The sequence below is a fragment of the Nocardia sp. NPDC058519 genome, assembly GCF_042719755.1.
Classification (GTDB): Bacteria; Actinomycetota; Actinomycetes; order Mycobacteriales; family Mycobacteriaceae; genus Nocardia.
Window position 1 is genome coordinate 57,672 of the sequence record NZ_JBHXNK010000022.1, and the last position, 57,671, is coordinate 115,342.

Genomic DNA, 57,671 nt, shown 5'->3' on the forward strand with positions numbered 1-57,671 from the left:
CGGCCCGGCCTGTATCTGGTCATCCTCGACACCGCGCAGGTTCGCGCGGTGCGATGGGTCACCGAGCCGATGCCGGGCCTGACGTGGCGCGGGGTCGACGAGCGAACCGTCCCGCATCCCGACGACCGGCCGAGGATCGCCGCACTGCGCGCCGAGGTACTGGCCGGTGCCACGCACGCCGGGTTGAGCGGATTGCGGCTGGCGGCCGAGGCGGGTGGCTGGCTCACCGTCGACGTCGAGGTGTCACCGCTGCCAAGCGGCGGCGCGGCACCTGCCTTCATGCTCGCGCAGTTGCAGGTCACCGCGCCGCCGGGATGATCAGGGCAGTTCGAAGGGCAGCGATACCCCGGCGTGCACGCGGCAGCGCTCGCAGGTGTCGGTGCCGTCTACCGCGGTGATCGCGCGACGCATGAGCTCCTTGAACGGTCCGAGGTTCTTCTTGAACTCGGCGAACACGTCGACCGCGTGCACTCCGGCGCCCTCTTCGAGGCCGGCGTCCAAGTCGGTGACGAGAGCGACCGCGGCGTAGCACATTTCGAGTTCGCGGGCGAGGACGGCTTCGGGGTGTCCGGTCATGTTGACCAGGTCCCAGCCCTGCCCGGCGAACCAGCGACTCTCGGCGCGGGTGGAGAAACGCGGGCCCTGCACCACGACCATCGTGCCGGAATCCTCGACCCGGAGCTCACCGCCCGACTTCACTGTGTCCGATGGCGGTGCTCCCGAGGGCCCTGCGTGGTCACGCTTCGCTACCGCCTCCGGGCCCGCCGCTCGCACCGCCGCGGCGCGCAGGTCGTCGCAGTAGGGATCGGCGAAGGAGACATGGACGCCGCCACCGTCGAAGTAGGTCTGCGGCCGCCCCGAGGTCCGGTCGACGAGCTGATCCGGCACCGCCACGGTGCCCGGACCCCAATCGGCGCGCAGGCTGCCGACCGCGCACGGCGCGAATACCCGGCGTACCCCGAGCGCGCGCAGCGCCCACATATTCGCCTGGTAGGGCAGGGTGTGGGGCGCGAACTCGTGCTGCTTGCCGTGCCGCGGCAGGAAGGCGACGGCACGGCCTTCGACCTCCCCGATCGCGACCGGCGCACTCGGCGCGCCATACGGTGTGTCGACCTCGACGTGCACCGCGTCGTGGTCGAAGAAGTCATAGAAACCGCTGCCGCCGATGACGGCGAGTGCGGGCCGGGGAAGCGAACTCATAGCGCCGATTCTTCCGCCAGGGCCGACCGCACGCAGCACCGGGGACCTGTCATCTGACAATTCCACCGCGAAACTGTACCCTAGGGGGGTATTAGTTCGCCACGCGAGCTACCAGGCAGGCGAGGAGACCTTCGGTGACAACACCCACCCCCGACACCGCGACCGGCGACGAGCACGCGGGCCACGCAGGCCACGGCTACATCACCGCCAAGGACGACTACCTCAAGCGACTTCGCCGCATCGAGGGCCAGTCGCGCGGGCTCCAGCGGATGGTCGAAGAGGAGAAATACTGCATCGACATCCTCACCCAGGTCTCCGCCATGACCAAGGCGCTGCAGGCCGTCGCGATGGGGCTGCTCGAGGACCACATCTCGCACTGCGTCGTCGATGCCGCGGTGGCCGGTGGACCCGAGGCCGAAGCAAAGATCAAAGAGGCCACCGACGCGATCGCACGACTCGTACGGTCCTGAGCCCCGAGCGCTGGCTCAGTCAACGTTTCGCGGACTGTCCGCACACGACCGGAGGTTCGGCTAGCCGGCCACCCGCATATCGGTCCACCGGTTGCCCGACTCGTCGAGCACGAGGTCGGCGAACAGCAGCCCTGACTTGCCGGGCGGCAGCGGCGGCGCCAGATCGCGGCCGTCCGGGCCGAGGATCCTGGCCACCCCACCACCGCCGCTGAGCAGCAGATGGTGCGGCGAACGCGCGTCGACGACCGACCAGCCGGTCATCGGCACCAGCGCCGTCGGCGCGATCACCACGACCCCGCCCTCGCGCGCGTACTGCTCGGCGACCGTGCTGTTCACCGCGACCACGACGTCGTCGCCGACCTCGTGATACACGGTGAATCCAGAGAACGCGGCAACGTGGACCTGCTCCCGCCACAGGTCCACGCGCCGGTCCGGGCACAGATGATCGGCTCCCCCCAGGACGCCGACCCGGCCCAGTTCGGTGTGGTAAACCACCGACGGCGCCACACCGTCGGCGAAGACTTCACGTTCCAGTGGCGTCGGCCGTTGCTTGCGAGCCACCCGCACCTGTCCGTCCGGGCCGATCATCGCCTGCGCCATGTAGATCTCGTCGCCGGCCCGCTCGGCGAACCCGAGCACCACCCGCACCCGCGCCCACTGCGCCGCGTCCGCGATGGCAGCCATCTCGGCGCCATCCCTGGTCATCGAGTTGGCGAGATATCGCGACTGGAACTCCGACCCCCAGTCCACCGAGTTCAGCCACAACCACCACGGATACCCGGGCAGAAAGACCTCAGGGAACGCGACCAGCTGGGCCCCACCGGCGCCGGCGTCCTCGATGAAACCTATCGTCTGCGCGACACCGGCGGGCAGATGCAGCCACGCAGGCTCGGCCTGCACCGCCGCCGCCCTGATCTGAATCGGCATCGTGATCGCTCCTCGCACCGCACTGGTCCAACGAAATCCAGTGTGATGCCGCAGCGTTCGTGTCTACAGTCCTACCGCGCCAAGCCTCTGACAATCGGCGCCACGTTGGTCAGCCGATGTGCGACTGCCGATATTCGCCGGGCGTCATCCCGGTTTCCCGCTGGAACACGCGGTAGAAGTGCCGTTCCGAGGCGAATCCCGAGGCGAACGCGACCGCCGCGGGCGGGTGGCTGCTGTTGCCGGCCAACAGTTTCTGCGCATGCGTCACTCGCAAGCTGCGCAGGGTGGTACCGAGGCTGTCGCCGGTGCCGTCGAAGATTCGAAAAAGCGTGCGGCGCGAGATGTGGCAGGCTGCCGCGACCTCATCAACGGTCAATTCCGGGTCGGTGCAGCGCTTCCGGAGGTAGACCAGGACGTGTTCGCGGCTGAGCGCCTCGGCGGGCGCCTCGGTAGGTTCGCTCCCCGCGGCGAGCAGCACCGCCGAGCCGAGGAGGTCGAGCGCGCTGCGGGCCAGGATGTCGGCCTGCGCGGGCGATTGCGCGCGGACTCGGGCGAGCTCACGAAAGTAGGTGGCCACCACACCCGCCGGACTGCCCGGAGCAATCACGGTAGCCGTCGGTATGCGGACCTCACCGAGCCCCGGCCGCAGGCGGAGCAGCCGTGTCGGCACTCGCACGAGCACCTGCTCGTAGGACACACTGTCGTGCCAGAGCGAGGGCCGCGCGGTATCGAGAAACGTCATCTCACCCGGCTTCAGCAACACTGAGCGGCCGTCCTGCGTGAGTCTGGCCTGACCTGCGACTTGAATGCTGACCAGCAGGTATTCCTCGTCCGCGCAGGCTACATGCGTCTTGGTACGCCGGAATTCCTGATTTCCACCCGCGAGCGCGGTCAGCGAGAAGTCGGCAGCACCGGGCAACGCACTGCTGGTGAGCCTGCCGAACGTGGGTGCGTCCAACGTGGGATCGAGCGCGAGTGGGAAATACGTCTTCGTCATCAACGCTTCCCACTGCTCGAACTCCGCGCTGCGCGGTGTCGGCGCCGAGAACTCCAGCGTCGTCGCTTCGTTCGCCACAGGCGCCTCCGGAAACGAGAGTCAGGCATGCCGTCCCCGCGGCATCGCCCAAAGAATACCCTCGAATGCAATTGCAAATGCAATTTCATTTATCCCCTGAACAGGGAGAACCTCTCTGCGCAAGCCCCTTTCAGTACCCTCCGATACGAGTGCCGCAGGCCGATCGCGACACGGTCGCCGCACTCCACCACACCACCGGCGCCGAACTCGAGGTCGGCCTCGAACAGCTGAGGTGGTTCTCAGGCCCCCGCGAGTCCGGCGCGCACCGGCTCGCGCCGCACGACCCGACCGCTGGACCCCCGAAGTGGCTGCAAGCGCTCGCCGCGCGGCACAGCAGGCGCGGCCATGCGTACCGTGCGGCCGAGGTCGAGATCGGCGTAGAGCAGGCCCTCCTGGCCTTCGGCGAGTGGTGTGGCGAGTTCGAGCCCACCGGGTCCGAAGATCCGCGAGACCCCGCCACCGCCACGGAGCAGGCGTCGCTCGGGCGAACGCGCGTCGACGACCTCCCAGCCCGCCACGGGCACGACCGCGACGGGCGCGATGACGTGGGTCGACCCGTCCATCGCGTAGCGGACACTGGCGGCGGTGTTGAGATCGGGCCCCCACTCCTTGCCCTCCCCGTAGTACACGGTGAAGCCCGACCACGCCGACACGTGGATCTGCTCGCGCTGTTCGTGCATCTGTCCGCGCAGGTCCGCGCGGAGATGATCGGCGCCGCCGAGCACGCCGATCCGGCCGTGCACGGTGTCGCGGACCAGCGGTCCCCCACCCGGCGAGACACTGAAGACAGTGCGCTCGAGCCCGGTCGGTTCAGCCTTGCGAGCGACGGCGATGGTGCCGTCGGCATCGATCAAGGCCTGAGACATGAAGACCTCGCGTCCGGCCCGCTCGGCGAAGCCGATCGAGACGTGCAGGCCCTTGCGGCGGGCCGCGTACGCGATGGCGCGCAGTTCGGGGCCGTCGGCGGTCAGCGCGTTGGCCAGGTACCTGGCCAGGAATTCCTCACCCCAATCGACCGAATTAAGCCACATCCACCACGGAAATCCGGGCAGGAACGTCTCCGGAAAAGCGATCAGTTGCGCGCCGCCACGTTCGGCCGACTCGATATATTCGATTGTCTGTTCGACTCCGGCGGACAGATTCAACCATTTCGGCTCGGCCTGCACCGCTGCCACGCGTACCCGACTCATCGTGCCCCCTTGTCGCTCAACCAGTGAAGAGTGTTCAATTCACTCTCTCGCAGAATGGCGCGATACAAACTGTCATCCTGTGCCAGCCGACTGACGGTCTGTGCCAATCCGCCGTTTACGGTCGGAAATCCGTTTCAGCGCGCGCAATTCGGGTTCGCTGCAACCTCAACATGAGTCTTGCTAAGAGTTTGGCGAAGCGGCGGCCATTCTTCAAGAGGGTGCCTGCATCGGGCAGTCCAATACGGCCACGCCACTCCGACGTCGAACCAGTCGGGAAAGGGGGCCTGACGATGGACAGTCTTGCGATGAAAGGTGGGATCAGATAGACAGCGCACTCGTCGCGATCATCCGGAATTCGCCGGGGGTCATCCCCGTCTCCATCCGGAAGGCACGGAAGAAATGGCGTTCGGAGGCGAAGCCTGACGCGAGCGCGACTGTCGCCGTCGCCCGGCCGGGATAGCGGGCGAGCAGCGTGCGCGCGCATTCCACCCGCATGCGCCGCAGCACGGCACTGAGCCCGTCCTCCACGTCACCGAACAGCCGGTACAGCGTTCGTCGCGACACCAGACAGGCTCGCGCGATGTCGTCGATCGTCAGGCTCGGGTCGGCGCATCTGGTCCGCATGAAAGCGAGCACCTGCTCGCGCGACAGCGCCTCCGCGGGCTCACCCGACGGGATGTCCCCCGAGGCCAGCCGGACCGCGGAGGCGAGCAGTTTGACACCGCTGTCGGCCAGCACGGTCGCGTGGCCAGGGGCGCTCTCCTGGATGCGGGCAAGATCGCGGAAGAATCCGGCGACCACACCGCCCGCGCTGTCGGCGGTGACCGTCACTGCGGTCGGCAACGGGGTATTACTACCGGAGCCCAGCTGTTGACGCAGAACCTCGAGTGGTGTCTGCACGACGACCTGCGCCCATGGAGCGCCCAGGTCCCAGTGATACGGGCGAGAGGTGTCGTAGAAGACCATGTCGCCGGGCCGCACCAACGCCACCCGACCGTCCTGGTGCAGCAATCCCGAACCCTCGGTGAGGATGGAGACCAGGAGGAATTCGCCCTCGGTCTTCGCGATTCCGCGGGTGGTGCGGCGGATGCGCTGGGCGCCCGCGCTGATCGTCGACAGATCGAAGCCGGGCTGGCTGGTGCGTTCGATCCGGCCGTGGAAGGCACCGTCATCGCAGGGGTCGACCATCAGCGGGACATAGCTCTCCGAGAGCAGCGACTCCCATTCGGCAAAAGATTCGCTGCTTCCGGCACGGGTCTCCGCAACCTCCACGCCAACCACCTCGCTCCCTATCCGAACCGAACAGCAAACAGTTGGCGTCGCACAATCGGCGGGCTCGCCCTGCACCGAGCCTGCCAGATCGACCGACTCGTTTCCATCGAATGTTTCCGAACGGGATGGTTGACCGTCATCGGAACGGCATCTAGCACTGTCAATTGCAGCGGATATCCAGCCCGAGTATTTCAAGGTGAATACTCCATGTGAGGCATATCACTCCATGAGGTGGAGCGTCCGTCGTCAGCCGACGTGGGTGCCGGAACGAGCAACTACTCGGTACTCACCCGGTGTCATACCGGTCGCAGCCTGGAACGCACGATAGAACTGCCGCTCGGTGGCGAATCCCGACGCGGTCGCCACTGCCGCCACCGAGCGGAAATCGGCCGCCGCGAGCAACACCCTGGCCCGTTCCAGCCGCATTCCGCGCAAGACAGCGCCGAGTCCGCCCTCGAACTCCGCGACCACCCGATAGAGCGTGCGCCGCGACACGCCGCAGGCGTCCGCGATCCGGTCGATGGTCAACCCGGGGTCGGTGAAGTTGGCACGCAAATAGTCGAGCACCTGCTGGCCGTTCACCGCCGCGATCTGCGCCCGCCCGGGTCGCCCGCCCGACGCGATGGTGGCCGCCGCACCGAGTAGGTCGATTCCGCTGCCCGCGAGCACTGCCGCCGCCGCCGGATCTGTGCTGTGCAGTTGGGCGACCCGCTGGAAGAATCTGGCCAGCATGAGCCCGACGCCGCCCTCGCCGATAACCGTCCCGGCAGGCAGGAGGTCGTCACGGACCCCGAGATAGTCGACGACCTGCTGCCGGGGCACCCGGATGGTGAGATCCTCGATCATGCCGTCCGAGCGCCACAGGATCGGCTGCGAGGTGTCGTAGAAGATCATCGCGCCCTGCGTCAGCTCGACGCGGTTTCCCGCGTGCTCCACCTGGGCACGCCCCGCCAGTACGACGCTACCGATGACATGCAAATCGTCGGCCCTGGCGATGTGCCGTCGCGTCCGGCGCAATTCGTGCCCCTCGGCAACCACTGTGCCCACGGAGATATCGCCGAAGTCGGCCGACCTGATCCGCCCCTCGAACGCGCGCGGCACGGTCGGCGCGATCGACACCTCGGTAATCGCACCGGCGACCAGCTGCTCCCAGTACCCGAACGCGTCCGGCACCGCGATCCGATCGGTCGAGCAGATCTCGGGGAAACCCTCGAACGCCGTCATCGCCCGATCTCGCTATTCCACCGCAGCAGGGCGCAGGCTCGCCCGCTCGTGCGGCCCGTCGGACTCCCACCGATTGAGGCGCCTGCTGTCGACGAATACCATTTCGTCCGGCCGCAATTCGGCCATTCGGCTGCCCTGTGTGAGCTGGCCTCGAAACGACGGCTCCGGACTGATCGGCTCAATTGTTACGGGCACGTAAGTGTTCGACATGACCGCATCCCATCATCGATCGCCGCGGCCGAGGAGGTATCCCACGAGAGAAATCTAGCATTGCTACGACTACCACACCGATATCGTGAGCACCACCACCGAAAACCAGCACAGTTACAAAGAAGTCGCCTTCTTTCTATTGGCCGAAAACTGTCTCGAACAATATCGAATCGCCACTCGGCTTATGTGATGCCACAACGAGAACAGATATGCCAATCAATCGCCGCAGCAGCCGCCTTCGGGTGTGGGCACAGTTCTGGTTTCGCGAGTTTGAATGTTGCGGGCGGCGAGGTCGGCGTCGGCGGGGTAGTCGACGGCGATCAGGCTCAGCCCGTGAGCGGGGGCGACGGTGACCGAGCTGGAGCGTTCGGTTTCGGCGAGCAGGGTCGTGGTCCATTCGGGGGTGCGCCTGCCCTCACCGACCGCTAGAACGGCGCCGACGAGGCTGCGCACCATCGACCAGCAGAAGGCGTCGGCGCTGACGTAGGCGGTGAGCAGGTCGCCGTCGCGTTCCCAGTCGAAGCGCTGGAGTTCGCGGATGGTGGTGGCGCCCTCGCGTCTGCGGCAGAAGGCGGCGAAATTGTGCAGGCCCAGCAGGTTTCGGGACGCGGCCCGCATGGCCTCGAGGTCGACGCCGGGCTTGCACGGCACCACACCGCGCCCCTGCAACGGCTGCGCGCCGTAGGGGGCGGTGGTGAGCCGGTAGGCGTAGTGGCGGCGCATCGCGGAGAAGCGGGCGTCGAATTCGGGCGGTGCGGTGCGGATTTCGGTGATCCGGACGTCCTTGGGCAGGAACTTGGCCATGCGGTACATCAACTTGTCGGCGTCGAATTCGGCCACCGTGTCGAAGTGCGCGACCTGACCTTCGGCGTGCACGCCCGCGTCGGTACGCCCGGCGACCGTCAGCACGATCGGCTCACGCAACACCTTCGACAGCGACTCCTCCAGCACTCCCTGCACCGTGCGTAACCCCGGCTGACGTGCCCAGCCGATGAAATCGGTGCCGTCGTAACTGATCCCGAGCCGCACCCGAGTCGACGTCTCATCCATCGCAACCTCCCGAAATCACGCGCAGAAAGAGCCGAGCCCGCCACCCACGAAGGGTGACGGGCTCGGCAGAACTCCTGAGAATCAGGCGTCCTTCTTGTCCTCGGTGGCCTCGTCGGCGGCCGGGGCGTCAGCCACGGTCTCGTCGGCGACGGTCTCCTCGACGACCTCAGCGGCCGGAGCCTCTTCGGTCTTCTGCGAAGCGGCGACACGACGGGCCCGATCGGCCTCGTTGGTCACGGTCTTCTCGCGAACGAGCTCGATGATGGCCATCGGCGCGTTGTCACCCTTGCGCGGCAGCGCCTTGGTGATACGCGTGTAGCCACCCTCGCGACCCTCGAACGAGGGGCCGATGTCGGCGAACAGGACGTGGACGACGTCCTTGTTGCGGATGTCCTTCATGACCTCACGACGGTCGGCAAGGCTGCCGGCCTTCGCCTTGGTGATGATCTTCTCGGCGTAGGGACGCACCGCCTTGGCCTTGGCCTCGGTGGTCGTGATCCGACCGTGCTCGAAAAGCGCCGTGGCCAGGTTGGCGAAGATCGCCTTCTGGTGCGACGCCGAGCCGCCGAACCGGCGGCCCTTCTTGGGCTTGGGCATTGTGGGTTTCTCCTGGGCGTATTAAAGCTGTTCGGTTTCGGCGTAGTCCTGCTCGCCGCCGTCGGTATCACTGAACGTGCCGCTGTCGCTCCACGTTCCGGTGCTCGCGTCGTAACCCACCACGGAGGACGGGTCGAACGACGCCGGGCTGTCCTTGAGCGAGAGGCCGAGCGTGTGCAGCTTGACCTTCACCTCGTCGATGGACTTCTGGCCGAAGTTGCGGATGTCGAGCAGGTCCGACTCGGTACGGGCGACAAGCTCGCCCACCGTGTGCACACCCTCGCGCTTGAGGCAGTTGTAGGACCGGACGGTGAGGTCCAGGTCCTCGATCGGCAGACCGAAGGAGGCGATGTGATCCGCCTCGGCCGGGCTGGGGCCGATCTCGATGCCCTCGGCTTCGACGTTGAGCTCACGGGCCAGGCCGAAGAGCTCGACCAGGGTCTTACCGGCCGAAGCCAGCGCGTCCCGGGCCGTGATGGAGTTCTTGGTCTCCACGTCGAGGATGAGACGGTCGAAGTCGGTGCGCTGCTCGACACGGGTGGCCTCGACCTTGTAGGTCACCTTGAGCACCGGGGAGTAGATCGAATCCACCGGGATCCGGCCGATTTCCGCGCCGGTCGCCTTGTTCTGCACGGCGGGCACGTAACCGCGACCCCGCTCGACGACGAGCTCGATCTCGAGCTTGCCCTTGTCGTTGAGGGTGGCGATGTGCATGTCCGGGTTGTGCACGATGACGCCGGCGGGCGGGACGATGTCACCGGCGGTGACGGTGCCCGGGCCCTGCTTACGCACGTACATGGTGACCGGCTCGTCCTCTTCGGAGGACACGACCAGACCCTTGAGGTTCAGGATGATGTCGGTGACATCTTCCTTCACGCCGGGAACGGTGGTGAACTCGTGCAGGACGCCGTCGATGCGGATGCTCGTGACCGCGGCCCCCGGGATGGAGGACAGCAGGGTACGACGCAGCGAGTTGCCGAGGGTGTAACCGAAGCCCGGCTCGAGGGGTTCGATGGTGAACTTCGAGCGGTTCTCCGCCACAACCTCTTCGGTCAGTGTCGGACGCTGGGAAATCAGCATGAGGATCTACTTCCTGTTCAGGGCATCCGCTATTTGATGCCTCGTCAGTGATTGCGGGGGCCGCCGCGTGGCGACCCCCACCGTTAAGCGATTACTTCGAGTAGTACTCGACGATGAGCTGTTCCTGCAGCGGCACATCGATCTGCGCGCGCTCGGGCAGCTGGTGCACCAGGATGCGCAGGCGGCCGGGGACGACCTGCAGCCAACCGGGAACCGGACGGTCGCCGACGGTCTCGCGAGCCACCTGGAACGGCAGCGTCGGGAGCGACTTCTCCTTGACATCGATGATGTCGTACTGGGAGACCTGGTAGCTGGGGACGTTCACCTTGACACCGTTGACGATGAAGTGACCGTGGCTGACCAGCTGACGGGCCTGACGACGGGTACGAGCCAGACCGGCGCGGTACACGACGTTGTCCAGACGAGCCTCGAGCAGACGGAGCAGGTTGTCGCCGGTCTTACCCTTGAGGCGGTTGGCCTCTTCGTAGTAACGACGGAACTGCTTCTCCATGACGCCGTACGAGAAGCGAGCCTTCTGCTTCTCCTGCAGCTGCATGAGGTACTCGGATTCCTTGATCCGCGCGCGGCCGTGCTGGCCGGGCGGGTAAGGACGACGCTCGAACGCCTGGTCGCCTCCGACGAGGTCGACGCGCAGACGACGCGACTTGCGGGTGATGGGGCCTGTATAACGTGCCATTTGTTATCTGTTCCTTTCCCGCTTTAGACGCGACGCCGCTTGGGCGGACGGCAGCCGTTGTGCGGCTGCGGAGTGACATCGGAGATCGAGCCCACTTCCAGGCCTGCGGCCTGCAGCGAACGGATCGCGGTCTCGCGGCCCGAACCCGGGCCCTTCACGAACACGTCGACCTTCTTGACGCCGTTCTCCTGCGCCTTGCGGGCAGCGTTCTCGGCAGCGAGCTGCGCGGCGAACGGGGTGCTCTTACGCGAACCCTTGAAACCGACGTGACCCGACGACGCCCACGAGATGACATTGCCCTCGGGGTCGGTGATCGAGACGATGGTGTTGTTGAACGTGCTCTTGATGTGCGCGTGGCCGTGCGGGATGTTCTTCTTATCCCGGCGACGCGACTTCTGAGTCTTCTTCGGGCCAGCGGCCCGGCTCTTCGGAGGCATACGCTATCCCTACTTCTTCTTGCCGGCGACGGTCTTCTTCGGACCCTTGCGCGTACGCGCGTTGGTCTTGGTGCGCTGACCACGAACGGGCAGGCCACGACGGTGGCGGATGCCCTGGTAGCAGCCGATCTCGATCTTGCGGCGAATATCGGCCTGAACCTCGCGGCGCAGGTCACCTTCGACCTTGTAGTCCGAGGCTTCGATGTAATCGCGAAGCTTCGACAGGTCGTCGTCGCTGAGATCCTTGGAGCGCAGGTCCGGGCTGACGCCCGTCTCGGCCAGGATCTGGGTGGCGCGGGTGCGCCCGATTCCGAAAATGTAGGTCAGCGCGATCTCCATGCGCTTTTCGCGCGGGAGATCAACGCCCATCAGACGTGCCATGTGGCAGGTTCCTTAATGGTTGCGGAGGTCTGCTCCCCGTCCGTCCCCCCGTGTAAGAAATGGGGGCACCGGCCTCCGTGCCGGTGGATGGCGCGCACACGTGCGTACGCGCTGGATCTGGGAGTTCTTCTTTCGGTCAGTCCGATCAGACGATCGGTGCCCGGTGGTGCTGCATAGAACGGCCCCTCGGCAAGCCTCGGGAACGCTGTCTCAGCCCTGACGCTGCTTGTGGCGCAGGTTGTCGCAGATCACCATGACCCGACCATGACGGCGGATCACCTTGCACTTCTCGCAGATCTTCTTGACGCTCGGATTAACCTTCACGTCAGTCCAATCTTGTATTGGTCCACACAGGTGGTGTGAACACAGTTTTTCCCCAGCCAGAGGACTGGGGAAGTCTGGTGTGCGCCCCGTTGCCGGGACACTGTGCGACGCCGCGCGCCGGTAGGGCTCGCGACGCCGTCAGGCATCACTTGTAGCGGTAGACAATCCGGCCGCGTGAGAGGTCGTACGGCGACAGCTCGACGACCACGCGGTCTTCCGGAAGGATACGAATGTAGTGCTGCCGCATCTTTCCGCTGATGTGCGCGAGAACCTTGTGACCGTTCTCGAGCTCGATCCGGAACATCGCATTGGGCAGCGGCTCGACAACTCGACCCTCGACCTCGATGGCCCCGTCTTTCTTCGCCATATCCTCCGCGATCCCGGTTACGCTCAACCTGAGTTTGATGGCCGTCCGCGTGTGTAATGTCAACCAAGAGCCTGTCGACATGCATGCGAACAGTCGGCGCATAGGTGCACCGCCGCTCTAGCTTACCGGGCCGGGCGGCCAGAGGCAAAAGTGCCCCGAACCGTACACCTCGATCGAGCCTGCCGCTGCGCTATCCACACTGCCGCTGCGCTCTATCCCCAGCCCGATCCGGAGCAATGAGGCGCCCACCACGTCGATGGGGTTGTCGCGTAAACTCACCGGCGTCGGAGAAGTGGGTCGATCAGATCGGGGGACCCTGGTGAGCGAGGCGTGCCGGTGAGCCGCAACAACGACAGCCTCCCCATGCTGCCGCCGTGGCTGTCGGAGAGCGACGTCACACAGGTCGGTTACGAGGCTCCGGTCGAGAACCTGCCGCAGGACGACGAGATCGATGAGGCACCCAAACGCCGCCGCTTCATGGGCCGTGGTGACGATGCCGCGCGCAAGGACAAGGGCAGGCGCCGCCGCAAGGACCGTGAGTCCGAGGAAGAGGCCGCCCAGCAGCAGCCCGCACGGCCTGCCGAGCCCGTCGACCAGCGCCGCCATGCCGAGCCGAACCAGTCCGGTTCCGGCTGGGCCACCCCGCAGCAGCCCGCGAACCCGCTGATTCCCGGCCCCTCCCACCAGCAGCCGCGCGGCGAAGAACAGCCACGTCAGCAGCCCACCTACGACCAGCCGCCCCATCAGTCCGGCCGCGAGCAGCAGCCGACCCAGGGCCAGGGCTCGTACCAGCAGCCGATCCAGGGCCAGGGGTCGTTCCAGCAGCCGACCCGCGAGCAGTCCCCACAGCAGCAGGCAAACCGCGAGCCGCAGGCGGGGCAGTATCAGCAGCCGCACCAGCAGGCTGCCCAGAACCCCCTGGCGCCGCCGACCAGCGCGCCGCCGTCATCGACGGATCCGGCGCCGCGGCCGGATACCCACGGCCAGATCCCCGGGCCTTCGGCTGCGGATCCGGCACCGTGGGCAGGCGGCCAGGCCTCCTCGACCAGTTCGGCCCCTTGGTCGACGGGTCAGCCACCGGCGAATCCCGCGCTGCCTTCGGCCGGCGCGCCGCTTCCGCCTTCGCCCACCAGCGGGCATCCGCACGCGGGTCCGGCCACACCCGCGCCGAGCACCGAGGCGGCGGATCACGCCGCGAACGCACTCCCGACGCGCACACCGGCACCGCCGTCGAACGGCTTCACCCCGCTCGGCCCGAACCAGCAGCGCCCCGACCTTCCCCCGCCCCCTCCCCTGCCGGACCCGCCAGCGCGGCCGACCCAGGCCCCACCACGCCTGACCGTCCCGCCGCAGCCGACCGCCGCCGAGCCGCGGCCGGCCACCTCGGACCGGGAAGTCGAGCAGGCAGGCCACACGGCACCCCAACCGGTGCCGCCTCGCGACGAAGTCGGACAACCCACCACCGACACGCCGTCGACCTCCGCGCACCGTGCGGCCGAGTTGGAATCGCCGCCGGCGCCGTCGTTCCAGGAGGCCGAGCAGGCCACGCCGTCTCGCGAGGCCGCCAACGACGTGCCCGAATCGGCCACGGCGACAACACCAGCACCCGCCGCGGAGCCCCCCGCATCGCAGACGACCGGTGCGCGTCATTCGGCTGTCGGATCGATGCCCGACGAGGACGCCCCCGCGAACACCGCAGTAGATTCGCAGCCTGGACCCGCGCAGGCAGGCCCCCGGGCCCCGCAGGCCACCAGCGAGTCGGCACCGCAGCGCCACGCAGCGCAGACGCCGCCGAATTACTCGACTCCCGAAGCATCCCCGGAGGCGGGACGTTCGGATGCCCGATCCCCGCATGCCGCAGGCGAATCCGCGCCACCGCACGGGTCGCCTTACAGCTCCGGCGAAGCCGGTGTTCCGCAGCGGGCGCCGGGTACCGAGCAGCGGTCGCCGTACGCGTCCGGCGAGAACGTGCCGCCTCCGGCTTATCCTGCGACGCAATACAACTCGGTTCCCGGCGATCCCACGCCGGTCGCGCCGATGCACGCGCCGGATGGGCGGACCGAGGTCTACCGGTCCGATGATCCTCGACTGCAAAGCGGTGAGGCGAGCGGGCAGGGTGGCGCGCAAACCGGTTACCGCTCGGGTGAATTCGTGCAGGCGGCCGACGCCGCGTCGCCGTATCCCCGCCCGGACGGCACCCCCGCCCAGCACCAGCAGCCCGACGGTCTGCCCACATACGGACCCGATGGCGTCGCCCAGCGACCCGACGGTGCGGCACCGCAGTATCGGCCCGACGCCGCTCCCCCGCAGCACCCCGACGGCGCACCGGCGCAGCAGTATCGGCCCGACGGCTCCCCTGCTCCGCAGTACCAGCAGCCGAATCAGGGGATGCCGCAACAGTTCCCCCCGAACGGTCCGGCCCAGCAGTACCAGCACCCCAACGGCCCCGGCCAGCAGTTCCAGCCCGACGGCACCCCCGCGCAGCAGTACCAGCAGCCCAACGCGGCCGCGCAGCAGTACCAGCAGCCGGGCAACTACCAGCAGGGCCAGCAGCAGCCATACGGCCAACCCGGTTGGGGCGCACAGCCACAGGGCTACCAGCCCTCGCTCGACGATGTCCCGGTCAAGCGGGCCAAGAAGGCTCCGGGCAGCGGTTGGCGCAAGGCCGTGCACCACGCGTCCGGCGGTGCGATCAACCCGGGCATGTCCGCTGAGGAACTGCGCCTGCAGGAACTCGTGGCCCGTATCCGCCAACCCGTGCGCGGCGACTACCGGATCGCGGTCCTCTCGCTGAAGGGTGGCGTCGGCAAGACGACCACAACGACCGGCATCGGCTCGATCTTCGCCTCGATCCGCGGCGACCGAGTCATCGCCGTCGACGCCAATCCCGACTTCGGCACCCTGTCGCAGCGAGTAGCCATCCAAACCCGCTCGACAGTGCGCGACCTGCTGCTCGACCCCTCGATCCAGCGCTACTCCGACGTCCGCAGGCACACCTCCCAGGGCTCTAGCCGCCTGGAAGTCCTTGCCAGCGAACGTGATCCGGCCGCGTCCGAAGCGTTCAACGACGAGGAATACCGGGCCGTAGCCCGCATCCTGCAGCGCTTCTACAACATCATCCTCACCGATTGCGGCACCGGACTGATGCACTCGGCGATGGGTGGGGTCCTCGACCTCGCCCACTCCCTGGTGCTGATCTCGTCGGCCGCCATCGACGGCGCTCGCAGCGCCGCCGCGACCCTGGACTGGCTGTCGCTGCACGGCCACGACCACCTGGTCCGCAACGCGGTGGTCGTGATCAACCTCCCCCGCGAGGGCTCACCCAACGTCGGCATCCAGCAGCTGCGCGAGTACTTCCTGTCCCGCTGCCGTGCCGTCCACATCATCCCCTTCGACGAGCACCTCTCCGAGGGCGCCGAAATCGACCTGCACCGCCTGCACAAGACCACCAAGCGCGCCTATGTGGAACTGGCGGCGACGGTGGCCGACGAGTTCGGCGTACACCACCACCGCCTCGGCTGACACACACGACCGCGGCGCTGGTTCACCACTCCGGCAACCGCCTGCGCCCGGCCAGAATGTCACGCACCAGGTCGTCGTAGGCGTCGGCCAGTTCGGCCAGGTGGTGCCACGCGCAGTGCAGCATCTCGTCGTTGGCGGCCAACGTCATCAGGGCATGGTGCGCTCGCACCGAAGCCTCGGCCATGCGGTCGATGACCGAGCCGACGGTCTCGGTGTGCAGTGTCGCGCCGAGCCGGTGCTGCGGCACTGTCCGTAGCACCCAGTCGTCGATCGCCAGCACCAGTTCACTACGTCGACAGTCGATTTCGCGCAGGACCACCGGATCGGTGTCGACCCGTCCCCCGCGCCCGACAATGCGTTTCTCGTGCAGCACGGCCAGATCGCGGGCGAACCAGAGCAGCGGCCCACCGATCACCCGATGTCCGCGACACGCCCGGACGAGAATGTCGGAGAGGGGTAACGGACCGGTAGCGGCCGGGTGCCCGGCGGTATCGACACTCCGCACTGTGTCAGGGAAAGCCATTACAACTGTTGAACTCTCCGAACCAGCCACGTTGCCTCGCCGTCATCGCCGCAGAGCACCGGATCAGGACGTTCATTACAATAAACCTCGCAAGCTTTCTGTCAAGCATTACTCGGCCGTAGGTAACCGATACGAGTACACTTCGTTACCTGCACGACCTACCGAGGAGCATGATGGCGGACGGTCCGACCTATCTCCGGATCGCGAACCTTCTCCGTGAGGAGATCCGTGCGGGCACATGGAAACCGGGCGATCGCCTGCCGAGTCACTCCGAGCTCGCCGCCCAGATGCAGGTCTCGATCACCACTTCGCGCAACGCGATTCAGGTGCTGGTCGCTGAAAATCTTGTCTACACAGCGACTTCCCGCGGCACTATCGTGCGAAACCAGGAAGTGCTGGAATCGGTGGTCACCGACCACATCCGTCGCGATCGGCCCAAGTCGGCGCACGACATCTTCGAAGAGATCGCGCGCGCGGCCAACCGCGAACCGTCCAAGCAATTCAGCACCAGGATGGAACCCGCGAACACCGAAGTCGCGCGCTGGCTCGGCGTCGCCGCCGACTCCTGGGTGCTCGCCCGCACGGTCGTGCAGTACCTCGACCACGAACCGTGGTCGTGGGAGGTGAGCTTCTACCCCCGCGACCTCGCCGAAGCAGCGGGCATCGACTCCCCCCACGACATCCCCGAGGGCACCACCCGCCGCCTGGCCGACCGCGGCTACGGCGAGACCGCCCACCGCGATACCGTGCTGGCCCGCGCCGCCACCGCCGAAGAAGCGGCGGTACTCGGCGTCGCCACCGGCACCGTCCTGCTCGACCACCTGCGCATCGGCGCCAACCACGAACGCGTCACCCGCGCCACCCGCCACCGTTCCCTGGCAGGCCGCAATCAGCTGGCCTACCAGCTCGGCGACACCACCGGCACCGACGTCATCGCCCGCACCCTCGGCATCGCACCCGGGTTGGCCGTCGCGCTGCCATGACGGTGCGCCTGCGCCCGGCCACCCTGGGCGACCTGCCGCTGATCTGCCGCCTGCGCGTCCAGCGCACGTCGTGGCTGACGGCGCGCGGGTCGGATCAGTGGACGGTGGCAGGCCGCGGGCGGCCGATCGAGATCTTCGCGGGCGCGGTCGGGCGGGCACTGGATCGCGGTGAGACGTGGATCGCGGAGGTCGACGGTGAGCCCGCGGGGACGATCACGGTCAACCATCGGGCCGATCAAGGGCTGTGGTCGGCGTGGGAGCTGGCCGAGTCGGTGATCGTGCATTTCATGATCGTCGACCTGCGGTTCGCGGGTCGACGGGTCGGTGATCACCTGCTGGCGCACGCTGCCGCACTGGCCGATGACGAGCACCGCCTGTGGGTCCGCCTCGACGCCTGGACCACCAACACCGAGCTCCACGACTACTACCGCCGTGCGGGCTTCGCGCTGGCGCGGGTCGCGGGGCCGGTCGCCACCGGACCGTCGAAAGCCCTGTTCGAACGGCAGACGAGGACGTGGCCGCCCCGGTTGCCGTCGACATTCACCACCGCGGGCGCGCAGTGCAGGCTCTCGGCGGCCTCCCTCCGGGACTGAACGGCGGTCCCGGCTACAGCGGCGCCAGGTCGGCGACATGGATCATCTCGACGCCCCGGCTGCGGGAGACCAGCGTGCCGCGACCGGGTGGCATCTTGCTCGGCCGCACTTCGCCGATGATCTTTCCCTCGTCGCGCGAACCGCTCATGACCAGTGCCTGTACCGACAGGTTCTTCATGGCACCGAGGACCGGGTCGTAGAGGGCCCGTGACACACCACCGATGCGGCGGGTGACCACCAGGTGCAGGCCGATGTCGCGGGCCTGCGGCAGGTATTCCAGCAGTGGTGCGAACGGGTTGCCCGAACCGGTGACAACCATGTCGTAATCGTCGACGACGACATAGATCTCGGGCCCGGTCCACCAGCTGCGTTCCCGCAACTGCGCAGGGGTGATGTCCGCGCCGGGAATCCGCTTCGCCAGATACCCGGCGACTTCGGCGATCATCGGTCCACAGGTCTGCGACGACGTGGAGTACCCCGCCAGCTGATCGCCCTCGAGCGCGCCGAGCATGGTGCGGCGGTAGTCGATGAGGATCACCCGCGCTTCCTGCGCGGTGGACTGTTCGGCGATGCCCATCACGATATTGCGCAGCAACGTGGTTTTGCCGCATTCCACATCGGCGAAGGCCATGAAGTGTGGTTCGGTGCCGAAATCGAGGACCAGCGGCTGCAATTCGGCTTCGTCGAGGCCGATGACCAGCCGTAGGCCGTTGAGCTCGAGGCCCTGCTCCCTGGCTTGGTCCATCACCTGTTCGCGCGGGAAGCTCAACGGCAGCATGCGCACCTCGGGTGCGCGGCGATCGGGGTAGAGGGCGGTCAACCCGTCGCGAGCCTGTGCCACACCGTCTGCGATGGTGCCCGGATCGGAGTCGGAGTCCAAGCGCGGCAACGCGATCAGCATGTGCAGTTGCTGCGGGGTCATACCGCGACCCGGCCGCCCGACCGGCACCTGATGCGCGGTGCGCCTGCCCATCTCGGAATCGCCGGGGTCGCCGAGGCGCAGTTCGAGGCGGGTGCCGATCTGGTCCTTGACCACCGGACGGATCTCGGCCCAGCGGGAGGCCGCCAGGATCAGATGGATGCCGTAGGACAAGCCCTGCCCCGCGATGGCATTGATAGCGGGCTCGAGAACATCGAATTCCTCGCGGATGGCGGCCCAGCCGTCGATCACCAGGAACACATCACCGAACAGGTCGGCGGCGAGCAGGTCGCCGGGGGCGGCGGTGGTGCCGTTGACCCGCCTCGCCTCCTGCGCGGAGAACTTGCGGCGCCGGAACTCGACCATCGATTCGATGCCGAGTTCGGCGAAACGTTCCTCGCGCTGGCGCATGAGGCTGGTCAGTTCGGCGATGGTGCGGCGCACCCGGTCACCGTCGAGCCGGCCTGCGACCGATCCGACGTGCGGAATCCCGACCAGACCCGCCATGGAACCACCACCGAAGTCGAGGCAGTAGAACTGCGCCTGTTCGGGGCTGTGGGTCGCGGCGGCGGCCATGATGATGGTGCGCAACGTCGTGGACTTGCCCGACTGCGGACCACCGACGACCGCGACATTGCCCTGTGCGCCCGCGAGATTGATGGTCAGCACATCGCGGCGCTGCTCGTAGGGCTTGTCGATGACGCCGATCGGCATCCACAACTGCCCGTGCCGGTTGACCGGCGAGCGCCAGTCCGGGTCCGGCAGCAGCATGTCGGTGGTCGGTGACTCCTCGAGCGGCGGCAGCCACACCTCGTGGGCGGGGCGGCCGTGGCCGGTGAGCCGTTTGACGACCACATCGAGCAGCGAGTCCGGGATACCTTCTTCGGCGATCGGCCCCGACGGCGGCGGTGGCGGCAGCTCCGGCAGCCCGCGCAGGGGCGAATCCTCTTCCTGTTCAACCGGTTCCGGCTCGGCGATCTCGACCGCCGACGCGGTGAACACCACGGGCCGCTGCCCGGCCACCGGTGACCCGTCGTCACCGGTGACGGTGCCCGCGGGCGCCACATACGGTCCGGACACGTAGCTCGCGTTGAACCGCAAGGGTTCGGACGCATCGCTCTTGAGATAGCCCGCACCCGGCACGCTCGGCAGGTGATAGGCGTCGGTGATGCCGAGGACGGCACGGGATTCGTTGGCGGAGAACGTACGCAGACCGATCCGGTAGGACAGATGCGATTCCAGCCCACGCAGCTTGTTCTCCTCCAGTCGCTGCGAGGCGAGCAGCAGGTGCACGTGCAGCGAGCGGCCGAGTCGGCCGATCATCACGAACAGTTCCGCGAAATCCGGTTTCTGCGAGAGCAGTTCGGAGAACTCGTCGACCACGACGAAGAGCGCGGGTAGCGGATCCAGCGGAACCCCTGCCGCGCGCGCCTTTTCGTAGTCGGTGACATTGGCATAGTTGCCCGACGAACGCAGCAGCTCCTGGCGGCGGTTCATCTCACCGGCGAGCGCGTCCTTCATACGGTCGACGAGCGAGAGCTCTTCTTCGAGGTTGGTGATGACAGCGGCGACATGCGGCAGCGAATCGAGGCCGAGGAAGGTCGCGCCGCCCTTGAAGTCGACCAGAACCAGGTTCAGCGCGTCGGGCGAGTGCGTGGTCACCATCGAAAGCACCAGCGTGCGAAGGAATTCCGACTTTCCGGAACCGGTCGCACCGATGCAGAGTCCGTGCGGGCCCATGCCGTTCTCGGCGGACTCCTTGATATCGATCTCGACCGGGGTGCCGTCCGGGGTGACGCCGATCGGCACCCGCAGCCGCTCGCGCGCCGTGCGCGGGCGCCACACCCTGGCCGGATCGATCTGGGCGGCGTCGGGGATGCGCAGCAGTGCCATCAGGCCGGGGTCGGAGGCGGTGCCCTCCCCCAGGCTCACGATCTGCGCGGCCGTCGCCAGTCGGTAGCGAGACAGTGCGCGGGAAAAGGATTCGGCCTCGGCCACGCTGACGGTGTCGACGGTGGCGAACCGCTCGACGCCCGCAGCCGAGCGCGCCGACACCGCACCGTCCTCGACGACCAGTTGCAGCCCACGCCGCGCGGCCAGTCCGTGCTCGGGCGCGGTGAGGTCGAGCACGGTGACCGAGTCGAGGCCGGACTCGCTGATCAGGCGCTCGTTGCCGCTGATGTACCCGTCGTCGATGACGACGACCAGGTGCACACGCCCCTGCGTGGGCTGCGGGTTACGCATGAAGCGGCCACGTTCGAGCAGTTCCGACGACAGCGCCGACTCGAACTCACCGAGCGAGGTGTAGAGCATGCGGGCCGAGCCGAGCCCGTCGCGCTGATTCGGATGCTGTACGTGCGGAAGCCATTTCGCCCAGCCCCAGTGCAGATCGGGGTCGGCGCAGACGATGGCGACGGCGAGGTGGTCGGGACCGTGGAAGGTGGTCAGTTCCATCAGCATCGCGCGCACGAGTTCGCGGGCGTCATCGTCGGGTCCGTCGATATTGATCGCGGGGAACGCGCGCAACGACACCGCGGTCGGCAGTTGATGCACCACCGAGTGGGTGCGCACGAAGCGGCGCAGGGCGACCGTCGACACCGGCTCCAGGTCTTCGAGCGGGCCGGTCTCGGGGCGGGCCAGTTTGGTGGCGAGGCGGTGGCTGCCGACACCGACGCGGATGTGTCCGAAGTCGGGATCGTTGGGGCGGCGCTCCCACATCCGGCGGCTGCCGATGAGCGAGGGCAGGTCGGCGGGTTCGGGGTGGCTCCAGATGAGGGTGTCGAGCTGTTTGGTTCCGGTGCCGCGCACGTCCTTGCGGACCTGGTCGAGGTAGCGGAAGTAGTCCTTGCGTTCCTCGTTGAGTTCCACCGCGCGCTTGGGGCCGCCGCCGCGCATGCCCGCCATCATGCCGACCATCGACATGAGCATCATCATCGGGAACATCATCGACATCGGATTGGAGAGCAGATTGCGGCCCATGGTGGCCATCATCGCGATCATGCCGACCACCGCGACGACCATGATGACCGGCATCAGCTTCATCATCAGGGGCGCCGGAATCGCTCGGTCGATCTCCGGTGGTGGGGTCAGCGCGACCTCGCCACCGGGTGCGCGCGGCGGCGCGATCCGGGGTTTACGGACGAAACCTTCGGTTGCCATCGTTGCCTCTAGTCGAATTCCGGATTCAGGTCCGGCCGCCGGGATCGGAACGGGAAGCCGAGCGCGGCGCCGATGCCGAGCGCGGCCAGCAGAGTGAGCGAGCCGATCACCGCCACCTGGCGCGGACGCGGGTCGGTCGGTGTGGGCGATACCGGAGCGGCGATCGTGTGCGGGCCGTCGGCGTTCACGCCGATCGCGGCGGCGGGCAGCGTGTCGGTGAGCGCGGCGAGCGGGTCGATCAGACCGGCGCCGATCGCGTCGTCGCGGCCGCGGCCAGGGGCGTGCGCGGTGCGGGTGATCCGGTCGATGACCTGCGCCGCGTTGAGTTCGGGATAGCGGGAGCGGATCAGGGCGGCCAGGCCGGCGACGTAGGGCGCGGCGAAACTGGTGCCGTCGACGGGCTGGGTGCCCTCGCTGGTCTGCACGCCGTCGACGAGGCCGGTGCCACCTGGCTTGCTGTCCAGCGACACGATGTTGCGCCCGATCGCCGCCGCGCCGATCCACGGACCGTGCAGTGACAGCGCCGACGGGGTGCCGTCCGCGTCGACCGACCCGACCGAGAGCACGTACGGGGTGAACCAGGCCGGGGTGGGCACGGTGTTCACCGCGCTCCAGCCGTTGCCCTCGTTCTGGGTCTGGCAGCTGCCGCTGGTCTCCACATTGCCCGCCGCGGCGACCACGACGACATTGCGTTCGTAGGCGTAGGCGACGGCGGCACCGAGGGTGGCGTCGGCGGTATCGGAACCCGCTGGGGTGCAAGCGACTTCGGAGATGTTGATGACCGTCGCACCCATATCGACCGCGCGAACGACGGCGGCGGCCAGGGTCAGCACGCTGCCGTACCCGTCGCTGCGCAGTTCACCGGGCGGCTTCTCGCCCTTCCGGTCCTTGGGTTCGTAGGCGAGGCTGAGCTGGCGGATCGACAGGATCTCCGCGTCCGGCGCCACCCCGACGAAGGCGTCGTCGGGTGAGGGCCGAGCGGCGATGATGCCGGCGACCAGGGTGCCGTGCCCGTCGCAGTCGACGGTGCCGTCGGTGTCGCTGACGTAGTCGCCGCCCGGTTGCAGCGCGGGCAGGCGTGGATGCCGGTTCACCCCGGTATCGATCACCGCGACCTTCTGGCCCGCGCCCCGGCTGAACTGCCAGGCGGCGGGCAGATCGAGCACCCGCTGCGAGATCGGTGGCTCCGACGGCGGGCTGCCACGCAACACCGGTTCCGCGCACAGCTCCCGCTGTTCGGTCGGTTCCAGTGGCGCGGGCCGCCCGCTCAGCGCCTGTGCCGCGCCGAGCGCGCCCGGGTCGATCTTGGGTGGCGCGATCGCACCGGCGGGCGCGACCGAGGCGAACACCGTCAGCGCGAACGCCGCGGTGATCCGGACTGTGCGGCGACCGCGGCTCATAGGTTCCGAGCGGTCGAGTACACGTCCATCACCCACAGTGCCAGCGGGATCAGCGCGATGATCAGCAGGTACTCGAAGATCTCGATCATCCGCCGGGTCACCGGCGTCACCTCGACGTGCGGGCCGATCACCCCGAACACGACCACCGCGACCGCCGCACCGACAAGCAGTGCGGCAGCGGTGAATTCGAAGGAGCTGTGGCCGATGCCGAGTCCGAACACCACGCTCAACCCGATCAGCGCACCGGCCGCGATGAGGATCGCCGCCTGCACCAGGTCCGCGAAGGACCGGCCGCGCAGGCACAGCACGATCGCTGTCACCACGGCCAGCGCGACGCCACCGGAATGCAGCGTCCCGAACGGGTCGGCGGCGCCGAACGCGCCGATGGCCGCGGCGACCGCGTAGGCCGCGATCAGCCCGGTCTGCACCTGATTGGCGATGCGGGCTCGTTCACCGAGGCCTGCCGCCGACGGCAGCGCCACCGCGCCGATCGCGCCGATGCCCTCGATGGTCGGGCGCTGCTCGTGGTCGGCGGGGTCGATCGCGCCACCGGCGGTCGGGACCGGCGGAATCGGCAATCGCGCGGCGACGGCGGCCAGCCTGGCCACCGACGACAACAACACCAGCGCGCCGATCAGCACTCCGGCGAACAGTTTCGGCAGCCCGGGATGCCAGCCGAGGTAGACCGAGGCCGCGACGGCGGCGATCACACTCATCGCGATCGCACTCGCGAACAAGCTCGCACCGACCCCGGTGAGCCGGTATCCGAGCACCGCGGCGACGAGCACCACGACCGAGCCGAGCAGCAGGTGCGCCGCACCGAGTTCGCCGGGCACGGTCAGTGCCCCGCCACCGAACAGCAGCAACAACCCGTCCAGCGCCAGCCAGACCCCGGTCATCCGATCGGCGTACTTGCGCGCGGCGATCCCCGCGGCGGCCATCGCGCCGAGCCCGGTCCCCAGCAGCGCGAACGCGGGGATGAGCGGGTCACCATGGCTGCGCGAGACGGCGAGCAACACCAGCGCGGCCACCACCGCGACGGTGGCAAGCATCAACCCGGTGCGGCGCGCGGCCGCTCCCGACCAGCTGCGGAATTCGGCTGCGGTGAGCCGGGATACGGCGTCGATCACGTCGTCGAAGAGTGCGGGTGACTCCTTGGGTGAGACCGGGCTCAGCACCAGCAGTTCACCGTCGTAGACCTCGGCCTCGGTGAGCGTGCGGCTGGGCGCGAGCGGGTCACGGCCGAGGCGGGCCAGGGTCCAGTGCTGGGCCTGCACGGGCGCCGAGTCCTCGTCGGCGTCGCCGTGGCGAGGGTCACGGGAGCGGATCAGGGTCACCAGGTCGCCGATGAAGGCCGCGATCGGCACGGTGGCGGGCAGACCGATATCGAGTTGGGTGTCGCCCCCGATCACCGAGACCCGGCACAGTTCCGGTTCGGACGCCCTTGTGCCGCCAGGATGGGTTACGACATGCGCTTCGGTCACCGTATCGACGTCTCCACCTGGACTGCCTCCATGACCGCGAGCTTTCTCCGCATGCACCACCAGTACCAACACACAGGTACGGTCGAACACACCGAGGGCGAACAACTTCCACACCGGGGATGAACAACGGCCTGCGTCGGACTCATCCGTTGCACCCGTCCACTGACATTACATAATCTGGCCGTAATCGCCAGATATCCACCAGAGAAACGATTCCGGGGTCCGACACCATATGCCAGATATTCGCCAGGCCCAGCGTGCTTTCGACGCAGGCGTTCTCTCGTTCGGATTGACGATCGAAGGCCAGGAATCGGCACGCGATCTCGAGTACGCCCAGTTGGCGTTCCAGCGCGCGACCGAATGGGATTCGTCGATGTGCGACGCATGGCTCGGCCGTGCCGCCGCGGGCGAGCTCACCAGGGAAGTGCTCTCGAACCTGTTCCGCACCAGCACCGATTCCCTCGGCCGCGAGCAGCGCCGCCTCGGCCTCACGCCACGCGCGCTCAGCGGCAAGTTCGAGCCGGGTCTCTACATCAGTTACCCGTTGTCGAGCCTGACCGAGATCTGGCTGGCCTGGATCGCCCAGCTCATCACCGACAAGGAGTACGCGCAGGCCGAGCAGTTGCTCGACGAGCTCGACCGAATCCGCAAGGCCCGCACCGACGATCCCGATCGCGCCCACGACGACCTCATCTGCCTCTACGTGCGCGGCATCCTGCACTACAACACCCAGCGCTGGTCGGATGTGATGACCGTGCTGTCGGGCTCGGCACAGTGGACCGACCCGTATCTCGGCACCGGCGCGCACGTGATGGTCGGCACCGCCTGCGCCCAGCTCGGTCTCTTCGGTGAGGCGGTGCGCCGCATGGAGCAGGCTGAGGCAGGCCCGATTCCGCTCGCCAGAGCACACGCCATGCACAGCCGCGGTCTCTGCCTGCGCGAGATGGGCAACGACGGCGAAGCCCAGGCGCTGTTCGAGCAGGTCTACTCGCAGGCGCCCGATTTCGTCGCCAACACCACCGCGATGCGCGACCGCACCTTCCGGATCACGGTGACCAGCCGCGAATCCATCGACGCGCGCACCGACAAGTGGGACCCCGCCTCGGCGCCGACCATGGCCCAGATGAACGAGGCCGAGGCCGAGAACCGCGCCAAGACCGTGCTCGCGCAGGCGCGCGCCGAGCTCGACCGGCAGGTCGGCCTCGCCTCGGTGAAGACGCAGGTCGCGAAGTTGCAGTCCTCGGCACAGCTGGCGAAAATCCGTGCCGAGAAGGGCCTTTCGAGTCAGTCGCGCGGTCAGCACCTGGCCTTCACCGGGCCGCCAGGAACGGGTAAGACCACCATCGCCCGGGTGGTCGCCAAGATCTACTGCGGTGTCGGTCTGCTCAAGACCGACAAGGTGGTCGAGGCCAAACGTGTCGACTTCGTGAGCCAGAACCTCGGTGGCACCGCGATCAAGTCCGAGAAACTGATCGACTCCGCGATGGACGGCGTGCTGTTCATCGACGAGGCCTACACCCTGATCCAGACGGGCCTGTCCGGCGGCGACGCCTTCGGCCGTGAAGCCGTGGACACCCTGCTGGCCCGCATGGAGAACGACCGCGACCGGCTCGTGGTCATCATCGCAGGCTACGACGGCGAGATCGACCGACTGCTGGCCGCCAACGACGGTCTGGCGTCGCGTTTCGCCAAGCGCCTGCAGTTCCCGTCCTACACGCCGGACGAGCTGGGCCAGATCGGCGAGATCATCGCGGGCAGTAGGGATTCGCAGCTGTCGGACGCGGCGGGCGTCGCGCTCATCGATGCCTGCTCGTTCCTGTACGGGGTCGAGAGCACCGATCAGAGCGGACAGCCGCGTCGCGGCGTCGACCTGGCAGGCAACGGTCGCTTCATCCGCAATGTCATCGAGGCGGCCGAGGAGGAACGCGAGTTCCGCCTGGCCAACGACGTCGACGTCGACCTGGCCGAGATCGATGACGACGTCCTGATGCGCATCGAGGAACCCGATATGCAGATCGCGCTCAAGGGCATCCTGGCCACCCTCAACGTCGGCGAGCTGCCCGAGTCGCTGCGCTGATCAGCGCCCGCTCGGCAGCGAATCATAGCTGGTGAGAGCGTCTTTCACGGACAGTGTCGGGCCGGGAACCAGCTGCCCGACGATCGCCCACGGCGCCAGCCGCGGCTTGTCGCCGAGACCGAGCACGGCGGCGACCGCGGCGTCGGGGATGCCGTAGCGGATGCCGCTGTCGGCCACGTAGAACAGCGATTCGCGGCGCGGGCTACCCGGGTCGGAACCGGTGACCTGGACGAATTCGCCCGAGGTCGGCGGCAGGTACACGGTGTCGACGCGGTCGCCGGTGCCGTCGGCGGTGGCGAGGGAGACCGGTTTGGCCGAGTCGGGCAGCGGGAGCCGTTGCCCGGCGAGCAGGGTGAGCTTCGAACGCTCGTCCGGCCCGTCCGGCGACTTGCCTTGCGATGCCGCGGTTCCCGGCGCCTTGGACCAGCCGACACAGGCCACCGGGGCGTCTTCGGGGGCGAGGATCCGCGGCGCCATGACCGGGAAATCGTCGATGGGCAGGGTGGTCAGCACCGGAATACGATCGAGGAAGTCCGGCGGGACGATAGCGATCTCGCGCATCCCCTGTGAATCCGCGTTGCGCAGCAACTGGGTGGTGAACGGGGTGATCTTCTGCACACCGTCAGCCAGCACGACGTAATTGTCGGCGCCCACCGAGATCACACCGCCCACCGGCACATTCGCCAGCTTTCCCGGGCCTGGCGTGCCCGCGTTCGCGATCGTCGGCACCGCGAGCGGCGGTACCTGGGTGGTCGCGCCGAGGAAGCCGGTGCCCATCGGGCGTGGTCGCTGCCCGGACAGGTTCAGGGTGCGGGCGATGACCGAGTTGGCGGTGTCGACCTCGGTGCGAAGGCCGTTGTAGACCAGGAAGGTCTTGTCGCCGCGGCGGACCAGGAGCGCGTCGTCGCGGCCGGTCGCGGCGATCCGGTCACCGAGGGCCGGTCGGCCTGCGATCACGGTGGTGGTGCCGCCGGAGGCGCCCGCCGCGCTACCGGTGATGGACAGCTGGGTGGTCTCGCAGAGCGTCCAGTCCGATCGCGCGCCCTGCACCGAGCCCGGCATCGCGGCGGGTGCGCCGGGGATCCCGAGCAGGGGCCCGCGCGGCATCGAACCGAGCTTGGCGTCCTTGACCGAGTTCGGTTCCGCCGGCGAGCCCGCGATCAACCGGGCGGAGGCGAGATTGAGTACCGGATGCAGGGCCTTGCCGCCGTCCGCGGACGCCACGACCACATACATCGCGCCGCTCTGCTTCCCGGTGACGATGAGTGAATCGCCGATCGCACCCTGCGGGCGCAGGAAACTCATGATGGCGGCACCGGCGACGATGATCAGACCGAGCACCGCGCCGACCATCAGTGACCGGCTCTGCGAACGCATCGGATCGTGCAACATGCGCACATCGCGGCGGACGAGCGCGTGATCGAGCCGTCGCAGGAGAAACCGGTAACCGTTGACCTGGGCCTTGGTCGTCAACTGTGCGGGCACAGCCGACACGGTACCGTAAACGCCGGTGCGGGCTTCGCCGATGAAACGACGTACACCGAACAGGGACAAGCGGTTTGAACAATCAAGTGAACGCCGAGCAAACCAGCGGGGGCGGCGACGTCTACGACACCCTACGTGATCCGGAATTCTGGTTGTTCCGTGTATTGCCACTGCGGGCCCTCGTGCCCGTCGCGGTCCTGGCCGCCACGATCGCGTGGGTGGTCATCGCGCTGTGGCAATCGATCCCGGGCGCGATCGGTGGGGCCGTGGCCGTCCTGCTCATCGGGCTGACCCCGATCCGCGGGCGTGGCATCGCGATCCGCTTCGGTGGCTGGATCGCGCGCCGCGTCGGTGCCCGCTCCGAAACCCTCGACCGCGCCCCCGCTTTCGACGTGCCGCTGGCCGAAGGCGGTGGCTGTGGGGTGCGCTGGGACGGCGACCTGCTGCTCACCATGCTGCGGATCGACCCGCCGCCGGACACCCTGACACTGCTGCGCGGCGGTGCGCTCAGCGCCGATCAACTGCTGCCGCTCACCGAAATCGCCCAGTGCCTGGAGCAATTCGATATCCAGCTGGTGAGCATCGATGTGATCGCCACCGGCGCGAGGACCGCGGGCACCGGCGCCGCGGCTCAGCTGTACGACCGGATCCTCGGCCCGCTGCCCGCCGTCGCGCATCGCACCTGCTGGCTGGTGCTTCGACTCGACCCGCTCGGCAACACCGCGGCCGTCGACAAGCGCGGGGGTGGCGCGGAAGGCGCGCTGCGCACGGTGATCATCGCGACCCGCCGCGTCGCCAACCGCTTGGCCGCCCGCGACGTCCAGGCCTCGGTGCTCACCGCCACCGAGATGAACGCGGCCCTGCGTCAGCTCACCCACGGCTTCGAACCCGCCGAGGTGGCCGAGACGGCGATCGGCCTGTCCGGTCTCGGCAGGCACCTCACCCACTACCAGCTGACCGCCCCGATGATCAGCAGCGGCGGGCTGGCCGCGATCTGGGCGACGCCCTCGCTGTCGACCACTGTCACGCTGCGGCTGCATCCCGGCGGGCGGGCGGGCAGTTCCCGCGACGATCTGGCGGGCACGGTGGTGCTCAACGCCGTCGTCCGGTTCGACACCAGGGAGGAACTCGCCGAGCCACCGCTACCGGGGCTGCGTGAACTGCCCGGCAGGCAGCGCCGGATTCTGCTCGACACCCTGCCCCTCGGTGCCGCCGACGACCTCGCCGGTCGCGACGGTTACCGGGGCACCCTCGCCGCGCTCACCGATATCGCGGTGCCGACCACCGGTTGCGGTCAGCTCATCGGCGCCGACGAACGCGGCCAGGGCATCGCGGTCCCGCTGATCGGCGCGGGCACCCGCCACGTCGACGTGATCGGCAATCTCGACCTCGCCCAGCAGGTCGTGCTGCGGGCCACCGCGCTCGGCGCGCATGCCGTGGTCCACACCACCCGCCCCAATGCCTGGCAGTCGATGGTCGCCAATCTCGCGACCCCCCAACTGCTCTCGATCGCCCCGCACGCGGCCGGCGCGACCCCGCCACCCCAGCTCGGGCCCCCGCCGACACCGGAGGCGCCGTTCCCGACCACGACCGTGCTCGTCTACGACGGCATGGCGCCGACCACCCATCTCGGCGGCGCCACCATCGTCGAAGTCCGCACCACCGAACGCGAACCCGACGCCGTCGATCCCGACGTCACCCTCATCCAGGACCCGCGCTCGCCCAACCGGATCACCGTGCGCACCAGCACCGGCAGCGCCACCGTCACGATGGTCACCACGCCGGACGAGATGCACTACATCGGCGAGTCGCTGGCGGCTCGCTGATTCCAATGCCGAACGGCCCGTGCGGAATTCCACACGGGCCGTTCTTCGATGCTGCTTAAAAGTCAGCGAAGCCGTCGCCGACCTTGCCGTCGGCCTCGAGCGCGCGGTTGAGCGCGGACTCGACCTGAGCGGCGAGCGCATCAAGACGCTGGAGGGTGTCTTCGAGACCACCGTCCTTGATCAGCAGGGTGTCGTACTTGTCCTGGAAGCCGGCCTGGGCCTTCTCACCCTGGAGGTTGGCCTTGTAGTCATTCGCGGCACCTTCCAGAGCGGCGATCTCGCCCTTCATCTTGCCGCCGTAGGTCTGCAGATCGTTGAACAGTTCGTTCATCGCCGCGGGATCGTAAAGAATGGTCATGCGTCGAATCCTTTCGGTATGAGTCGGTGTACTAGAGCGAGGTGAGCGGAGCGGAGGAGGAAGCGGCGCCACCGCCACCGGTGAGACCTTCCCCGTCCATGCTCACGAGGGTGTTCTTACCCGCGCCGACCGCCTGCTCGAACAGGTCGAACCGCTTGTTGAGGTCCTCGGATTCGTCGTGCCAGGCTTTGGCCACCTTGACGAATTCGTCGGAGGCCGAGCCCTTCCAACCGCGCAGCACTGCCTGGGCGGCGCTGTCGATCTCGTTGACGGAGCTACGCAGGTTGCTGATCGTTTCCTGGAGATTGGAGACGACCTTGTCGATACCACCGGCTTCTACGCCTACTGGTCCCTGAGGGGGCATTGTCGAACCTTTCCTTCTTGATGGGTGGAGCGGAGTTGGCTAATCGGGCTGCCACCTCCCACCGGGTAGCCCCTCGAGGAGCGCACCGATGGCCTGGGTGAGGCGATGATCGGTGCCCGGCGTGATGGTGGACCACAGGCGCCCGTCAGGGGCCGTCATCGGAGCGACGACGATCCGGCCGCGCGCGGTGTCGTACACCGCGACCGCGCCTGGGGCCTGAGTGGTCAGTCCGTCGTGGTGGACGGCGGCGACGATCTCGGTGTAGCCGTGGCAGGAGCCGAAGGCCGCGCCGAGAACTGTCGCGTCGTGCGCGTCGATGCCGAGCGCGTACATCGCGTCCACGTAGTCGGAGGTGGTGTTCGCCGCGTCGAGGCGACGGGCCAGATCGTCGGCGGGCACGCTGGTTCCAGCGACCTCGGCGGGCGCGCAGTCGGGCAGCGCGGCCAGCAGCGAGCGGGCCAGTTCGGCGGCCGAGCCGTCGATGCCGCTGGTCGCGATCTCGAACTCCGGGCCGGTGCGGACCACGCTCGCGTGCCGATTCCCCCGGCGCGCCAAGCAGATCCGGCGGGTCTCGGTCGCGTGGAAGGACCGGCCGGAGAGCTCGGCGTCGGGCTGGGTGAGGATGTGCAGCGCGTCGGCCAGACCCGGCTCGACGTCACCGTATTCGTCGAAGATGCCGCGGTCGCCGAGCTCGGCGACCGCGCTGTCACGTGCGGCCTGCCAGGCTTCCATGGTGTCCTGCTGCGGCCGCACGGCCAGCACCAGCGGCAGTGTCTGCACACCCAGGCGGTCTGCGACGGCGAGCAGGGAGTCGTTGGTCAGCGTGGTCACGAGTGCCCGCCCGTCTGCGCGGTTCCGGTCTGCGGGCCCGAGCGTTCGACGGCACCGAGCACCGCGGGCGCGGCCTGGATCTCGCCCTCGGTCACGAGCTGATCGGATTCCTCGTAGGCCAGTCCGGCGCGCGGGAACCGGGGCGCTTCCTGGGCACCGCCGCCCTGCGCCATCGCGCCCGGCACCATCGGCGCCGCCTGCGCGCCCGGCGCGGCCACCGGTGTGCCCGTCGTCGCGGTCACCAACGGAGCGCTGGTCTGCGCGTAAATCGGTGCGCGATAAGCGGTTTGGACCGGTGCGGGCAACGGCGGCAGCACGATGGCACCGATCGCGCCGAGACGTCCGGCGGTCGCCGCCGCGGCGGTCGCCGTCTCGCCCGCGCTGCCGGAACGTTCGGCGATCAGGGCCGCCTCCGGCACGATCGGCGGTGCCGACACATGCAGCCACGGAGTGGCAAGCGGTTCGGTGGCGGCCTCGTAGCTGCGCATCACCCGTGAGGCGAGGGCTGTCGCCGCGTCGGCGTCGGCGTCGGTCTGAGCCGCGATCGCCTTGACCGGCGCGCCGAGAACCGCGCCGATCTGCTCGATCGCCTTCTGCATCTCGCTGATCGCCGCCAGTTCGGTGGCACCCGGCATGGCCCGCTTCGCGAGCTCGTATGCCAGGACCTGGGCGTGCATGCGGGCGGCGTTGGCGGTGGCCGCCGCGGCAGTCTCGATCAGCCACTCACGCAGCGTCGAGATCCGTTCCCACACTTCGTCACTGCGACCGGACTGCCAGGACCCACGCAGGGTCCGCAGCACCTGCTCGTAGTCGAGCACGGCCGCACCGAGGGCCGCGGCCAGCCGCGTCCAGGCGGCGGCCGAGTCGGCCATCGGGATGGGGCCCGGACCGGTGGTGAGGTCGACGGCCAGCCGCTCTGGCTCACGCGCCTCCCACACCACACCGGTGAAACCGGGCTGCGGAGGTTCGATCATCGGCTACCGAAGCCACCCGTGTTGTCGGATTCCATCTGGTCGAACTCGGCGACCTGCGCGCGCAGACCGGCGGCCAGCTTGCGCATCTCGTGCACACCGCTGTCGGTCTTGCCGACGAAGTCGTCGGCGACACCGTTGGCGGTGAGCGCCGCGCGGCCCGACACCTCGTCGGTGCCCGCGGGCGGGACCTGGAGTACGGGTGCGACGGCGGTCAGCTCGGTACCGAGCCGGTCTACCAGCGCGTCGAGGGCGTTCGCTGCCTTAGCGGCGGCGGTGGCGTCGAATTCGAAAGTGTTGCTCATGACTACTCCTGGTGGTTCGCGATACCTGGGTCAGAGACTGAGTTCTTTGTCCGGCGGCACATCGGCGCTCGCCGCCGCCTGCTGCGCGGTCGCGCCGACCACCGGTGCCGAGACACCGTCGATCTCACCGACGACCTCGTCGCCGTGATGCCCGGTGACGAGCTGGCTGTGCACCGCCTCGCTCGCGCCGTCGCTGCCCCTGGCCATGCCGGCGCCCGCACCCATCGGCATATAGCCGGGCGCGGAACCTGTTGTGCCACCGGTCGTCGTGGCACCGGAAGTGGTCGCGCCCGAGCCGGGCGCGGCACCCGCGCCCGCGCTGGTGAGCGCGCCGCGACCCTGCCACTGGCTCAGCGGTGTCGAGGTACTCGCCGCGCCGCCGCCGAAACCACCGACTCCGCCGCCGCCACCACCGAACCCGGCACCCGCGGTCTTCGCGGCGTCCTCGGTATCGGAGATCGGGGCGCCGGTCGTGGTCTTCGCATCGGAGGTGGACAGCGAACTGGTCTGTGCCGCCAGCGAAGTCAGCTTCTCGGTGACCGTGGTCGCGGTGCTGACCAGCGGCGAGATCAAACTCATCAGCTGCGAGATCGAGTCCGACCCCGACGAGCTGACCCCGGACGGCGCGTTGGTGACGTCCACCTTCTGCCCGGCCTGGGTCATCTCACCGCTGTGCCCGATGAGTTCGACCTTGGTCTCGGCCGTGATCGCCAGCCCCTCGGTGATCGCCTCGACCGTCGCCGCGACCAACGCGGCCTGCCCGACCGGGGTCGCCGCGTAGAGCGGTGCGAGTGCCAGTGTCGCCGAGTACCGCGCGATCACCGCGGCCAACTTCGCCGACCCGACCGCGACAGTGCCCGCCGCATTGCCGAGCACCGCCTTCTCCTGCGCGCTCTGCTTCGCGAGCTCGGCGCCGTCGGACTGGGCCGCGGTCGCCTTCTCGGTGGCCTGGCTCGCCGCCGCGCTCTGCCACAGCTGCATCACCGTGGTCAGCGCGGTCGAGCCGAGCGACATCATCTCCTGCAGAACCGTGCCGACATTCGACAACATGTCGGCCGGGTTGACGTTCGAGCCGTCGGAACTGGTCGTGGCACCGAGCTGGCCGGTGCCGAACGCCGAAGCGAGCTGCGTGAGCGGCTGCATCAGCGCGGTCAGATCGATGACCGGCAGCGGCGGCAGCTCCGGCAGCGCGATGAACTCTGGCAGCTGCGGCAATTGCGGCAGCCCCATCGAACCGAGCACCGCGCCGACCGGCTGGTCGAGCATCGGCGCCAACGAACTGCCGCGCAACAGTTCCAGCACGGACGGATCTGGAACCGCCCCCGTTGTAGAAAACACCCCCGGATTACTCATGGCTAGTGGATGACCGTCCCGATACCTAGTCCGGAGGCCGCGTCGGCGCCCTCATAGGTAGCGGCGGCTTGCACCGAGGTGAGCGCCGTACCGGCGTGCACCGCGGCGAGCTCGGTGACCGAGGTGAGGTGGTTGGTCTGCGCGTACGCGAACGACATCAGGAATTCCTGGCCGATCAGCCCGAACACCGGAACGACCGCGGCGACGGTGGCGGCCTGGTCGACCGCACCCGCCTGTGCGACACCGGCGGCCATCGTGGCCGACGCCCCGGCGTAGGCACGAACTGCATCGGGAACTACCGCAACATGATTCATGGCCTCGAGTCCAATCTTGAAACAGCTCTATATGTTTCGTTACTTTATCTACCCGATAACGACCGGCGCTACATGTCCCGCCGGTGAAATAAAGTAAAAACTCACGTGCCGGAGCCGTTGAACGAGGTCACCAACGCACCCCGCTCGGCATAGGCGCGGTACAGCGCGGCATGGGCCGTCTGCACCAGGACCTGCTCGAATTCCGCCGGGCTCAACCCGCGTATCGCCCCCGAGAAGTCGAGGCCGACAAGCGCGCCCGCGCCGTCGACCACCACCGTCACCGCGCCGTCCGACGAGGTCTCCTCGACGCGGATCCCGGTGGTGGCTTCCTGCAGGTCCTGCAGTCGATACAGCTGACCCTGTACCTGGGCGATGAGCTCGTCCATCGACTCGACCATGGGTCTCCCCTTCCCGTGTTTCGTCTCAGACCGAGCGTAGCCAACTCTGCGGCTCGGTGTCGTATTCCTGCTCTTCGACGATTTCCGCCGCGGCGACCTCGGCCTCGGTGGGTAAGCCGGTCGCGGCCAGCAACTTCGGATCGAAGCCGACCGCGGCCAGCTGTTCGCGCCGCGCCAGCCCGGCACGCTTCGCCGACTTCTGACACAGCCGTAACACCTCGGCCGCCAACGCAGTCGGATCCTGTTGCAGCTCGTCGGCATCCACGGTGATGCCGACCGGTAGACCCTGTTCCGTGGTTCGCACCACGATGGCACCGGTCAGCGAGGACGCGGTGAACTCGGTCGGAAACTCTTCCATCTTCCCCTCCTACGACCGATCATCCCTGATGGCTCTGACAACTTCGGCGATCTGCGCGTTGATCAGCCCGACGACCCGGCGTTTGTCCGCGCCGACGGCCACGGTGGGCGCCCCCGGCACGATGAAATAGCGACCGTCGTCGACCAGATCCCGCCAGCCCATCGACATCCGCACCACCCCGCGCGGGCCGAACCGCGACCAACCCTGTTCGATGACAACAGTTCCCGACCGACGGTCGGGCGCCTCGCGAAAGGCCGTCGCTTTATCCGAGACCTCGTCGTCGTAGTGCTGCACGAGCGAGCGGCCGTAACCGTAGTCGAACTCGGCGGCACTGGGCTCGGCCAGTTCGATCTCGCGTTCGCGGCCGCCTCCGACGGTGGGCATCAGGTCTGCGAGTACCTCACCGAGGCTGAGCGCGTCGTGCTGGGCGACCGTGAATCCGGTGGCGTCGTAGATGGTTTCACCCGGCGTCTGCCGCACCACGTATCCGGTATCACCTCGACGTACCGCCAGCAGCCGCACCGCGAGCGCGGGATCGGTGTCGGTGTCACCGCCGCCGTATCCACGCACGACCACCCGGATATCGGGGCGCACCAACACCTCGATCATGTCGTCGAGGTCGCGTCCCCACCGCTGCCTGAGCTCGGCCCACAGCTGCTTGCGCTGATACTCGCCTTCCTCGAATGTCCTCGGCGGACACCGATACACGAACGGCGCGGGCATGGTTCCCTCGTCGACCGCTTCCCAGATCGCGTCGAACTCGTGCCCCGTGAACTCCCAGGTAGGTGCCGTCACTGCTCGACGACCGGCCGTGCCACGATCGGCGCAGCACCGATCGCCTCCTCCAGGTGTTCGGTCGAGTCGAGGTAGTCGGCGCGCTTGTGTTCCTTCTGCTGGCCACCGCCCGCGCCGGCGCCGCCGCCACCCATCGGCATGCCACCCATCGGCATACCCGGGGAGGACGCGCCCGCGGCCATCCCGGCACGTGCGCCCGCGTCGGCCACGGGGATCGCGGCGCTGGCTCGGGGGAACAGCTTGGAGGCGTTGAGGTTCTGGCCCGCCGCCTTCGCGGCGCCACCACCGCCCGCGCCCGAACCGCCACCGCCGCCTTTGCTCGCCGCACCGGTCTTCTTGGCTGCCGCGGCCGCCAGTTCCGCCGGTGACAGGCCGGACAGCCCGGCCAGGCTCGACGCCGGACCGGCGGAGCTGTTCGAGCCGAGACCCGATTGCAGCGCCTGCTGCGCCGCGGCCAGGCCGGACTGCAAACCCGAAAGGCCGCTCCCGGATCCGCCGGACCCCTGGCTGCCTCCTTGATTGCCGCCGCCCTGGTTGCCGCCGCCCTTGTCGCCGCCGCCCTTGTCGCCCGGCTGCTGATCCTTCTTGTCCGGCGAGTCCTTGTCGCCCTGACCCGGCGGCTGCTTCTTGCCCGGGTCGTTGCCCTTCCGGCCTCCGCCTTGGGTCGCCCCGCCGAGGCCGTTCGTCGTCCCGCCGCCGTTGTTGTTGTTGTTGGAACCGGGGCCGGTAGGGCCACCGCCGGTGGTCGGCGGGGTGGCATCGGGGAGCTGGGCGATCACGCCCGACGTGGCGTTGACACCGGGGACGTAGACCATCCGCAGCACACCGATCGCCGCCTGGCGCTTGATCTCTTTCTGTTCCTGCTCGGGCTCCGTCACATAGAGCGACGTGGGCGCGGACCCGGTCTGCGCCATCGCCTGCGTCATGTCGAACCCCGTCGAATACAGCCATTCGGACGCGTATTCCAGCGCGACGCCGATCAGGGCGACCCGGGTGACCAGCGTGTCGTTCGCATCGGCGTAGGCCGCCATCGCGCCCTGCGCGCGGTCGGCGCCGTTCGAACCGTTCGGGCTGGTCCAATGCTCCTTGCTGGCTTCGACCTTCTTGCGCAGACCATCGAAACCCAGGTGCAGATCGCGGGCGAGTTTGCTCCAGTCCGCGGAGGCCTGGGCAACCGCGCGGGGGGTGTTGCCCTGCAGAATCGAATTGGCGATCGTCACGCACTGGTCGTAGGTGTAATGGCCGGGATCTTCGCCCTTCACCTTGCCCTTGTCGAACGCCTGGTTCTGCAGCAGCGCCGCGGGCAGGCCCCACTTGTTGCCCTCCCGGCCCTTGTTCCGGCCCAGGGTGTCGATGGGCAGGACGAAGTAGCTACCGCCGTCGGGCGTCTGGCCCGTGGGCGCGAGCAGACCGGGAATGATGGCATCCGGGTGCTGGGCCGTAGTCGACCCGCCACCGCCCGTCTTCAGGTCCGTCGGCGCGTCACGCGGACCGAGGCTGTGGGTCTTGGTCTTACTGTCCGCACGCTCCTTGCGCAGCTGTGCCATGTCGACGCCGGAGCCGGAGTCCTCACCCTTGTAATGCTCGGCGGACTTCATGAATGTGTCGCCGATATCGTCGAGGATGCCCTCGTGGTCCTTCAGAATCCCCCGCAGTTCGGCACCCTTGGCGGAGAACTGGTCGGCCAGATCCTTCGCCGACGGCAAGATGGCGGCGAACGCTGCCAGCTTGTCGATCAGGTGCAACTCCTTTGTGACGGAATTGACCTGGATCCGAGCGTCATTGGAGGCATGGACCAGATTCGTCAGCGCGCTCGGAGCGAGAAAGAGCTGGCCACCCGACGCGGCCGACTTGAGTCCCGACCACTGCTGCGCAGCTGATGGTGTCGGTGCCATGTAGGCGCCCTCCCTCTGTCGTCCAGATCACCGACGAACCAGGCGCGGCGAACCCCACCGAATCGTTCGGTTCGCACACGATTCTACTGGCGTGTCAGCGAATTCCATATGTACACAAACAAACTCGTTCGTTTACCGTTGGTCAACCCATGGCTCACCACCAAGCACGAACCGCCGCGCTCAGTTCCGGACTGCGCTCGATCGGCGTCGGCTCGTAGCCGGCCGCCCGCACGAATTCGACGAACTCGACCGGCAGCGCCAACGGTTCGCGGATCAGGTAGCGCAGCGAATCGGTGCGCCAGATCCAGGTGCCGTCGGTGTGCAGCGACGGGGCGCCCTCGATGTAGGCGCCCGGTTCGAACAGGTCGGGCAGCGATTCCATCACGTCCAGACCGCGCGCGGATTTGCGCATGTAGTCGAGGATTTCGGGGCGATCGGGTTCCAGGGCGCTGGTCAGGGCGTCGTAGATCGATGGCAGTTCGTCCCGCTCGCCCGCGTAGAGCTCCCGGAACATCGCGACCGGCGCGAGTTGCACGTCATTGCCTTTCATCGGATGAGTTTGCCCGCGTCGGAATACTCCAGCGGCTCGCTCTGGGTGCCGTCGGGGAGCCAGTTCTGCCAGGTGCCGACCGGATGTCCAGCACTGAACATGCCCGCGCTCTTGGGGGTGCCGTCGGTGTACCAAGTACGGCCGTGGCCCTCGGGACGACCGTCGAGGTAGGTGTTCACGCGCACGATCGGGGCCTCGTCATCGTCCGGGACGGATCGGGTGATCGCCTGACCTGAGTACGGAACACCCTCCACGACAACTGCATTCGTGAACTGATCGATCTCTACATCGGGCCCGTTGAGGTCGATGGCATCCGGGTCGATGCCCTTGGCCGTGCGGTCGTTGACGTGTTCGACCAGCATGCCCGTCTCGTCCCAGCGCTTGTGTGAACGCTGCTCACCGGCGAAGGTGTAGTCGTCCTCGACCGCGGGGCTGCCGTCGGGGAACCACTCCCGCCACGTTCCGATGTGGCGATTGCGGAAGTAGGCACCGCTATAGCGCTCGCCTCCACCGGGATACCAGCCTTGCCAGGTGCCCGAGCGGTCACCGTCCTTGTAGGAGCGCATCGCCGAGATGTCGCCGTCGGCGGCTCGCTCCACGACGATGCCGCTCAGTGGAAGGCCCTGGTAGGTCGCCCGGCCGGTCTGCGGGTCGATGACCAACTGTGGATCGTCGCTGGGAACGCGCTCAAGCATCGGCCGCCACCTCGGCTCGGCGCTCGGTGGTCAGTCCGGCCACGGTGAGTTGGAACCAGGCACCGTCGACATCGAAACCGGTGCCGGGGAACACCGCCGACAACAGTTCGTGGGTCATCGACGACTGCTCGGCGGCCCGGACCAGCGCCGGGATCGCGGCGAGCTGGGCGGCCGAGGCGGCGTCGCCGAGGCGGCTCGCGATGACGTCGACGACGGTCTGTGCGGACCACACGCCGGGCACGGCACCAGCGAGGTCGTCGGCGCGCGGTGAGTCACCGCGATGCCAGTGGCCGCCCTCCCACCAGTAGCAGAAGGTGAGCAGGCCGTTGGCCGCGCGGCGGTTCAGCACCACATCGGCGACCCAGCTCGGGGCACCGCGGTACAGCTGCGGGAAGGTGCCGACCCCGTTGTAGGCGGCGTCGAGTTCCGGTGCGTCCCAGACGCCGCCGGAGAGCACAGCTCGGTCACCGGGCAGCTTGCACAGTGTCGCGCCGCCGCGGCTCGTGCCCTCGAATACCAGGAACGCCGGGGCGGCGCGCGGGCCCAAGTCCGACTCGACGGCCACGAACGCGGCGGCGATCAGCGCCCACCGGCTCGTCATCTCCGGCAACGCGGGGAATTCCACATCGGGCGCCGACCTCGTCGCCACCGTGCCCGCCGCCGCGTCCGCACGGGCCTGCTCCGCCGCGAGCCGCGGGGTTCGCACCTGTCTGTCGCCATGGTTCAGGTAGGCGGCCAGCCACACCGGAAGGCGCTCACGCGGGTAGATCTCGATGTCGGTGCGGTAGACCGTCGGCGGGAAGAGCTGGTCGTCCGGGAACGGCTCGTCGCCGTAGTCGTAGTCGACGTCCATCCGGCCCTCGCTGGTCATCGAGAGCAGGTATCGCCACCACGGTCCGTCACCGAAAGAGGCTGACAGATGGCGATGTTCGCGCAACATCGCCAGGATCTCGTCGGTCGGGAACACCCGCGCGATCCGATCCTCGCCGTCACCGAACACGACGAGCGTGATCTCGGCGGCCGCCGTCATCGCGAACGACGCCTCGACCTCGACCCACCCGGGCGGCCCGAGCCGCGCCACCTCCCGCGCGATCCGATGGCTCAACGCCGTCGTCCGCTCGGCCGTATCGCCCTGCGGCGCCGCCGCGGTCGACATCGTCGCCGCCAGCGTGAAACTCACATCAGGATCGGTCACGGATCACCCTCCCTCGATCTCGTTGCCGTCTTCATCCCAGCTGCGCACGTCGTCCAGATCGCCGGTGCTGTCGAACTGCTTCTCGACGGCCAGCTGACCATTGTGATGCCAGCGGCGCCAGGTGCCGACCGGGCGACCGTGCTCGGTCCGGCCCTCCGCCATCGGTACGCCGTCGGCCCACCATTCCCGGTCCTGGCCGTGCGGGATGCCGTCGACGTAGAACGTCTGTGAGAGCAACTGCTCGCCGACCGTCGTGACCACCTCACCGGTGAACGGCTCGCCGCGGTACTCGAGCCGCAGGTCGGCACCGGTGCTGATCTCGGCCTGATCGATGTCGCTGTCGATTCTCAACGTCTGTTCGTTCCCATCCATTCGCCGCGTCACCGGAAGATCGTCGCCCTTCGGTTCGGATCGGCCGCCACGTCACGGACCAGCAGTCCCAGGTCCAGCTCCTGGGGAAGCGAGCGGTAGACCAGTTCGCACTGGATCTGCCCGGCCATGGTGACCGCGAATCGGGTGAGTCGCTGGGCTGAGCGTTCCCAGACGATGTCGACCGGGCCGTCCAGGTGGAACGACTGCAGACCGGCTCGCAGCACCAATCCGTCCCTGCCACGGTAGAACACGACGGGCGTTTCCCCGAGGTCGGCGTAGACGCCCGCCGCGGAGGTGGAGTCCGGTGGTGCGGGGTGCAGTCCGCCGGAATGCGGGTCGAACTGGGCAGGGACGCCGTACCCGGCGAACGGGCGGACGATGACGGCATCGGTGGGTTCGGAGTTGCCCTGGTCCGGGCGATAGCGGTTCGCATTGCCCGAACGTCCGCCGCCGTTTCCGCCGGGGGCGCCGCCCATCGGTCCCATCGGGGCGCCGGGCGGGTACATGCCGGCGTTGGGATCGGTCGGGGTCGGGGTCGGCCATGGGCCGTTCGCGCCGGGGTACGGGTGGGTGCCTGGCTGGTAGGCGCCGTTCGGGAAGCCGGGAGCGGGGTTCGCGCCGGGACCGTGCGTGCCGCTCGGTGGCAGCGAGCCCGGCGTGCCCGATCCTGGGCCCCCTGGACCGGAGGGGTTCGGGTACGACGGGCTTGCCGACGGGTCGGCGGGGCTCGGGTACGTCGGTGTCCCCGGCGGGTACGACGGGTTCGGGTACGACGGTGCGGACGGGGTCGGTGTCGGGTAGGTCGGCACCGACGGGGTGGGGTAGGTCGGCGTCGGATACGTCGGTGCCGGTGGGTACGACGGCATGGGTGGGTATGTCGGCTGCGGTGGGTACGACGGCATCGGCGGATGACTCGGCTGTGGCGGATGACTCGGCATCGGCGGATGCGTCGGCTGTGGCGGATGCGTCGGCATCGGCGGATGACTCGGCTGTCCCGGATGTCCTGGCTGCGGCGGATGACTCGGCTGACCCGGCTGCTGGGGATGCGTCGGCTGCGGAGGACGGTGCGGATCCGCGGGTTCGGAACCGTCCACATTCATCGTCGGCCATTTGATCGGATCGAACAGCGGCACCACGAGGTCGACTTCGTACTCGTGCGGCGGGTGTGGAATATGCGACCGCATCCGGTGCCCCGGCAACTGTGGATAGCGCGGCTCGTCCGGAATCACCCTCGCCCGATCGGGATCGTCACCGTCACGGTCACGATCGCCGTTCTCGTCGCCACCCGAACCGTCACCGGGATCATCGCCGTCCCGGTGATCGCCACCGCGATCATCGGTGGTGGAGCCGTTTGCGTCGTCGGTCCGGTGAGTCCGCTCACCCGCGTCGGGACGCCCATCACGGTCGTCGCCCGAATCCAGCGAGAACGCGACGTCGACGGAGGGCGCGTCGGGATCGGCCGTCGTCTCGCCACTGTCCCCGACTTCGGGGGGCGGGACCTGCTCCGGAACCGACTCGGCCGTCGAGCTGTTCACCGGGTCGGACGACTCGGAGTCCTGTTCCTGTCGAACAGGATCGGACGAGGTCACGGGGACCGGGACCGATTCGCTGCGCGCGACCGGCGGTGGCGTCTCCGCTGTACTCACCGGCCGTTCGGCGGGGTGATCGTTCTCGGAGGGCGTTCGGTCGGCGGGCTGATCGGTATCCGGCTGGTAGACGTCGACCAGGTTCTCCGGCGTCTGTGGGTAGCCGCTGTAGCGGCCGCTGTGGCAGCCGACATCGCCCATCGTGTGGTGGCAGTTGGCGCAGAACGGTGTCGGGACCGGGTCCTTGCCATCGAACGGCTTGTAGGTCTGGGCGTACATCTCGCGCAACGCGTCGGCGCCGGCGGGCAGCAGCGGTTCGCCGTTCGCCTGACGGCGCTCGTTCTCCCGGTCGCGGGCATGCAACGCCTCGTTGAGCGCCTTCACTTCCGCGTGGCCCCATGGGTTGTCGAAATGCGGGTGTGGTCGGGTGCCTGCCGGGGAGCCCTCGGGCGATGCCTCCGGTCGACCGTTGCGGTCCAGCGCGGGATAGCCACCGTCGGCGAGTGCGCGGCCTTCGGCTTCCATCGCCTCGACGCGTTCGCGCAGGGCGGGATGGCGGCGGCTCTTCGGCACGACATCGTCGCGGCGGCCGTTCGTCCCCTCGAACACCGTTCCGGTCCGGCGGTCCACCACCGCTGCCGTCACCTTGCCGTGCGACTTGTCGGAGACGTGTGTGCCGTTCTTCTGCGCCGCGAGTACCCGTTTGGTGGCCTGCTTCTGGGACTCGCCTTCCCGCGGCGCGAACGACTTGGCCGCGTCACGGAATCGGCCCGCTCGGTCCCGCGCGACGGCGTCGGTGTGTTCCTGGACGGGCTTGCCGTCGACCTCGGTGATCAGCCCGTCGGCGTCCCGGACGACACCGCCGGGGTGCTCGGTCAGGTCGGCGATCGTCTTGGTGGCGCTGGTCGTCGGCGCGGTCTTGTGGTCATGCGACGGGCCGCGCGGTTCCTCTGGCTCCGGCGTGAGCGCGGTGTTCGGGTCCGCGGGCGGGTTCGACGGCGGCCCGGCCGGAGCCGGCCGCTGACCCTGCTCGTCGTCCGGTCGCGAGTTCTTCTCCGCCACCGCGCTTTCCGTGCGGGGTTGTGCGACCGCCGGGCTGTCGGGCCTGACGGTCTCGGCCGGGTGGGCAGCCGCCGGGCGAGTCGGGGTCGCCGCAGCGCGTTCGGCGTGGTCCACGCGAGCCGACGTGTCGCCGCGCGGTTCGGCGCCGGGACTTTCCTCGGCACCGTCGATCCGAGTCGAGTCGACATCGCCGACCGCGAGCGGGTCGACCGGTGTCGGATCGGGCGTCTCGGTATGGACGTTGTCCGGCTCGGCGGGCGCGACCAGGTCATCGAGGCTCGCCAACGGCCGGTCGAGCTCCGTGGCGATCTCGTCCAGCGTGCGCAGGGTCGGGTCCGGATTGTCGACCGGGGGCCACACCTGCCGATCGACCGGTTCGGTCGACCGCGACGGGGTGTGGTCGTTGTCCCGCGACTCGGGGTCCGGCTCAGGAGTGAGCGCGGTCGGCGGCGAGGAGGGCGGCTTCGACGGCGGCCCCGCGGGGGCGAGCTGCTGGCCGTCCGCGTCCGGATCATCAGGATCGGCATCGGGTTGCGTCGGGTCCGGCAACGGCAGACCATCAGGCCGCGTCGCATCCGGCAACGGCAGACCATCAGGCCGCGTCGCATCCGGCAACGGACCACCATCGGGGGCGTTCGGGCCAGGAAGTGGAAGTCCTTCCGGCCGCGTCGGATTCGAGGGTGACGGGAGGCCGGGAGCGGACGGCGCCGACATTTCCGGGGTCGGCGCGTGTGGTTCGTCGAGCAGGGCGCGCAGGGCCGCGATGTCGGCCGCGCGGGCGCGGATCTCATCGCGGATCTGGGCGTGGGTCTCGGCGAGCTGGTCGGTGGTGAGGCGTTCGTGCTTGTCGATGCGGCCGTCGCGGAAGGATTCGTAGGCCTTGGCGAACTGGGCCGGGTCGGCGTCGGTCAGGTCCAGGCCGAGCAGGCGGGCGTAGTCGCGGCTGGGGCCGGGGAGCGCGTCCGGGTCGGTGGGCAGCGGGCGGGTGTCGGACAGGTCGGTTGCCCCGACTTCGCGCAGGAAGTCGAGGGCGTCGCGCTGGTGGACGGGTGGATCGTCGCTGACGGCGCGCGGGTCGGTCGCCGGGTCGTAGATCAGGCCGTCGGTATAGGGGTCGATGGCGCCGAGCGCACGGACGAAATCGGTGAGCGGGGTGGTCAGGTCGGTGCGGGTGACCCGGTTCATCCGGTTGACGATCGCGTCGTGCAGCGCGTCGGCGTTGGTAGGCAGCGCGCCACGCGGCAGGCCGAGGTGCGGTGCGAGCGCGTCCCTGGCGGCGGTCACCGCGTCCGCGTCGATTCCGCTCAGCAGCTTCACGTACGCGAGCAGGTCCTTGACCTGCTGACGACGAAGCGCCGTACCGGTGCCGGGATCGCCGATGGTGTCGGCGACGACCTCCGGGGTGAGCGCGCCCGCCTCGACCAGTGCGCGCAACGCCAGCGCGTTGCGTGCGGTGTGCAGATCGTTGAAGGTGTCGATGGTGTCGGTCGACAGTGCGAAGTCGAGCAGCCCTTCGACCTGGCGAGCCCGCACGTGGTTGGCGCGTTCGAGGTCGCTGATCAGCGTGCGGAGGTCGTCGGCGGGCATTCCGACCGGATTGTCGATGCCTAGCCGCTGCGCCACCGCGTCGACATCGGCGAGGATCTCCACCGCTGAACGCGGATCTCCCACAGGGGTGTTCGGCTGTTCGGCGACCGCGAGGCCGGTGGCCGGTTCCGGGGTGGTCGGCGGCAGCTCGACCAGCTGCCACGGTTCGATCCCGCGACGCAGCAGGGTGGCGTCGACGGTCCGGCCGTCCACCTCGGTCCTGACATGCCGCACGTCGGGTGCGTCGAGTTCGACGATCTGCACCCGACCCGCCGGATCGACGCTGACGGCCCTGATGTCGATCTCGACCTCGCCCCGGTTCACCCGGTCGATGAAATCGGCGTCGGCGTCGGCCAGCGCTCGGGCCAGCGCCTGCTCGGGCCCCATACCGGTGTCGATGATCGCGATCCGGCCGTTCTCGGTGTCCACGATCACCCGGTCGCCGAAATCGGAATCGGTGAACTCTGCTGCGCGCCGGGTGAATTCGTCGAGCACGCCACCATTACGGGTCAATTGCTCGCGCATCGAGTTCAAGACGGCGTCGACATCGGCGACCAGCGCGTCGAGGTCGGCCCCGGACAGGTGCGCCCAGGTCGACCGCTCGTCGCGCAAACCCGAACGGCGGACAGCGTTTTCGAGGTACTTGCGCAGGCCCTGGTCGCGGCCCGGCTGTTCCTCGGCTTCCAGCGAATCCCAGGCGCTGACCCATTCACCGCCGTTGTTCACGCCGCGCCAGTTCAGGATGCTGGTGTCACCACCGTTGGCGTCGACCACTTCCTCGAGGAACGAACCGAGCGGATCCTGTCCGGAATAGCTGCTCGGCAGGAACGGGATTCGCGCGTGCTCCTCGTTGAAGCCGTGCGCGGAGACTTCCAGCCCGCGGATCACACCGTCGCGCCGCAGCAACCGGTACTCGCCTTCGGCGACGGCATCGCGCAGCCCCGCGTCGGTGAAATCGGTGAGCCGGATGCCGAGTTCGCCTGCCAGCGCCTCCAGCGCCGCGGCGTCGATGAGCCGCTGCCGGACCGCGTCGACAACCTCCTGCGCCCATGGCGGCAACGGCTCGGCGGGCTCGACCGAGGTCTCGTCGGCGGCCGGAAGTTGTTCGCGCTGTGTCGTTTCCGACCCGTCGGTGAGCTCGGGCGTATCGCTGTCGATGAGGTGGTCGAGTCCGGCCGCCCGCAGTTCCTGTTCGATCTGACGACGCAGCTCGGGGTCGGCGTCGGTGATCCACGGCCGGTACTCGGTGCCGTCGAGATTGCGCACCGGCAGGAATTCGCCCGCCTGGTCGGCGATGCGCGAGGACAGGTGCCGCAGGATCGGCACCAGTTCCCGGTTCTTCCAGAACTTGTCGCCCTCGATGATCCAGCGCGCCGGATTGAACTTGACGCCGAGCAGCTCGTACTCGTCGCCGACCGGACCGCCCGGGGTGGGGTCCTTCGTCGTGGTCAGCGGGAGCCCGGCCTGGTTACCCAGCAGCGAGAGGCCCGCGCTGTCCACACTGGATCCCGACGGGTACTTCGGGTTCAGCCCCTGGTACCCGACGTTGATCTTGTCCCACAGGCGCCGCAGCCAGGACTTGGGCTTCTCGGGCGCCTGCACCACCGTCGGTGCCGGTGTCGGTTCGGGCGCGGGCCGTTCGACCAGCTCGACATGCCAGGAATCGGGGCCGTCGTCGACCAGCCGGACCAGGATCCGCTCGCCGTCGACCTCGATCGAGAGGTGCCGCTCGTCGAGTTCGACGGCGTTGAGGTGGGTGAGGTGCGCGAGGTCGGCGGCGTCGCGGGCAACACCGGCGCGCAATCGCGTCACGTCGTCGGCGGCCCTGGTCAGGCCCGGATCGGGAGCGAGTCCGAGCCTGGCCGCCCAGCGACGAGCACTCGCCTCCAGCTGTGCGCGCTCACGCGGGTCGGTGGCTTCGTGGAAGCGCCGCGCCGTCTCGGCGAAGGCCTCGATCGTGCCCGCGCGCAGGATATTGCGGTAGCGGTTGGCGTCGACCGCGGCCGTGTCGGACGGGTCGATGCCGAAGCGGGCGGCGAGGCGTTCGGCGGCCTGCTGGGCGGGTTCGACGCGCGGTGTCGACGGGTGCTGGCCGGGTCCGTCGGTGGGCGGCAGCACACCGGCCGGACGCATCGGGCGTTCGGCGGGGTCGGGCTCGGATTCGGGGGTGAGCTCGTTGCGGGTGCCGTCGTCCAGGCCCGCGTCGCGCAGTTCTTCGGCGATCCGGGCGCGCACCTCGGGGTCGCCCTCGAACTGCCACTGGTCGCGGCCGTCCTGTAGTTCGTCGAGGTCGAGCGCGTCGTAGTCGTCGGGGTAGCGCATCGGCTGCCCGAGTTCGGCGTCGGGATCGAGGGCACTGTCGAGGAACCCGCGCGCTCGCGCCAGATCGGCCAGCTCGGCCAAGGCACCGAGCGGATCGGCGAGCCCGGTGAGCAGGTCACCCAGCCCGAGTGCCTCGGCGAGTCTGCGTACATGCTCGCGCGTGACGTCGTTGAGTGGTGTGACATCGGTGGTCGCCGAGGGCGGCAGATCACCGAGCTCACGCAGGAATTTCGCCACGTCATCGAGCGCCGGGGTACCGACCTCACGCGGATCGGCGGTGTCGTCGGGAGTGGGTGGCACGTCGGTCTCGGGGGTCTCCCGCACTGCCAGCTCCGCCGGTTCGGGCGGGAGCGGGAACAGGTCGGCCGCGGTCCGGCGGGACGGTTGCTCGGCTTCGGGCGTGAGCGTGAGTGTTTCGCCCGCGGGCGGCTTTCCGGGTGGCCCACTGGGTCGAGCCGGTTGCGGACCCTGTTCTTCCGGGCCGTCGTCATCGCGGTTGCCGTCGTCGGATCGCGACGCTTCCGCCTTCGCCGAGTCGAGCAGCGCCTGCGCGCGCTCGATAGCCGCCGCGTCGGGATCGTCGCCGTTCTGCGGACTTTCCTCGATCGCGGAAACCGGTTCGCCCTCGGGTCGACCGTTCGGTTCCTCGGGGTCGGGCATCGGCGCGGCAGGGTGGTCAGCAGGTGGCTTCTGCGGCGGGCCACCGGGATTCGCGGGCTGCGGGCCGGGTTCTTCCGGGCCGTCGTCGTCGCGAGTGCTGTCATTGCCGCTGTCATCCCCGTCATCGGATCGCGACGAATCCTGCGGAACTTCAGCATGTTCCGATGCGCGCTGCATCAATTCCGAGAAACGATCGGTGATTTCGGAGTACGCGGCATCGAACTCCCGCTGCGCACGCAGGTAGGTCTCCTGTGCGGCGAGGTCTTCGCCGCGCGCCGTCAGATGGTCGATCAGCTCATCGTTCGCGGCATCGGCCTCGGCCTTACGCCGGGCGAAAGACTCCTCGGAGAGGGCATCCTGACGCCGAAACGCCTCGTCGATCGCGGACAACGGGTCGACCGGATCGGCGGGACCGACGAGCTCATCGAGCGTGGCCATCGGCCGGTCGAGGTCGGCGGCGGTCTCGTCGAGGGCACGCATGGTCTCGTCCAGGCGCGCGTCGGCCCTGGCGTCCAGTTCGCTGCCGCGCTCGGTGATGTCGGGCCTGGTGTCGTCCGCTCCTTGCGGCAGCGGGTCACGTACCGTCGCTTGGCCGTTGCTCGGGAGATCGGTCCGCGTCTCGGCCGCACCCGGTAGCGGATTGTCCTCGCGGGTCGCGTTGGCCGGTAGCGGATTGTCCTCGCGGGTCGCGTTGGCCGGTAGCGGATTGTCCTCGCGGGTCGCCGCACCCGGTAGCGGAATATCCTCGCGGGTCGCGGCGGCCGGCAGCGGAATATCCTCGCGGGTCGCGCCGGCCTGCAGCGGAATATCCTCGCGCGTCGCTGCGGCCGGGTCGGGTTCCGGGGTGGAGCGGTCGTAGGCGTCGGCCAGTGCGCGCAGTTCGGTGATCTGTTGGGCGCGGGTGCGGACCTCGTCGCGCAGGCGATCGAGTTCGGCCGCGAAATCCTCCGGATTCGGGCCCTCGTGCTTTTCGATCTTGCCGTCGCGGTATGCCTCGTAGACGTCGTTGAACCGCGTGGCCTTGGCCTGCAGGTCCGCGCGCAGGCGATCGACCTCAGCGGCCAACTCCTCCGGCGACAGACCCGCGTACCTACCGGCGTCACCGCCGAGGGAGGCCTCGTAGGCGTCGAGGTAGTCCTGGAGTACCTGCGCGACCTGCTGCGAGCCCGCCTCGGAGACGTCGACCCCGATCAGGCGGGCCCAATCCTGATTCGGTTGCGGACGTGGGCTGTTCGGGTCGACGGGCTGGGCGGCGTCGGACGCGCGGGACGCGTGCTCGGCGACCAGGCGCCCGAAGTCGAGCACATCGCCGCCGGGCAATGCGGCCCGCACCGCGGCGCGCATGGTGTCCATGCCGTCTATGTCATAGACATCCGGTTCGCCGGTGGTCCGTGGATCGTTCCGGTGATCACCCTTCGGCACGTCGGAGTAGCGGTCGATGGCCAGCAGCGCCTCGACGTAGTCGGCGAGGGCCTGGCGCACCTGGTCGCCCTGCCCCTGGCGCTGCATCCGCATGACCCGCTTGCGCAGCTTGTGCGGGTCGATGCCGGTCTCGGCCGGACCGTAGCCGACGAGCTTCTTCGTCGCGGGATCCGTCTTGTACTCCCGCGGCCGCATCGATTCCGTGTCACGGACACCGAGCGCCTCGAGCAGCCGGTTCTGCGCGGCATGCACCGCGTCGGCGTCGATCTCGCGCAACTGCCGCGAGTACCCCTGGTTGTCGGCGGGCTCGTGGCGCGGACCGTCGAGCAGATCCTCGAACTGCTGGTCGCGCGTCGGGTTCCGAACCCACCGCTTGACGAGTGCCTCGGCGACGCGTCGCGGGGTGAAGTCGGCCTCGGACAACCGGAGTCGCGCCGCGAGCTGGCCGCGCGCGTCGCTGACCGCGTTGAACGTCTCGATCTCGCGCATCTGGCGGGTGTAGTCGGCCAGCGCTTCGATCTGCCCGGCCCGCACCGCGTTGTCGATGGCGAGGCTGTCGAGGGCGGGGCCGAGCGCGGCCGGGTGCATCTGGGCGGGCCGAAGGTCGAGTTCGCCTGCCAGCCTGTCGATCTCGGCGCGCATCTCCTGGCGGGTCAGCGGCGGCGGTTCGGGATCGGCCTGGACCGGATGCCACTGCCCGTCCCCGTCGCGAACCATGGTCACCTTGACCTCGGCGCCCGCGATCGTGCTGTCGATGTGATGGACCTGCGGCGTCGGCACCGGATCCAGGTGTACATTGCCGTCGGCGTCGCTGCGGGTCTCCCTGAAGTCGAGGGTCAGCTCACCGTCCCGAAGGCGCTGCGCCACATCGGGGTTGGCATCGAGAACGCGAGCCAGCGCCTGTGCCCGGTCGAGCGGGCCGTCGGTGACCACCAGCCGGTCCGGTTGACCATCTGGCCCCGGCAAGCGGGCGACCTGATCGTTGTAGGCGTGACTGATGGGTTCGTCGGTGTCGGCGCGCAGCACCGGCTCGGCGGCGGCGATGAAAGCCGCCAGATCCTGGGCTCGCTGCTGCGCCGCCGCACGCAGGTCGCCGATGGTGCGGTCGAGGTCGGCGCCACCGAGCTGGGTGAGATCAGCACCGAGCATCGTTGCCCAACTGGACAATTCGTCGCGCAGCTGGTCGCGCCGCAAAGCGTTCTCGAAGTAGGCCGGGGTGCCCTGGTCGCGTCCGAGCTCGATGGCGTCGGCGATGTTGCCCCATTCGGGCAGTTGGTCGGCGCCGTTGGCGATCCCGTCGTAGTCGCGCAGGGCCGTGCGGCCCTCGAACGCGACGACCAGGTCGCGCAGGAACCGGCCCATCGGGTTCTTGTCGTCGAAGGACACCTCGTCGGCGAACGGGACCGCGCGCGGCGAGGAGGTATCGCCGAACAGCGTCGGCCGTGGTTCGTCGGGGCCGAACAGGCCGTCGTATTCGTCGAGTTCGGTGCTGCGCGGGTCGATTCCGTCGGGCACGGTGTCGAGCGCGTTGGTGCCCGGCTCGTCGAGGCTCTGGTCCGGCCGCAGGTAGGGCCTGCTCTGCTCCTCGTCGGCACGCGCGGCGGCAGCGGCGAGCCCCGCGATCTCGGACACCTCGCGCAGCACCCGATGGGTCTGCTCGGTGATCGCGCGCCGCAGCGCCTCCGGGCTCTCGTCGTCGAGCCGGAAGCCGAGCCGATCGGCCATGTCCGTCAGGCTCTCGCCCTCCGGCGGCGGACCGTCGAGTTCGTGCTGTGCCGGGTCGTACGGCGGTGCTTCCTCGAGCGCGCGGGCCTCGTCGAAGTCGACGAGGTTGTTGAACTCGAGGCTGTCGATGAGCTCCTGACGCAGCTCCGCGTCGGCGACGCCGAACAGCTCTTCCAGAATCGCGCGTGCCTCGTCACGGTCGAGACGTTGCGCCCGCATATCGCTGATCACCTGATCGCGCACCGCGAGCGGGTCCGCCTCGGTGATCCACGGCCGATACTCGGAACCGTCCGGATTCATGACCGGGTGGTACTCACCCGCCACGTCCTGCATGCGACCCATGAACCGGCCGACCAGTGGCAGATCCTCCCGGTTCTGCCAGACCGTCGCACCTTCCTTGCCGATGCGCGCGACATTCAGCGCCGGATCGCCCGCGCCCTCCGGCGGCGGCCGCAACTCCGGGCCGTCCGGCGGCGGACTGACCGGCTGCGGCTGCTGCTGCGGCGGATCGAACAGCACCGGTGCGTCCGTGACGCCGTCGCGCAGCGCGGTCTGTCCGAGGCCATCGATCCCCGACCCCGACGGATACTTCAGGTTCAACCCTTGGTAGCCGTCGTTGAGCATGTCGACCAACTGCCGCAATCGGCCCCGCTTCGGGGCCTGCTCATCCGAGTCCGCCGGTGTCTGCGGCAGATCCGCGGCCTCGGCGACCACCCAGCGACCGTCCTCGAGCCGCACATGCAGCGAGACGATCTCCCCGTCGTCACCGACCCGGACGCGAACCTCGCGCTGTTCGCCCTCGTGGCTGGGCTGATCCGGCTCGTCCTCGCCCATCCACTGGGGCGAATCGTCTAGGCCTGATGATTGCCGGCTTTGATCCAGGTCCCGTCCTTGCGGTGCTGGGTTATCGCCTTCCCCGCGACCTTGATCGCCATCCGGTCCATCCGCTCGTCCGCCACTTTCACGTGGTAGTCCGGCAGCTGAATTGTCAGGGAGCGGTCCAGGTTCTCCGCTCCCCCGAACTGGTAGGTCGCCTCCGTCGGGGTCTCCGACGCCAGTCGGAACCTCAGGAACATCGCCAAATTCCGACCTCCAATTGTTCAGGTTCTCGCCGGATCGCGGCACCGGGTGCAGCGACTCCCAGTTGAAGCTCTCGTTGGCGAACTCGTGAGCCTGCCGATAGGAGGCTCCGGGGTTGTCGCGATAGTAGTTGGACTCGGCCACCTCGTGCTCGAGCAGAACGATGTCGTCGGGCCGCGCGGTGCCGAGCGCCATCCGCATCCATGCCTCGGCGATATCGGCATCGGCGTCGTAGCGCCGGTTCACCAAACCGATCGCATTGCCGTCGTCGTCGTACGCGGTGAGCGGGTGCTCCTCGATGAACAGATGCCGCTTGACCTGCTCGATCTCGGCCCGCGTGAAACCTGTTGACCCATCGCCCCGCTCGACGTCGGCCAGTGCCCGCACCATGGCGTCGATATCGCCGTCGGTGGCCCGGAAGAGGTCGTAGGCTTCGGCGGCCCACGCGCTCTGTAGATCGTCGTCGAACATCTGTGCCGGTCGACGCGCTCCGCCCGATTCATGGAACGGTCCCGCCTCGGAATCGTGCGTCGCCGAATGCAACGCGTCGCCGTCCGGGTCGAGCCGAGACTGTTCCGGTGTCCGTTCCGAGAGTGCGAGTTCACGCAGCTGCGCGGTCACCTGCTCGGGGGTGTGGTCGCCGACGGCGGCTTCGTACACCCGACCGGAGACCGGGTCGACGACGATGGCGATGTGTGAACCATTCCGGCCGAAGGTGGCGTTCACCGCGTCCAGCGCCGCTTGCGCCGCGTCGACTTCCCGTTGCGCGTTGTCGAGCTTGTTCTGGTGCCCGTCGCGGCTGGATTCGGTGCCCTTGGTCGGCTTGGCCCGATGAGCCTCGTCCGCGTCGTCGAACTTCCGCTGTGCCGCTTCCAGCGCAGGCAGCTTCTTCGCGAGGTTGTCGGTGGCGGCCTTGACCAGGTCGCGCTTGACCTCCTCGTGCTCGGCCGCACGGTTCCTGGCGAGGTCGCGGGTGAAGTCGTCGGGTGAGCGGCCGTTGATCTCGGTGATCACGCCGTCGGTGACGCGTGTGGCCGCCGGTGTCAGCTGACCGATCCGGTGCGGGTCCTGGCTCGGGGTCGCGGCGCTGCCGTTGGTGTCGGGCACCACGTGCGCCATATTCGAGTCCGGCGGGAACGGCGAGACCACATGGCGCCGGGTATCACCATCGGCGACGGCGCCCGTCGGGTGGGCACCATCATGTCCGCGCAGATGGCCCGCGGTACTTTCGGTGCCCGCGACCGTGCGGCTGCAGTTCGCGCAACACGGTGACGGTGTCGGACCGGTGGACTCTCTGTTGCCCGGGGTGCCCTCCGGGTAGTACGGGGTGTTGAGGATCGAGTCCAAGCCATCACGCCCGGTCGGATACAGCTCGCGACCGGCGCGCTCGTTGTCGGCGGCCCGATCCTGCAGCGCCATGTTCGTCCCACGGACCTCGGCGTGTTCGATCGGGCTGCCGTAGTGCGGGTAGGCGAGCCGATCGTGATCGCCCTGCGGTGCCGCGAACAGCTCGTCCGGATCGGCACCGGTCCGGCGAATGTTGTCGACGATCGCCGGCTGCAGGTCGGACACCGGGATTCGATTCTCGAATCCGTTGGCTCCTTCGTAGACCCGGCCGGTCAAGCGGTCGATCGTGATCGAGGTGACGGTGCCTCTGGTCTTCGGGTTGTGCGCGGTGCCGTCCGCCTGCGCCGCGGCGAGCAGATCACGCCGCGCCGCCTCGGCATTCGCGGCGTCATGGAACCGGTCGAAAGCGGCTTCCTGCGCCCGATTCGCGGCTTCGCTGCGGGTGACAGCTCGCTCATGTGCCGCGGTAGCCTCGCCGATCTTCGACTGGTCGCCGCCGGCCAGCGCCTTCTCGAGGTCGCTCACCGCCTTCCGCAGTGTGCCGTCCGCGTTGCTCACGGCCTTGTCGGCGCTCTTCAACGCCTTCTCGGCCGCCTCCCTGACCTTCGCCGCGGCGGCGACCTCTTTGCTGAGCTCGGTGTAGCGAGCGCCCTGCTCGGCGAACTGCAACGCGCGCTCGTTCGTGAGCCGGTCGCTGTACTCGTCGATGGGGATGCCGTCGACAGCCGTGATCGCCGGTGGATCACCCTCGACCTGTACGCGCGGATCGTCCAACGACAGCTCACCGAGCCGCTGGACCATGTCGCCGTCACCGTTCAGCTGGGGCGGCACCCCATCGGTCCCCGGGCTCGGCTGCAAGTAACTACTGGGCGGCGGGCCGTCGTCGCCCATCCACATCGAGTTCGGATCGGATCGATCACCTGCCGAGACCAGGTCCCCTAGTCCGTGCCGCCACTCGGTGTCCGGCGAGAAGTCGTTGTCCGGGCGCAGGGCCGGGATGGCCTCGCGGCTGTCGCCGGGGTTGACGCGCATGTCCGGGGCGGGCTCGAAGGTCTGCCACTTCGTTGTCGGGTTCTTGAAGATGGCAGGTGAGCCGGGGACGGGTTCGGTGCCGACCACGCCGTCGGGGGCGCGAACGGTGACGCCGAGGCGGTCGGAGACGTACTGGGCCCAGCCCGCGGAATTGCCGCTGTGGCAGGACATCAGGCGGATCGGCGTGCCGGGCTGGTAGTCCGGGTTGTTGAGGATCGCCTGGACGATCTGCTCGGGGTGGGTCGGGATGCGGTTGCCCGGTATCGGGCTGCCGTCCGCGCTGCCGTGCAGGATCACATCGTGTTCGCCCTCGTTGAGGAGGTTCTCGCGCACGTTGTGGGTGGCCGGGTCGTCACCGATCGAGGTGCTGTGCGGACGATGGACTACGCCTTCGCCGTTGGGCAGGAAGTCGTCGTAGACCGGGAGGTTGCCCTCGCTGTCGCGCCACTGATCTCGGGTGTCCTCGGGGCGATCGCGTTTACCGAGGTCGTCGGACTGGTCGCGCTGGTCTTCGGACCCGCGGTCGTCGCCGATGTCGCGGTTGCGGTTCTGGCCCGCGGGCTCGGCGCGACGACCCGACGGGGAGTCGGGGGTCGCAATGGGGACGACGGGCGGCACGGCCTCGGCGTCGACGTCGGCGCGGTTCCGATCCGAAACCGGCTCGGCCGCTTCGGATCTCACTTCTTGCGTCGCGGTGGTGTCGGTCGTCGCGGCCCTCGGCGCCTCGGTCGCGGCGTGCTCGGCGCGGACGCCGCTGTGTTCGTTCGACCTGGTGGTGTCGGCGATACCGGCTACCTCGGCGCGCGAGGCGACCGACGGACGGGCCGTCGAGCCGTCGCCCGCGGCGGTCGTGCGCGCGTCGGGGGCACCGGCGCGCGGCTGGGCGGCGTCGACCCCGGCGCGGATCTCGGGTCCGGCGGTGCGCGCGGGTGCGGCGTTGGGCTGACGTGTGTCGCTGGGCGAGTTGGTCGGCTGCGACCGGTCGGCCGGTGAATTCGACTGTTGCGGAGTGGTATTGGTCTGCTGGCCGGTCGCCGGGGACTGTCCCTGCTGACCGGGCGTGTTGGTCTGCTGCGCCGGCGACTGGCCCGGCGCGTTCGTATTCTGCGGCGCGTTCGTGGTCTGCGGCATACCCTGCTGGGCCGCGACCGGCGCCACATTGGTATCGCGAGTCGACGTCGAATCCGACGACGTGGTGTCCATCCTGCTGCCGTGCTCGCCCGACGTGGCCGCGCTGCTCGCTCCCTCGGACACTTCCGCCCGGCTCTGCGGTGCCGAATCCGACTGCGACGCACCAGTATCGGTCGACCGGTCGGCCTGCCCTCCACCGTCGGCCCGAGCGCCACCCTCCGAGCGGCCACCGGCGTCGGTCTGCCCTTCGGCCCGACCCTCCTGACGGGTACCGCCGCCACCGCCCTGGCCGCTGTTGTCCTCGGATTGCTGTGCGCGCCCGTCGTTTTCGCCTCGGGCGGGCGTGTTGTCACCCTCGGCTTCGCCGGTGTTGTCGGTGGACCCGGCGGGACGCATCGACTGATCGCCGGTGCCACCCTCACCGGTGTTGAGCGTGCCGTCGTCGGACCGGTTGTCACCGCGGTTCTGCGCGCCCGACCCGTCGTCGGGCCGGTTGGCGCTGCCGTCACCCTCGCCGTCACCGTCGCCGGTGCCGCCGTCACGCCCGAAACCACCGAGATTCGCGTCCGGACCGAACAATCCGGCCAGACGCGGCTCGAAGGCGGGCCGGTTGAACAGCCCCGGATTCATCTTGTTCCAGGCCGCGTTCGCCGCGGCGCTGTTGGCGCCCGACATCGCACCGTTGGTCACACCGGCCGACCACTGCAGCGGGTCGGTCAACGCGTTGCCGAGATTGTTGAGCGCCTGATCGAGGCCGCCGTCGGCCACATCCCACGCGAACTGGCCGCCCATGCCGCCGATCGTGCCCATGATGCCCGCGCCGACGCCGGTGATGGCGCCCTTGAGCATCGGCTTCATCTCCGCGCCGAGCCGGTTACCCAGCCAACCGCCGAACGGTCCGGCCGCGGCGCCACCGGCCGCCGAGCTGACCATCGTGGAACCGACCTGCTTCCAGTCGATCTCCTTACGGTGCCCCTTGTCGACCTGGTACTGCTGGATCATCAGTTCCTGCATGGTGCCGAGCACCGTGTCGATCAGGACGTGCCTGGCCATGAAGGAGACGATCTTCGTCGCGGCGAACCGCGCGACATTGCGAATGATCCAGGCGGCGGCCCGTTCGCCGATCAGCCGCACCACCACGCGGGTGATGCTGATGGCCAGAGCCTCGATGGCGGGCGCGGTCGGCGGAAAAATCCACGCCGCGATGATTTCCGCCGCCAGCAGCGCCAGCGACGAGTAGAACATCAGCTTCGTGTACTCGATCTCGGTACCGGTCGAGTTCACGGTCTCGCCGACCTGATCGAAGAATTCGGCCAGCTTCTCCAGCGACTGATCACCGGTCCGCATGCTGTCGAAGGCGGTGATCATGTCGTCGACGCCGTCGCCGACCGGATATGCCTTCAGCGCAGCGGCTTTGGCCGCGTCGATATCGTCGAGGATCTCGCGCAGCCCGTCGGCGGCGGTGGCCCAGTCACCGGCCATGGCCCACAT

General features: G+C 68.6%; 42 protein-coding genes (2 of these 42 cut by a window edge). 7 read left to right on the plus strand and 35 right to left on the minus strand.

The window, feature by feature from the left end; all coding sequences use genetic code 11:
• A protein-coding gene (locus ACFWPK_RS23305) for a GAF domain-containing protein (protein WP_378919033.1) crosses the window boundary here: on the plus strand, positions 1-318 show its 3' end. It extends 666 nt beyond the left edge of the window; only the last 318 of its 984 coding nucleotides appear in the window; its start codon lies off the left edge, out of view; the stop codon is at positions 316-318.
• Here the strand turns inward: ACFWPK_RS23305 and mtnP are convergent, their stop codons facing one another.
• Positions 319-1,200, minus strand: coding sequence for an S-methyl-5'-thioadenosine phosphorylase (gene mtnP / locus ACFWPK_RS23310; RefSeq protein ID WP_378919034.1), 882 nt, complete (start codon positions 1,198-1,200; stop codon positions 319-321).
• Between the two features lie 134 nt (positions 1,201-1,334).
• On the opposite strand from mtnP, the gene ACFWPK_RS23315 reads away from it, so the two are divergent.
• On the plus strand, positions 1,335-1,670 hold the full coding sequence (locus ACFWPK_RS23315) for a metal-sensitive transcriptional regulator (RefSeq protein ID WP_063004986.1): 336 nt from the start codon (positions 1,335-1,337) through the stop codon (positions 1,668-1,670).
• Between the two features lie 60 nt (positions 1,671-1,730).
• Here the strand turns inward: ACFWPK_RS23315 and ACFWPK_RS23320 are convergent, their stop codons facing one another.
• The 13 genes from ACFWPK_RS23320 to infA all read right to left on the minus strand — a co-directional run bounded on the left by ACFWPK_RS23320 (position 1,731) and on the right by infA (position 12,501).
• Positions 1,731-2,597 carry a nitrilase-related carbon-nitrogen hydrolase gene (locus ACFWPK_RS23320; RefSeq protein WP_378919036.1) on the minus strand — a complete coding sequence of 289 codons (867 nt, stop codon included), beginning with the start codon at positions 2,595-2,597 and terminating at the stop codon, positions 1,731-1,733.
• A 109-nt stretch (positions 2,598-2,706) separates the two neighbouring features.
• A complete protein-coding gene (locus ACFWPK_RS23325) occupies positions 2,707-3,672 on the minus strand; it encodes a helix-turn-helix domain-containing protein (RefSeq protein WP_378919038.1) in 966 nt (321 codons plus the stop codon).
• 239 nt (positions 3,673-3,911) lie between these two features.
• Positions 3,912-4,862, minus strand: coding sequence for a nitrilase-related carbon-nitrogen hydrolase (locus tag ACFWPK_RS23330; RefSeq protein WP_378919040.1), 951 nt, complete (start codon positions 4,860-4,862; stop codon positions 3,912-3,914).
• 318 nt (positions 4,863-5,180) lie between these two features.
• Entirely contained in the window at positions 5,181-6,134 is a 954-nt protein-coding gene (locus ACFWPK_RS23335) for a helix-turn-helix domain-containing protein (protein ID WP_378919042.1), read from the minus strand.
• 246 nt (positions 6,135-6,380) lie between these two features.
• The gene (locus tag ACFWPK_RS23340) at positions 6,381-7,358 is read right to left on the minus strand and encodes a helix-turn-helix domain-containing protein (RefSeq protein WP_378919044.1); all 978 of its coding nucleotides are present in this window, start codon (positions 7,356-7,358) and stop codon (positions 6,381-6,383) included.
• Positions 7,359-7,784: 426 nt separating this feature from the next.
• Entirely contained in the window at positions 7,785-8,597 is an 813-nt protein-coding gene (gene truA, locus ACFWPK_RS23345) for a tRNA pseudouridine(38-40) synthase TruA (RefSeq protein WP_378919135.1), read from the minus strand.
• Positions 8,598-8,699: 102 nt separating this feature from the next.
• Positions 8,700-9,215: a 50S ribosomal protein L17 gene (gene rplQ / locus ACFWPK_RS23350; protein ID WP_378919046.1), complete on the minus strand. Its 516-nt coding sequence runs from the start codon at positions 9,213-9,215 to the stop codon at positions 8,700-8,702.
• Positions 9,216-9,236: 21 nt separating this feature from the next.
• On the minus strand, positions 9,237-10,295 hold the full coding sequence (locus ACFWPK_RS23355; RefSeq protein WP_056818293.1) for a DNA-directed RNA polymerase subunit alpha: 1,059 nt from the start codon (positions 10,293-10,295) through the stop codon (positions 9,237-9,239).
• 91 nt (positions 10,296-10,386) lie between these two features.
• A complete protein-coding gene (gene rpsD / locus ACFWPK_RS23360) occupies positions 10,387-10,992 on the minus strand; it encodes a 30S ribosomal protein S4 (RefSeq protein WP_067448178.1) in 606 nt (201 codons plus the stop codon).
• A gap of 23 nt (positions 10,993-11,015) precedes the next feature.
• The gene (gene rpsK / locus ACFWPK_RS23365; RefSeq protein WP_019045110.1) at positions 11,016-11,429 is read right to left on the minus strand and encodes a 30S ribosomal protein S11; all 414 of its coding nucleotides are present in this window, start codon (positions 11,427-11,429) and stop codon (positions 11,016-11,018) included.
• A gap of 9 nt (positions 11,430-11,438) precedes the next feature.
• Positions 11,439-11,810, minus strand: coding sequence for a 30S ribosomal protein S13 (gene rpsM / locus ACFWPK_RS23370; RefSeq protein ID WP_378598303.1), 372 nt, complete (start codon positions 11,808-11,810; stop codon positions 11,439-11,441).
• A gap of 210 nt (positions 11,811-12,020) precedes the next feature.
• Positions 12,021-12,134, minus strand: a complete 114-nt coding sequence (gene rpmJ, locus ACFWPK_RS23375) for a 50S ribosomal protein L36 (RefSeq protein ID WP_056818299.1) — start codon at positions 12,132-12,134, stop codon at positions 12,021-12,023.
• Between the two features lie 145 nt (positions 12,135-12,279).
• Positions 12,280-12,501 carry a translation initiation factor IF-1 gene (gene infA, locus ACFWPK_RS23380; protein ID WP_003418601.1) on the minus strand — a complete coding sequence of 74 codons (222 nt, stop codon included), beginning with the start codon at positions 12,499-12,501 and terminating at the stop codon, positions 12,280-12,282.
• Between the two features lie 336 nt (positions 12,502-12,837).
• Between infA and ACFWPK_RS23385 the strand changes: the two genes are divergently transcribed.
• Positions 12,838-16,023 (plus strand): AAA family ATPase, encoded by a 3,186-nt coding sequence (locus ACFWPK_RS23385; RefSeq protein ID WP_378919049.1) that lies wholly within the window; start codon positions 12,838-12,840, stop codon positions 16,021-16,023.
• 22 nt (positions 16,024-16,045) lie between these two features.
• Here the strand turns inward: ACFWPK_RS23385 and ACFWPK_RS23390 are convergent, their stop codons facing one another.
• Positions 16,046-16,528, minus strand: coding sequence for a DUF4254 domain-containing protein (locus ACFWPK_RS23390; protein WP_378919051.1), 483 nt, complete (start codon positions 16,526-16,528; stop codon positions 16,046-16,048).
• Between the two features lie 191 nt (positions 16,529-16,719).
• Here ACFWPK_RS23390 and ACFWPK_RS23395 point away from each other — a divergent pair, with 191 nt between their 5' ends.
• Together ACFWPK_RS23395 and ACFWPK_RS23400 are read left to right on the plus strand one after the other, a co-directional pair.
• Positions 16,720-17,529, plus strand: a complete 810-nt coding sequence (locus ACFWPK_RS23395; RefSeq protein WP_378919053.1) for a GntR family transcriptional regulator — start codon at positions 16,720-16,722, stop codon at positions 17,527-17,529.
• A complete protein-coding gene (locus ACFWPK_RS23400) occupies positions 17,526-18,122 on the plus strand; it encodes a GNAT family N-acetyltransferase (protein WP_378919055.1) in 597 nt (198 codons plus the stop codon). The genes ACFWPK_RS23395 and ACFWPK_RS23400 overlap by 4 nt, the downstream gene beginning before the upstream one ends.
• A gap of 13 nt (positions 18,123-18,135) precedes the next feature.
• Here the strand turns inward: ACFWPK_RS23400 and eccCa are convergent, their stop codons facing one another.
• Genes eccCa through eccD form a run of 3 tightly spaced genes read right to left on the minus strand, consistent with a single transcriptional unit; the run spans position 18,136 to position 25,084 of the window.
• Positions 18,136-22,200 (minus strand): type VII secretion protein EccCa, encoded by a 4,065-nt coding sequence (gene eccCa / locus ACFWPK_RS23405; RefSeq protein ID WP_378919057.1) that lies wholly within the window; start codon positions 22,198-22,200, stop codon positions 18,136-18,138.
• 8 nt (positions 22,201-22,208) lie between these two features.
• The gene (gene mycP, locus ACFWPK_RS23410; protein WP_378919059.1) at positions 22,209-23,600 is read right to left on the minus strand and encodes a type VII secretion-associated serine protease mycosin; all 1,392 of its coding nucleotides are present in this window, start codon (positions 23,598-23,600) and stop codon (positions 22,209-22,211) included.
• Positions 23,597-25,084 (minus strand): type VII secretion integral membrane protein EccD, encoded by a 1,488-nt coding sequence (gene eccD / locus ACFWPK_RS23415; RefSeq protein ID WP_378919061.1) that lies wholly within the window; start codon positions 25,082-25,084, stop codon positions 23,597-23,599. The genes mycP and eccD overlap by 4 nt, the downstream gene beginning before the upstream one ends.
• 232 nt (positions 25,085-25,316) lie before the next feature.
• Here eccD and eccA point away from each other — a divergent pair, with 232 nt between their 5' ends.
• Positions 25,317-27,161, plus strand: coding sequence for a type VII secretion AAA-ATPase EccA (gene eccA / locus ACFWPK_RS23420; RefSeq protein WP_378919062.1), 1,845 nt, complete (start codon positions 25,317-25,319; stop codon positions 27,159-27,161).
• Here the strand turns inward: eccA and eccB are convergent, their stop codons facing one another.
• Positions 27,162-28,646 carry a type VII secretion protein EccB gene (eccB, locus tag ACFWPK_RS23425; RefSeq protein WP_378919064.1) on the minus strand — a complete coding sequence of 495 codons (1,485 nt, stop codon included), beginning with the start codon at positions 28,644-28,646 and terminating at the stop codon, positions 27,162-27,164.
• A 74-nt stretch (positions 28,647-28,720) separates the two neighbouring features.
• Here eccB and eccE point away from each other — a divergent pair, with 74 nt between their 5' ends.
• Positions 28,721-30,472: a type VII secretion protein EccE gene (eccE, locus tag ACFWPK_RS23430; RefSeq protein WP_378919065.1), complete on the plus strand. Its 1,752-nt coding sequence runs from the start codon at positions 28,721-28,723 to the stop codon at positions 30,470-30,472.
• Between the two features lie 55 nt (positions 30,473-30,527).
• On the opposite strand, the gene ACFWPK_RS23435 is transcribed toward eccE, so the two are convergent.
• From ACFWPK_RS23435 to ACFWPK_RS23510, 16 genes are all read right to left on the minus strand, one after another.
• The gene (locus ACFWPK_RS23435; protein WP_378919067.1) at positions 30,528-30,830 is read right to left on the minus strand and encodes a type VII secretion protein EsxR; all 303 of its coding nucleotides are present in this window, start codon (positions 30,828-30,830) and stop codon (positions 30,528-30,530) included.
• A 31-nt stretch (positions 30,831-30,861) separates the two neighbouring features.
• Positions 30,862-31,194 (minus strand): WXG100 family type VII secretion target, encoded by a 333-nt coding sequence (locus ACFWPK_RS23440; RefSeq protein ID WP_378919069.1) that lies wholly within the window; start codon positions 31,192-31,194, stop codon positions 30,862-30,864.
• Between the two features lie 39 nt (positions 31,195-31,233).
• A complete protein-coding gene (locus ACFWPK_RS23445; protein ID WP_378919071.1) occupies positions 31,234-32,025 on the minus strand; it encodes an ESX secretion-associated protein EspG in 792 nt (263 codons plus the stop codon).
• Positions 32,022-32,999 carry a PPE domain-containing protein gene (locus ACFWPK_RS23450; RefSeq protein ID WP_378919072.1) on the minus strand — a complete coding sequence of 326 codons (978 nt, stop codon included), beginning with the start codon at positions 32,997-32,999 and terminating at the stop codon, positions 32,022-32,024. Before ACFWPK_RS23450 ends, ACFWPK_RS23445 begins: the two co-directional genes overlap by 4 nt.
• Positions 32,996-33,301, minus strand: a complete 306-nt coding sequence (locus ACFWPK_RS23455) for a PE family protein (RefSeq protein ID WP_378919074.1) — start codon at positions 33,299-33,301, stop codon at positions 32,996-32,998. The genes ACFWPK_RS23450 and ACFWPK_RS23455 overlap by 4 nt, the downstream gene beginning before the upstream one ends.
• Positions 33,302-33,331: 30 nt before the next feature.
• Entirely contained in the window at positions 33,332-34,603 is a 1,272-nt protein-coding gene (locus ACFWPK_RS23460; RefSeq protein ID WP_378919076.1) for a hypothetical protein, read from the minus strand.
• A 53-nt stretch (positions 34,604-34,656) separates the two neighbouring features.
• Positions 34,657-34,968 carry a type VII secretion target gene (locus tag ACFWPK_RS23465; protein ID WP_378919078.1) on the minus strand — a complete coding sequence of 104 codons (312 nt, stop codon included), beginning with the start codon at positions 34,966-34,968 and terminating at the stop codon, positions 34,657-34,659.
• 101 nt (positions 34,969-35,069) lie between these two features.
• A complete protein-coding gene (locus ACFWPK_RS23470; protein ID WP_378919079.1) occupies positions 35,070-35,366 on the minus strand; it encodes a YbaB/EbfC family nucleoid-associated protein in 297 nt (98 codons plus the stop codon).
• Positions 35,367-35,391: 25 nt separating this feature from the next.
• The gene (locus ACFWPK_RS23475; protein ID WP_378919081.1) at positions 35,392-35,724 is read right to left on the minus strand and encodes a hypothetical protein; all 333 of its coding nucleotides are present in this window, start codon (positions 35,722-35,724) and stop codon (positions 35,392-35,394) included.
• Between the two features lie 9 nt (positions 35,725-35,733).
• Positions 35,734-36,519 (minus strand): ESX secretion-associated protein EspG, encoded by a 786-nt coding sequence (locus ACFWPK_RS23480; protein WP_378919083.1) that lies wholly within the window; start codon positions 36,517-36,519, stop codon positions 35,734-35,736.
• A complete protein-coding gene (locus tag ACFWPK_RS23485) occupies positions 36,516-38,414 on the minus strand; it encodes a hypothetical protein (RefSeq protein WP_378919085.1) in 1,899 nt (632 codons plus the stop codon). Before ACFWPK_RS23485 ends, ACFWPK_RS23480 begins: the two co-directional genes overlap by 4 nt.
• A 154-nt stretch (positions 38,415-38,568) precedes the next feature.
• Positions 38,569-38,964 (minus strand): hypothetical protein, encoded by a 396-nt coding sequence (locus ACFWPK_RS23490; RefSeq protein WP_378919087.1) that lies wholly within the window; start codon positions 38,962-38,964, stop codon positions 38,569-38,571.
• Entirely contained in the window at positions 38,961-39,659 is a 699-nt protein-coding gene (locus ACFWPK_RS23495; RefSeq protein ID WP_378919089.1) for a toxin-antitoxin system YwqK family antitoxin, read from the minus strand. Before ACFWPK_RS23495 ends, ACFWPK_RS23490 begins: the two co-directional genes overlap by 4 nt.
• On the minus strand, positions 39,652-40,854 hold the full coding sequence (locus ACFWPK_RS23500) for a hypothetical protein (protein WP_378919091.1): 1,203 nt from the start codon (positions 40,852-40,854) through the stop codon (positions 39,652-39,654). Before ACFWPK_RS23500 ends, ACFWPK_RS23495 begins: the two co-directional genes overlap by 8 nt.
• 3 nt (positions 40,855-40,857) lie before the next feature.
• Positions 40,858-41,205, minus strand: a complete 348-nt coding sequence (locus ACFWPK_RS23505) for a toxin-antitoxin system YwqK family antitoxin (RefSeq protein ID WP_378919092.1) — start codon at positions 41,203-41,205, stop codon at positions 40,858-40,860.
• Positions 41,206-41,234: 29 nt separating this feature from the next.
• Positions 41,235-57,671 carry the 3' portion of a hypothetical protein gene (locus ACFWPK_RS23510; protein ID WP_378919094.1) on the minus strand. The gene runs 81 nt beyond the window's last position, so 16,437 of the gene's 16,518 nt are visible here — the last part of the coding sequence; its start codon lies off the right edge, out of view — the gene reads right to left on this strand; it ends in the stop codon at positions 41,235-41,237.

Excerpts from the sequence above, each read along its gene's own strand:
- mycP (WP_378919059.1), bottom strand. The coding sequence starts at position 23,600 with ATGAGCCGCGGTCGCCGCACAGTCCGGATCACCGCGGCGTTCGCGCTG.
- ACFWPK_RS23490 (WP_378919087.1), bottom strand. The coding sequence starts at position 38,964 with ATGAAAGGCAATGACGTGCAACTCGCGCCGGTCGCGATGTTCCGGGAG.
- rplQ (WP_378919046.1), bottom strand. The coding sequence starts at position 9,215 with ATGCCCAAGCCCAAGAAGGGCCGCCGGTTCGGCGGCTCGGCGTCGCAC.
- rpsK (WP_019045110.1), bottom strand. The coding sequence starts at position 11,429 with ATGCCTCCGAAGAGCCGGGCCGCTGGCCCGAAGAAGACTCAGAAGTCG.
- ACFWPK_RS23340 (WP_378919044.1), bottom strand. The coding sequence starts at position 7,358 with ATGACGGCGTTCGAGGGTTTCCCCGAGATCTGCTCGACCGATCGGATC.
- ACFWPK_RS23355 (WP_056818293.1), bottom strand. The coding sequence starts at position 10,295 with ATGCTGATTTCCCAGCGTCCGACACTGACCGAAGAGGTTGTGGCGGAG.
- rpsD (WP_067448178.1), bottom strand. The coding sequence starts at position 10,992 with ATGGCACGTTATACAGGCCCCATCACCCGCAAGTCGCGTCGTCTGCGC.
- eccCa (WP_378919057.1), bottom strand. The coding sequence starts at position 22,200 with ATGGCAACCGAAGGTTTCGTCCGTAAACCCCGGATCGCGCCGCCGCGC.
- ACFWPK_RS23475 (WP_378919081.1), bottom strand. The coding sequence starts at position 35,724 with ATGGAAGAGTTTCCGACCGAGTTCACCGCGTCCTCGCTGACCGGTGCC.
- ACFWPK_RS23495 (WP_378919089.1), bottom strand. The coding sequence starts at position 39,659 with ATGCTTGAGCGCGTTCCCAGCGACGATCCACAGTTGGTCATCGACCCG.
- rpsM (WP_378598303.1), bottom strand. The coding sequence starts at position 11,810 with ATGGCACGTCTGATGGGCGTTGATCTCCCGCGCGAAAAGCGCATGGAG.
- ACFWPK_RS23320 (WP_378919036.1), bottom strand. The coding sequence starts at position 2,597 with ATGCCGATTCAGATCAGGGCGGCGGCGGTGCAGGCCGAGCCTGCGTGG.
- ACFWPK_RS23440 (WP_378919069.1), bottom strand. The coding sequence starts at position 31,194 with ATGCCCCCTCAGGGACCAGTAGGCGTAGAAGCCGGTGGTATCGACAAG.
- ACFWPK_RS23450 (WP_378919072.1), bottom strand. The coding sequence starts at position 32,999 with ATGATCGAACCTCCGCAGCCCGGTTTCACCGGTGTGGTGTGGGAGGCG.
- infA (WP_003418601.1), bottom strand. The coding sequence starts at position 12,501 with ATGGCGAAGAAAGACGGGGCCATCGAGGTCGAGGGTCGAGTTGTCGAG.
- ACFWPK_RS23395 (WP_378919053.1), top strand. The coding sequence starts at position 16,720 with ATGGCGGACGGTCCGACCTATCTCCGGATCGCGAACCTTCTCCGTGAG.
- eccA (WP_378919062.1), top strand. The coding sequence starts at position 25,317 with ATGCCAGATATTCGCCAGGCCCAGCGTGCTTTCGACGCAGGCGTTCTC.
- mtnP (WP_378919034.1), bottom strand. The coding sequence starts at position 1,200 with ATGAGTTCGCTTCCCCGGCCCGCACTCGCCGTCATCGGCGGCAGCGGT.
- ACFWPK_RS23485 (WP_378919085.1), bottom strand. The coding sequence starts at position 38,414 with ATGGCACCGACACCATCAGCTGCGCAGCAGTGGTCGGGACTCAAGTCG.
- ACFWPK_RS23455 (WP_378919074.1), bottom strand. The coding sequence starts at position 33,301 with ATGAGCAACACTTTCGAATTCGACGCCACCGCCGCCGCTAAGGCAGCG.
- ACFWPK_RS23465 (WP_378919078.1), bottom strand. The coding sequence starts at position 34,968 with ATGAATCATGTTGCGGTAGTTCCCGATGCAGTTCGTGCCTACGCCGGG.
- ACFWPK_RS23400 (WP_378919055.1), top strand. The coding sequence starts at position 17,526 with ATGACGGTGCGCCTGCGCCCGGCCACCCTGGGCGACCTGCCGCTGATC.
- ACFWPK_RS23435 (WP_378919067.1), bottom strand. The coding sequence starts at position 30,830 with ATGACCATTCTTTACGATCCCGCGGCGATGAACGAACTGTTCAACGAT.
- ACFWPK_RS23330 (WP_378919040.1), bottom strand. The coding sequence starts at position 4,862 with ATGAGTCGGGTACGCGTGGCAGCGGTGCAGGCCGAGCCGAAATGGTTG.
- ACFWPK_RS23470 (WP_378919079.1), bottom strand. The coding sequence starts at position 35,366 with ATGGTCGAGTCGATGGACGAGCTCATCGCCCAGGTACAGGGTCAGCTG.